At 71.4% G+C, this 54,866-nt stretch carries 57 protein-coding genes (1 of these 57 cut by a window edge); 37 read left to right on the top strand and 20 right to left on the bottom strand.

Features of this window, described 5'->3' with window-relative positions:
• Positions 1-169: 169 nt before the first annotated feature.
• From ACIOD2_RS25270 to ACIOD2_RS25285, 4 genes are read right to left on the bottom strand one after another with little or no spacing between them, the layout of a single operon-like run.
• Positions 170-343 (bottom strand): hypothetical protein, encoded by a 174-nt coding sequence (locus ACIOD2_RS25270; protein ID WP_247062336.1) that lies wholly within the window; start codon positions 341-343, stop codon positions 170-172.
• Positions 344-368: 25 nt separating this feature from the next.
• Complete coding sequence (locus tag ACIOD2_RS25275) at positions 369-1,124, bottom strand: MBL fold metallo-hydrolase (RefSeq protein ID WP_400542544.1); 756 nt, start codon at positions 1,122-1,124, stop codon at positions 369-371.
• Positions 1,125-1,159: 35 nt separating this feature from the next.
• Positions 1,160-1,636 (bottom strand): CoA-binding protein, encoded by a 477-nt coding sequence (locus ACIOD2_RS25280; protein ID WP_400542547.1) that lies wholly within the window; start codon positions 1,634-1,636, stop codon positions 1,160-1,162.
• Positions 1,633-2,919, bottom strand: coding sequence for an O-acetylhomoserine aminocarboxypropyltransferase/cysteine synthase family protein (locus tag ACIOD2_RS25285; protein ID WP_400542550.1), 1,287 nt, complete (start codon positions 2,917-2,919; stop codon positions 1,633-1,635). Before ACIOD2_RS25285 ends, ACIOD2_RS25280 begins: the two co-directional genes overlap by 4 nt.
• Positions 2,920-3,197: 278 nt before the next feature.
• On the opposite strand from ACIOD2_RS25285, the gene ACIOD2_RS25290 reads away from it, so the two are divergent.
• Genes ACIOD2_RS25290 through ACIOD2_RS25300 form a run of 3 tightly spaced genes read left to right on the top strand, consistent with a single transcriptional unit; the run spans position 3,198 to position 5,485 of the window.
• Positions 3,198-3,728 carry a DUF3887 domain-containing protein gene (locus ACIOD2_RS25290; protein ID WP_400542553.1) on the top strand — a complete coding sequence of 177 codons (531 nt, stop codon included), beginning with the start codon at positions 3,198-3,200 and terminating at the stop codon, positions 3,726-3,728.
• A 24-nt stretch (positions 3,729-3,752) separates the two neighbouring features.
• Positions 3,753-5,051, top strand: coding sequence for a serine hydrolase (locus ACIOD2_RS25295; protein WP_400542563.1), 1,299 nt, complete (start codon positions 3,753-3,755; stop codon positions 5,049-5,051).
• The gene (locus tag ACIOD2_RS25300) at positions 5,048-5,485 is read left to right on the top strand and encodes a VOC family protein (RefSeq protein WP_400542565.1); all 438 of its coding nucleotides are present in this window, start codon (positions 5,048-5,050) and stop codon (positions 5,483-5,485) included. Before ACIOD2_RS25295 ends, ACIOD2_RS25300 begins: the two co-directional genes overlap by 4 nt.
• A gap of 26 nt (positions 5,486-5,511) precedes the next feature.
• Here the strand turns inward: ACIOD2_RS25300 and ACIOD2_RS25305 are convergent, their stop codons facing one another.
• Positions 5,512-6,372: an SDR family NAD(P)-dependent oxidoreductase gene (locus ACIOD2_RS25305; protein ID WP_400542568.1), complete on the bottom strand. Its 861-nt coding sequence runs from the start codon at positions 6,370-6,372 to the stop codon at positions 5,512-5,514.
• A gap of 70 nt (positions 6,373-6,442) precedes the next feature.
• Between ACIOD2_RS25305 and ACIOD2_RS25310 the strand changes: the two genes are divergently transcribed.
• Entirely contained in the window at positions 6,443-7,372 is a 930-nt protein-coding gene (locus ACIOD2_RS25310) for a LysR family transcriptional regulator (RefSeq protein ID WP_400543254.1), read from the top strand.
• 156 nt (positions 7,373-7,528) lie between these two features.
• Complete coding sequence (locus tag ACIOD2_RS25315; protein WP_400542571.1) at positions 7,529-8,386, top strand: sigma-70 family RNA polymerase sigma factor; 858 nt, start codon at positions 7,529-7,531, stop codon at positions 8,384-8,386.
• Positions 8,387-8,401: 15 nt separating this feature from the next.
• On the opposite strand, the gene ACIOD2_RS25320 is transcribed toward ACIOD2_RS25315, so the two are convergent.
• Both ACIOD2_RS25320 and ACIOD2_RS25325 read right to left on the bottom strand, forming a co-directional pair.
• A complete protein-coding gene (locus ACIOD2_RS25320) occupies positions 8,402-9,028 on the bottom strand; it encodes a (2Fe-2S)-binding protein (protein WP_400542574.1) in 627 nt (208 codons plus the stop codon).
• Between the two features lie 326 nt (positions 9,029-9,354).
• Complete coding sequence (locus tag ACIOD2_RS25325; RefSeq protein WP_400542577.1) at positions 9,355-10,206, bottom strand: putative RNA methyltransferase; 852 nt, start codon at positions 10,204-10,206, stop codon at positions 9,355-9,357.
• A gap of 172 nt (positions 10,207-10,378) precedes the next feature.
• On the opposite strand from ACIOD2_RS25325, the gene ACIOD2_RS25330 reads away from it, so the two are divergent.
• The 3 genes from ACIOD2_RS25330 to ACIOD2_RS25340 are packed head-to-tail and all read left to right on the top strand — an operon-like array spanning position 10,379 to position 14,427.
• On the top strand, positions 10,379-11,767 hold the full coding sequence (locus ACIOD2_RS25330) for an ammonium transporter (RefSeq protein ID WP_400542580.1): 1,389 nt from the start codon (positions 10,379-10,381) through the stop codon (positions 11,765-11,767).
• Entirely contained in the window at positions 11,764-12,102 is a 339-nt protein-coding gene (locus ACIOD2_RS25335) for a P-II family nitrogen regulator (protein WP_093952295.1), read from the top strand. Before ACIOD2_RS25330 ends, ACIOD2_RS25335 begins: the two co-directional genes overlap by 4 nt.
• 9 nt (positions 12,103-12,111) lie before the next feature.
• Positions 12,112-14,427, top strand: a complete 2,316-nt coding sequence (locus tag ACIOD2_RS25340) for a [protein-PII] uridylyltransferase (protein WP_400542584.1) — start codon at positions 12,112-12,114, stop codon at positions 14,425-14,427.
• Positions 14,428-14,470: 43 nt separating this feature from the next.
• Here ACIOD2_RS25340 and ACIOD2_RS25345 read toward each other — a convergent pair whose 3' ends face one another.
• The 6 genes from ACIOD2_RS25345 to ACIOD2_RS25370 all read right to left on the bottom strand — a co-directional run bounded on the left by ACIOD2_RS25345 (position 14,471) and on the right by ACIOD2_RS25370 (position 20,668).
• Positions 14,471-15,814 carry an FAD-dependent oxidoreductase gene (locus ACIOD2_RS25345; RefSeq protein WP_400542587.1) on the bottom strand — a complete coding sequence of 448 codons (1,344 nt, stop codon included), beginning with the start codon at positions 15,812-15,814 and terminating at the stop codon, positions 14,471-14,473.
• Complete coding sequence (locus ACIOD2_RS25350; RefSeq protein ID WP_400542590.1) at positions 15,807-16,469, bottom strand: VC0807 family protein; 663 nt, start codon at positions 16,467-16,469, stop codon at positions 15,807-15,809. Before ACIOD2_RS25350 ends, ACIOD2_RS25345 begins: the two co-directional genes overlap by 8 nt.
• A complete protein-coding gene (locus tag ACIOD2_RS25355; protein WP_400542593.1) occupies positions 16,466-17,068 on the bottom strand; it encodes a TetR/AcrR family transcriptional regulator in 603 nt (200 codons plus the stop codon). The genes ACIOD2_RS25350 and ACIOD2_RS25355 overlap by 4 nt, the downstream gene beginning before the upstream one ends.
• A gap of 71 nt (positions 17,069-17,139) precedes the next feature.
• Positions 17,140-18,444 carry a diguanylate cyclase gene (locus ACIOD2_RS25360; protein WP_400542596.1) on the bottom strand — a complete coding sequence of 435 codons (1,305 nt, stop codon included), beginning with the start codon at positions 18,442-18,444 and terminating at the stop codon, positions 17,140-17,142.
• A gap of 861 nt (positions 18,445-19,305) precedes the next feature.
• On the bottom strand, positions 19,306-20,058 hold the full coding sequence (locus ACIOD2_RS25365) for a glucose 1-dehydrogenase (protein ID WP_400542599.1): 753 nt from the start codon (positions 20,056-20,058) through the stop codon (positions 19,306-19,308).
• A 22-nt stretch (positions 20,059-20,080) separates the two neighbouring features.
• Positions 20,081-20,668: a TetR/AcrR family transcriptional regulator gene (locus tag ACIOD2_RS25370; RefSeq protein WP_400542602.1), complete on the bottom strand. Its 588-nt coding sequence runs from the start codon at positions 20,666-20,668 to the stop codon at positions 20,081-20,083.
• Between the two features lie 121 nt (positions 20,669-20,789).
• Here ACIOD2_RS25370 and ACIOD2_RS25375 point away from each other — a divergent pair, with 121 nt between their 5' ends.
• Both ACIOD2_RS25375 and ACIOD2_RS25380 read left to right on the top strand, forming a co-directional pair.
• The gene (locus ACIOD2_RS25375; RefSeq protein ID WP_400542605.1) at positions 20,790-21,158 is read left to right on the top strand and encodes a hypothetical protein; all 369 of its coding nucleotides are present in this window, start codon (positions 20,790-20,792) and stop codon (positions 21,156-21,158) included.
• A gap of 52 nt (positions 21,159-21,210) precedes the next feature.
• Positions 21,211-22,083, top strand: a complete 873-nt coding sequence (locus tag ACIOD2_RS25380; RefSeq protein ID WP_400542608.1) for a Ku protein — start codon at positions 21,211-21,213, stop codon at positions 22,081-22,083.
• A 269-nt stretch (positions 22,084-22,352) separates the two neighbouring features.
• Here ACIOD2_RS25380 and ACIOD2_RS25385 read toward each other — a convergent pair whose 3' ends face one another.
• Both ACIOD2_RS25385 and ACIOD2_RS25390 read right to left on the bottom strand, forming a co-directional pair.
• Positions 22,353-22,817 carry a MarR family winged helix-turn-helix transcriptional regulator gene (locus ACIOD2_RS25385; protein WP_400542611.1) on the bottom strand — a complete coding sequence of 155 codons (465 nt, stop codon included), beginning with the start codon at positions 22,815-22,817 and terminating at the stop codon, positions 22,353-22,355.
• 9 nt (positions 22,818-22,826) lie between these two features.
• On the bottom strand, positions 22,827-24,617 hold the full coding sequence (locus tag ACIOD2_RS25390; protein WP_400542614.1) for an ABC transporter ATP-binding protein: 1,791 nt from the start codon (positions 24,615-24,617) through the stop codon (positions 22,827-22,829).
• Between the two features lie 218 nt (positions 24,618-24,835).
• On the opposite strand from ACIOD2_RS25390, the gene ffh reads away from it, so the two are divergent.
• The 18 genes from ffh (at position 24,836) to ACIOD2_RS25480 (ending at position 40,539) form a co-directional block, all read left to right on the top strand.
• Positions 24,836-26,374: a signal recognition particle protein gene (gene ffh, locus ACIOD2_RS25395; protein ID WP_400542617.1), complete on the top strand. Its 1,539-nt coding sequence runs from the start codon at positions 24,836-24,838 to the stop codon at positions 26,372-26,374.
• Positions 26,371-27,447 (top strand): amidohydrolase family protein, encoded by a 1,077-nt coding sequence (locus ACIOD2_RS25400; RefSeq protein ID WP_400542620.1) that lies wholly within the window; start codon positions 26,371-26,373, stop codon positions 27,445-27,447. Before ffh ends, ACIOD2_RS25400 begins: the two co-directional genes overlap by 4 nt.
• Before the next feature lie 45 nt (positions 27,448-27,492).
• Complete coding sequence (locus tag ACIOD2_RS25405) at positions 27,493-28,218, top strand: lysostaphin resistance A-like protein (RefSeq protein ID WP_400542623.1); 726 nt, start codon at positions 27,493-27,495, stop codon at positions 28,216-28,218.
• Between the two features lie 115 nt (positions 28,219-28,333).
• On the top strand, positions 28,334-29,134 hold the full coding sequence (locus tag ACIOD2_RS25410) for a lysostaphin resistance A-like protein (protein ID WP_400542626.1): 801 nt from the start codon (positions 28,334-28,336) through the stop codon (positions 29,132-29,134).
• 171 nt (positions 29,135-29,305) lie between these two features.
• Positions 29,306-29,749 carry a 30S ribosomal protein S16 gene (rpsP, locus tag ACIOD2_RS25415; RefSeq protein ID WP_400542629.1) on the top strand — a complete coding sequence of 148 codons (444 nt, stop codon included), beginning with the start codon at positions 29,306-29,308 and terminating at the stop codon, positions 29,747-29,749.
• Entirely contained in the window at positions 29,746-29,985 is a 240-nt protein-coding gene (locus ACIOD2_RS25420) for an RNA-binding protein (protein WP_003103110.1), read from the top strand. The genes rpsP and ACIOD2_RS25420 overlap by 4 nt, the downstream gene beginning before the upstream one ends.
• A gap of 25 nt (positions 29,986-30,010) precedes the next feature.
• The gene (rimM, locus tag ACIOD2_RS25425) at positions 30,011-30,526 is read left to right on the top strand and encodes a ribosome maturation factor RimM (protein WP_400542636.1); all 516 of its coding nucleotides are present in this window, start codon (positions 30,011-30,013) and stop codon (positions 30,524-30,526) included.
• 14 nt (positions 30,527-30,540) lie between these two features.
• Entirely contained in the window at positions 30,541-31,227 is a 687-nt protein-coding gene (locus ACIOD2_RS25430) for a hypothetical protein (RefSeq protein ID WP_400542639.1), read from the top strand.
• A gap of 4 nt (positions 31,228-31,231) precedes the next feature.
• Complete coding sequence (gene trmD / locus ACIOD2_RS25435) at positions 31,232-32,011, top strand: tRNA (guanosine(37)-N1)-methyltransferase TrmD (protein WP_400542642.1); 780 nt, start codon at positions 31,232-31,234, stop codon at positions 32,009-32,011.
• Positions 32,012-32,146: 135 nt separating this feature from the next.
• Complete coding sequence (gene rplS, locus ACIOD2_RS25440; protein ID WP_155545319.1) at positions 32,147-32,515, top strand: 50S ribosomal protein L19; 369 nt, start codon at positions 32,147-32,149, stop codon at positions 32,513-32,515.
• A gap of 30 nt (positions 32,516-32,545) precedes the next feature.
• The gene (gene lepB, locus ACIOD2_RS25445; RefSeq protein ID WP_400542645.1) at positions 32,546-33,484 is read left to right on the top strand and encodes a signal peptidase I; all 939 of its coding nucleotides are present in this window, start codon (positions 32,546-32,548) and stop codon (positions 33,482-33,484) included.
• Positions 33,485-33,573: 89 nt separating this feature from the next.
• The gene (locus ACIOD2_RS25450; protein ID WP_400543257.1) at positions 33,574-34,416 is read left to right on the top strand and encodes a ribonuclease HII; all 843 of its coding nucleotides are present in this window, start codon (positions 33,574-33,576) and stop codon (positions 34,414-34,416) included.
• A complete protein-coding gene (locus ACIOD2_RS25455; protein WP_003096226.1) occupies positions 34,413-34,736 on the top strand; it encodes a DUF2469 domain-containing protein in 324 nt (107 codons plus the stop codon). The genes ACIOD2_RS25450 and ACIOD2_RS25455 overlap by 4 nt, the downstream gene beginning before the upstream one ends.
• A gap of 406 nt (positions 34,737-35,142) precedes the next feature.
• Positions 35,143-35,520, top strand: a complete 378-nt coding sequence (locus ACIOD2_RS25460) for a YraN family protein (protein WP_400542650.1) — start codon at positions 35,143-35,145, stop codon at positions 35,518-35,520.
• A complete protein-coding gene (locus tag ACIOD2_RS25465; RefSeq protein ID WP_400542653.1) occupies positions 35,520-37,031 on the top strand; it encodes a YifB family Mg chelatase-like AAA ATPase in 1,512 nt (503 codons plus the stop codon). Before ACIOD2_RS25460 ends, ACIOD2_RS25465 begins: the two co-directional genes overlap by 1 nt.
• A gap of 329 nt (positions 37,032-37,360) precedes the next feature.
• On the top strand, positions 37,361-38,503 hold the full coding sequence (gene dprA, locus ACIOD2_RS25470; protein ID WP_400542657.1) for a DNA-processing protein DprA: 1,143 nt from the start codon (positions 37,361-37,363) through the stop codon (positions 38,501-38,503).
• A 103-nt stretch (positions 38,504-38,606) separates the two neighbouring features.
• Positions 38,607-39,581, top strand: a complete 975-nt coding sequence (locus ACIOD2_RS25475; RefSeq protein ID WP_400542660.1) for a tyrosine recombinase XerC — start codon at positions 38,607-38,609, stop codon at positions 39,579-39,581.
• A 109-nt stretch (positions 39,582-39,690) separates the two neighbouring features.
• Positions 39,691-40,539: a FliA/WhiG family RNA polymerase sigma factor gene (locus ACIOD2_RS25480; RefSeq protein WP_400542663.1), complete on the top strand. Its 849-nt coding sequence runs from the start codon at positions 39,691-39,693 to the stop codon at positions 40,537-40,539.
• Here the strand turns inward: ACIOD2_RS25480 and ACIOD2_RS25485 are convergent, their stop codons facing one another.
• Entirely contained in the window at positions 40,540-41,034 is a 495-nt protein-coding gene (locus ACIOD2_RS25485; RefSeq protein WP_400543260.1) for a M23 family metallopeptidase, read from the bottom strand.
• Between the two features lie 994 nt (positions 41,035-42,028).
• Between ACIOD2_RS25485 and rpsB the strand changes: the two genes are divergently transcribed.
• The 6 genes from rpsB (at position 42,029) to ACIOD2_RS25515 (ending at position 47,855) form a co-directional block, all read left to right on the top strand.
• Positions 42,029-42,919 carry a 30S ribosomal protein S2 gene (gene rpsB / locus ACIOD2_RS25490; RefSeq protein WP_400542666.1) on the top strand — a complete coding sequence of 297 codons (891 nt, stop codon included), beginning with the start codon at positions 42,029-42,031 and terminating at the stop codon, positions 42,917-42,919.
• Between the two features lie 100 nt (positions 42,920-43,019).
• On the top strand, positions 43,020-43,835 hold the full coding sequence (gene tsf / locus ACIOD2_RS25495) for a translation elongation factor Ts (protein WP_400542669.1): 816 nt from the start codon (positions 43,020-43,022) through the stop codon (positions 43,833-43,835).
• A gap of 118 nt (positions 43,836-43,953) precedes the next feature.
• Positions 43,954-44,697: a UMP kinase gene (pyrH, locus tag ACIOD2_RS25500; RefSeq protein ID WP_003065595.1), complete on the top strand. Its 744-nt coding sequence runs from the start codon at positions 43,954-43,956 to the stop codon at positions 44,695-44,697.
• Positions 44,698-44,746: 49 nt separating this feature from the next.
• Positions 44,747-45,304 (top strand): ribosome recycling factor, encoded by a 558-nt coding sequence (frr, locus tag ACIOD2_RS25505; protein WP_247062391.1) that lies wholly within the window; start codon positions 44,747-44,749, stop codon positions 45,302-45,304.
• Positions 45,304-46,449, top strand: coding sequence for a phosphatidate cytidylyltransferase (locus ACIOD2_RS25510; RefSeq protein WP_400542674.1), 1,146 nt, complete (start codon positions 45,304-45,306; stop codon positions 46,447-46,449). The genes frr and ACIOD2_RS25510 overlap by 1 nt, the downstream gene beginning before the upstream one ends.
• Before the next feature lie 80 nt (positions 46,450-46,529).
• On the top strand, positions 46,530-47,855 hold the full coding sequence (locus tag ACIOD2_RS25515) for an MFS transporter (protein ID WP_400542677.1): 1,326 nt from the start codon (positions 46,530-46,532) through the stop codon (positions 47,853-47,855).
• On the opposite strand, the gene ACIOD2_RS25520 is transcribed toward ACIOD2_RS25515, so the two are convergent.
• Entirely contained in the window at positions 47,843-48,688 is an 846-nt protein-coding gene (locus tag ACIOD2_RS25520) for a VOC family protein (protein WP_400542680.1), read from the bottom strand. The two genes, ACIOD2_RS25515 and ACIOD2_RS25520, sit on opposite strands and share 13 nt — an antisense overlap.
• 112 nt (positions 48,689-48,800) lie before the next feature.
• Here ACIOD2_RS25520 and ACIOD2_RS25525 point away from each other — a divergent pair, with 112 nt between their 5' ends.
• Positions 48,801-49,613, top strand: coding sequence for a class I SAM-dependent methyltransferase (locus tag ACIOD2_RS25525; RefSeq protein ID WP_400542683.1), 813 nt, complete (start codon positions 48,801-48,803; stop codon positions 49,611-49,613).
• Here the strand turns inward: ACIOD2_RS25525 and ACIOD2_RS25530 are convergent.
• Positions 49,550-50,185: a PadR family transcriptional regulator gene (locus tag ACIOD2_RS25530; RefSeq protein WP_400542687.1), complete on the bottom strand. Its 636-nt coding sequence runs from the start codon at positions 50,183-50,185 to the stop codon at positions 49,550-49,552. The two genes, ACIOD2_RS25525 and ACIOD2_RS25530, sit on opposite strands and share 64 nt — an antisense overlap.
• Positions 50,186-50,294: 109 nt before the next feature.
• On the opposite strand from ACIOD2_RS25530, the gene ACIOD2_RS25535 reads away from it, so the two are divergent.
• Both ACIOD2_RS25535 and ACIOD2_RS25540 read left to right on the top strand, forming a co-directional pair.
• Complete coding sequence (locus tag ACIOD2_RS25535) at positions 50,295-50,780, top strand: Lrp/AsnC family transcriptional regulator (protein ID WP_400542690.1); 486 nt, start codon at positions 50,295-50,297, stop codon at positions 50,778-50,780.
• Positions 50,781-50,886: 106 nt separating this feature from the next.
• Positions 50,887-53,196, top strand: a complete 2,310-nt coding sequence (locus ACIOD2_RS25540) for a transketolase-like TK C-terminal-containing protein (RefSeq protein ID WP_400542693.1) — start codon at positions 50,887-50,889, stop codon at positions 53,194-53,196.
• Here ACIOD2_RS25540 and ACIOD2_RS25545 read toward each other — a convergent pair.
• Both ACIOD2_RS25545 and ACIOD2_RS25550 read right to left on the bottom strand, forming a co-directional pair.
• On the bottom strand, positions 53,193-53,804 hold the full coding sequence (locus ACIOD2_RS25545) for a hypothetical protein (RefSeq protein WP_400542696.1): 612 nt from the start codon (positions 53,802-53,804) through the stop codon (positions 53,193-53,195). The genes ACIOD2_RS25540 and ACIOD2_RS25545 overlap by 4 nt on opposite strands.
• A gap of 108 nt (positions 53,805-53,912) precedes the next feature.
• Positions 53,913-54,866 carry the 3' portion of a glycosyltransferase gene (locus tag ACIOD2_RS25550; RefSeq protein WP_400542698.1) on the bottom strand. 327 nt of this gene lie beyond the right edge of the window, so the window shows 954 of its 1,281 coding nt (coding positions 328-1,281); its start codon lies off the right edge, out of view; the stop codon is at positions 53,913-53,915.

Below are 54,866 nucleotides of genomic sequence, written 5' to 3' on the forward strand. Positions count from 1 at the left end.
TGAGCCGTGCGGCTGTCGCGGTTCGGCGGGGCATGCCGTTCCGATTGGCCGAGCCCGGTGTGCGCACGGGACCGGGCGCTGTCCCGCACGGTGTGGCTCAGCTCGCGGTGGCTCCGCCTGAACTCGCGGGTCGTCGACGAGTGCCGAACACCTCGTCGACGACCCGTGGTCAGCCCGCGTCGGGACGGTTCAGGTACGCCGAGGCCAGCGACAGGACGCACGCGCAGCCGATGATCGCGCTGACCCACCACGGCAGGCCGGCCACGATGCTCCACACGAAGCCCGCCGCCGCCAGCAGGGCGACGAGGATGTTCCGGAACTGCAGCGGCGTCGGTTTGGCCATGCGGCCAGCCTCTCACGGGCCCCGGTCAGACCTCTGCGCGCTCCCCGGGTTCGAGCAGCACCAGCCGGTCGGCCAGGCCGGCCGACTCGAATTCCTTCCGCAGCACGTCCGGGCCCTCGCTGAAGTGCTGCCAGCCCCGGAAGTGCAGCGGGACGACCTTCGCCGAGCCGAGCACCTTCGCCGCCTCGGCGGCGTTTGCGCTGGTCAACGTCAGAGGAGCTCCGTCGAACAGCTTCGTCCTCGCGGCGCCGGCGAACAGCACCGCGACGTCGACGCTGAACCGCGACGCGATCTCCCGCACCAGGTCCACCGACGCGTTGTCCCCGCTGACGTACACCGTCGGCAGGCTCTCGCCGCTGAGCACGAACCCGGTGACGTCACCGGCCAGCTGCTCCGCGCCCTCAGGCCCGTGCAACGCCGGGACGGCGGTGACCGTGAGCGGCCCGACCTGCGTCTCCTCCCAAGGCTCCAGGCCACGGGCGGTCCCGCCCAGCCGCTTGGCGCCGCTGGGTGTGATCAGGGTGAGCGGCACCGTCCGGAGGTAGTCGCGACCGCGATCGTCCAGGTTGTCCGGATGCTCATCGTGGGAGAGCAGCACGGCGTCCACCACGCCGACTACGTCCTCGGTCAGCACCGAGTCCTCGGTCTTGACCAGCACGCGCTGCCCGATCGAATGGTCACCCGGCGGGTCGAACGTCGGGTCGGTGAGCAGCCGGACGCCGCCCAGCTCCAGAAGTGCGGTCGGACCACCGGACAGGGTGATCCCCAGTTTCTCGGTCATACCCGGGCCAACGACGGGAACGGGTGTGCTCTTCCCTAGGGTGCCGACTGCCTCCGCGAGCTGATCACGCCGGTGTTGAACCCGGCCAGGTGCAGGCCACCGGCGAACCGCGCGTGCTCGATCTTCACGCACCGGTTCATCACGACGTCCAGCCCCGCCTCCCGCGCCCGGTCGGCCACCGGTTCGTGCCACAACCCGAGTTGCAGCCACAACGTCCGCGCGCCGGCGTCGATCACTTCCTCGGCCACCTGCGGCAGGTCGTCGTGCTTCCGGAACACGCTGACGAGGTCCAGGTCACCCGGCACGTCCTTCAGGGAGGCGTACACCGGCTTTCCGAACAGGGTGTCCACGCGCGGGTTGACGAAATTGACCTCGTATCGCGTCGACGAGAGCAGGTAGGTCGCGACGAAGTAGCTCGGCCGCGACGGGTTCGCGGACGCGCCCACCAGCGTCACGGACTTCGTCCGGTTCAGGATCCCTCGCCGTTCGACGGCACCGACGGCGTACGTCATCCGGCCACCGCCTTGCCCAGTGCCTGGTCGAGGTCCCAGAGGATGTCCTCGACGTCTTCCAGCCCGACCGACAGCCGGATCAGGTCGGGGCCCACACCGGCTGCTGTGAGCTGGTCCTCCGACAACTGCGCGTGGGTCGTCGACGCCGGGTGGATCACGAGCGTGCGGGCGTCCCCGACGTTCGCCAGGTGCGACAACAGCTCCACCGACTCGACGAACTTCTCGCCGGCAGCGCGACCGCCGTCGATGCCGAACGAGAACACCGCCCCGGGCCCGGCGGGGAGGTACTTCTTCGCCAGTGCGTGGTGCGGGTGCGCCGGCAGCCCCGCATACGACACCCACGCCACGCGCGAGTGCGCTTCGAGGTACTCGGCTACAGCGCGCGCGTTGGCGACGTGCGCGTCCATCCGCTGAGGCAGGGTCTCGACTCCTTGCAGCAGCAGGAAGGCCGAGTGCGGTGAGAGGACCGCGCCGATGTCCCGCAACTGCTCGGCGCGAAGCCGCGTGCAGAAGGCGTACTCGCCGAAGTTCTCCCAGTACTTGAGGCCGCCGTAGCTCTCGACGGTCTCGGTCATCCGGGGGAATTTCCCGTTGCCCCAGTCGAACTTCCCCGACTCGACGACGATCCCGCCGAGCGTCGTCCCGTGGCCGCCGAGGAACTTCGTCGCCGAATGCAGCACGATGTCCGCGCCGTGCTCCATCGGGCGGCAGAGGTACGGCGTCGCCAGTGTCGCGTCGACCACCAGCGGGATGTCGTGGGAGTGCGCCAGGTCCGCCAGTGCGGCGAGGTCCGCGATGCCACCGCCGGGGTTGCCGATCACCTCGGTGTAGAGCAGCCGGGTCCGGTCGGTGATCGCCGCGGCGTAGTCGTCGATGCCGCCGCTGACGAACGTCGTCTCCACGCCGAACCGCCGGAGTGTGCCGGTGAGCTGGGTGACCGTGCCGCCGTAGAGCCCGCTCGCCGACACGATGTGGTCGCCGGCCTCGGCGAGCGCGCTGAAGGTGAGGAACTCCGCGGCCTGGCCGCTGCCGGTGGCGACCCCGCCGATCGCGCCTTCGAGACTGGCAATCCGCTCCTCGAACGCCGCCACGGTCGGGTTCCCGATCCGGCTGTAGATGTTGCCGTACTTCTGCAGTGCGAACAGGTTCGCCGCGTCGGCCGCGTCCTCGAAGACGAAGCTCGTGGTCTGGTAGATCGGCACCGCACGGGCACCGGTCGCCGGGTCGGGCGTGCCGCCCGCGTGCAGTGCGCGGGTCCGGAAGCCCCAGGTGCGTTCACTCATCGGTCCTCACCGTAACCGTCCTCCCCTTCGGTCGGCCACGCCTCCCAGGTGGTGAGCGTGGTCATTTCGTGCTGCCGACGTTAGCACGATTCGGCATTACGTGCGCTACACTCGAACGTATGAATTGCGCTGTGTGTGGCAAGCCGCTGCCACCTCGTCGCGGAGCTGGTCGAAATCGCCAGTACTGCGACGCCACGTGCCGGAGTGCTGCCCGCCGGCAGCGAACGCACGTAAAGAATGACTTGACAACGCTCGGTCGTCAATCCACTCTTGACACCGTGCCGGACGAACCCCTGGCTGCGGTCGGCGCCGCGTTGCGGAAGGTCCGCGACGCGGAGGCGACACTGCGGGAGACCGTGGACGCGGCCAGGGTGGCCGGGCACACCTGGCAGGAGATCGGTGACCTGCTGGGCACCAGTCGGCAGGCCGCTTTCCAGCGGTTCGGCCGGCCGGTCGATCCGGCGACGGGCGCGTCGATGACGGAACTGAAGCGCCCCGACGCGATTCACCTCGCCGAGGAGCTCGTGGTCGAGCTCATCGGGTGCCGGTGGCACGAGGTGCGCCGGGACTTCGACGACCGCATGCTCGCCTCGGTCGGCGAGGACGAGCTGCGGCTCGCCTGGACGCAGCTGGCCGGATCGGTCGGACGCTACGAGCGGATGGGAGAGCCGTACGCGCGGTCGGCGGGGGACTACACGATCGTCCACCTGCCGCTGGCCTTCGAGGCCGGCGAGCGGACCGTGCAGGTGACCTACCGGGAGGACGGTCAGGTGGCCGGGCTGTGGATCCGGCCGGCCGAACAGATGTGAGCGCAGTTGTGATCAGGGGGAACGATGAAAACAGCAATCGCAGGCGTGATCGCGGTACTCGTGCCGCTGGTGGCCCCGGCCGCCCACGCCGCCGAAGTACCCACGGCGGGACAGCAGCTCGAATGGGTCGTCGACGCCACCGGGCGCGTCCCGGTGTCCGATACCGAGCTGCAGCAACACATCGCGCAGGTGCTGTTGACCGCGGCGGGCGGGAGTGCGGGCATCAACGCCGCGCTGACCGGGCTCGGCCGGCTCGAGGTGAAGCGAGTCGTCACGGAGGCTCCCGACCAGATCGAAGCGGCGGTCCACGGGCCGTCGGACGACTACCTGCTGGACCTCCACGTCGACCGGACCGGGCTGATCGACGGGCTGCGGGCGACCGCGGACGACCCGGTGCCGTCGTCGTGGCCGGAGCTGGACGCCCAGCTCGCGGCGCTCGGCGGCCGCGTCTCGTTCGGCGCGTCGGAGATCCTGCCGGACGGGCGCTGCCGTGACGTGCACGGTGTGCAGGACAACGTCCAACGGCCTCTGGGCTCGGCGTTCAAGCTCTACGTTCTCGGTGCACTCGGACAAGCGGTGGCGGAGCACAAAGCGTCCTGGACCGAACAGCTCGCGATCCGCGACGACTGGAAGAGCCTCCCGTCGGGAGTGCTGCAGAACCAGCCGGCCGGCACTCGCCTCCCGCTGTCGGAGTACGCCGACAAGATGATCTCGATCAGTGACAACACGGCCGCCGACCACCTGATCCACCGGGTCGGCCGGGACGCCGTGCAACGGCAGGTCACCGCCTTCGGCAACCAGCGGCCGTCGGCGAACATCCCGTTCCTGACGACCAAGGCGTTGTTCGAGCTCAAGGCCACGCAGTACCCGGCCCGGGCCAACGCCTACCTGGCGTTGCCACGCTGGGCCCGTCCCGCGGCGGTCGCCGGCCTCGAGCGGCTCCCGCTCACCGGCCTCACCTCGTGGCCGGCGCCGGAGAAGATCGATCAGCTCGAGTGGTTCGGCTCGCCGGACGACATCTGCCGGGCGTTCTCCGGGCTGCAGAAGGAAAACCAGCCGGAGATCGGGCACGCGCTGTCAATTAACGACGGCGGGCTCGGCCTCGACAAGGCGAAGTTCCCGGAGGTCTGGTTCAAGGGCGGCAGCGAGCCCGGTGTGCTGACCCTGAACTACCTGGCCCGCACCGCCGACGGCCGCGCACTGGTCACCAGCGTCATGGTGTCCGATCCGGTGGCGCCACTGGACGAAGGCCACGTCTCGGCACAGGGAATCGCTGTCGCGAAGGGGGCGGTGGCGCTGTTGGCCGATACGCTGCGCCGGTGACGGTGCGCTGGAGTCTGACGTTCGATTGCGCGGAGCCCCGCGTGCTGGCGAGGTTCTGGGCGGTGGCCCTCGGCTACATCGAGCGTCCGCCACCGGCCGGGTTCGCGAGCTGGGAAGCGTGGTTCACCGACTTCGGTGTGCCCGAGGAGGAATGGGACGACGGCGCATACCTGACCGACCCGGAGGGCGTTCTCCCGAGCTTGAGTTTCCTCAAGGTTCCCGAGAACAAGGTCGTGAAGAACCGGGTACACCTGGACATCCAGGCGGGAGGCGGCCGCGAGGTGGCCTGGGAGATGCGCTGGGAGCGGGTCGCGGAGGCGGTAGCCCGTCTCACAGCGGCGGGAGCGACGGTGCTGCACGAGTACGAAGCGGGTGGCCGGCCGGATCACATCCTGATGGCGGACCCGGAGGGCAACGAGTTCTGCGTGCTCTGAGCTGTGGCAGAACTGGCCGGGCGTGGCTAGCCGATCAGTTCCTCGTGGCGGGCCGGGCTGCCGCTGTGCCAGGGCAGGACGTGGCCGAAGCGGATCAGCTCGCCGTAGGTCGACGGATCGAGGTCGTCGAGGACCAGATCGAGCACGGCCCGCGCAGCCTGCTCAGGGGTCTGGGCCTGGCTGAAGTCGGCGAACCACGGGCGTGACGCGCGGGTGTCGACCAGGCCGGGGCAGACCGCCGCGACCAGGGTGCCGTCGGCGAGGTCGCGCTCCCGGCGGTCCGCGGCCACGGCACGCACGGCAGCGACCTGGGCGACCTTCGAGGGCACGTTGATCCACTCCGGCCAGCCGAGCTCCTGGGCCCGGCCGGCGTGGATCGCGGCGCGCCAGTCCTCGACGGCTCGCTCGACGTCGTCGAGCGGCACGCCGTCGAACCGGGGCCGGAGCGCCTCGGGCAGGTGGCCGAGCGTGCCTAGCGAGCTGGCCACGACGAGCAGCCGCCCGCCCGGGCGCAGGATCGGGCCGAACGAGCGCAGCACCGCGTGGGTGCCGTCATTGGCGACGTCGAGGAAGACGTCGGCCTGCTCGGCCTGGGATCGCCCGGGGTCGAGGGGGCCGACCGCGTTGGACAGCACGATGTCCACCGCGCCGAGGTCGGTGGCGAAGTGGGCGACGGCGTCGGCGTCGGAGACGTCGAGGACACGGCCCTCGACGCGGCTGCGCGTCGCGGGGTCCGCGGCGACGCGTTCGGTGGCGGTTGCGACGCGTCCGGCGTCGCGACCGGTGAAGAGTACGAGGTCTTCCGGAAGGAGGTGGGTGGCGAGTCCTTGGGCGAGAGCGAATCCGAGGCCCTGGTTGGCTCCGGTCACCACGGCGGTGCGTGTCATACCTTCACGCTACGTTCGGCACGACCATGCGCCCAGCGAGAATCAGGCAAGCCTGGTATGCGTGAACGTCATGTACTTCGGTGACGTCTCCCTGGTGGCCCTCCGTGTGTTCCGGGAGGTCGCCGACCGGGGCACGCTCACGGCGGCCGCGGCGGCGCTGGGCTACACGCAGTCCGCGGTGTCGCGGCAGATCGCCTCGCTCGAACGTGTGGCCGGGACACCGGTGCTGGAACGGCGTCCCGGTGGGGTTCGCCTGACCGTCGCCGGGAATGTCGTGCTGCGCCGGGCGATCGCGGTGCTGGACCAGATCGACGCCGCGGGGCGTGAGCTGGCAGGGCTGCCCGCCGACGGCGGGAGCGTGCGGCTCGGCTGGTTCCCCAGTGCGGGCGCCGTCCTGGTGCCGCGCGCCGTGGCGGAGCTGCGGCGTACCCACCCGGCGGTGCGCGTCACCACCCGGGAAGGCACGACGCCGGTCCTGGTGCGGGCGCTGCGCGCGGGGTCGGTGGACCTGGCCGTGCTGGGTTCGGTGCCGCCGTTCCGGCCACCGGACTCCGAAACCCCGGCGCTGCGGCTCAAGACGCTCGCCGAGCGCACGCTGTGCCTCGCCGTGCCCGCGGGGCACCCGCTGGCCGGCGCGGACGCGGTCGACGTCGCCGATCTGCGCGGGCAGCGCTGGGTCGCCGGGCCGTCGGCGGGGGAGGACACGCTGATGGGTGTGTGGCCTGGGCTCGACGAACGGCCCGAGATCGCGCACACCGCCCGGGACTGGCTCGCCAAGCTGAACCTGGTGGCGGCCGGGTGCGGCCTGACGACGTTGCCTGCTTCGCTGGCCGAGGCCGTGCCGCCGGGGGTGCGGGTGGTGACGGTGCGGGGCGGGCCGTCGGAACGGCGGCGCTTGGTGCTGGCCCGGCTGCCGGGTCCGCTATCCGAACCGGCGGCGCTGCTGGCCGAGGCCCTGCGCCGGGCGGCCGCCGAGGTGCCGGACAGGGCCGACGACTGAGGTGCCGGGACGACTGAGGTGCCGGGACGACTGAGGTGCCGGATGACCGGGATGCCGATGACCGAGATCACGCCAGGTGGCGTGGCGTTCGTGTCACATCGGTGGTCGCCGCGGGGTCTACTGCTACGAACTCCGGCGCGGAAGGAACGGGACACGGTGGACGCACTGACCGAGCGGTTCGAACACGAGCGGCCCCGGCTGCGGGCGGTCGCCTACCGGATGCTCGGCTCGGCGAGCGAGGCCGACGACGCCGTTCAGGAGGCCTGGCTGCGATTCGATCGCACCGACACCGGTGACGTCGAAAACGTTGGTGCGTGGCTGACCACCGTCGTCGCACGGGTGTGTCTCTCGATGTTGCGCACTCGGCGCAACCACCGCGAGGAGCCACTCGACCAGCAGCCGGAGCCGGACGCGGACGTCCGTGACCCCGAGCAGGAGGCCGAACTGGCCGACTCGGTCGGGCTGGCCCTGCTGGTGGTGCTCGACTCGCTCGGGCCGGCCGAGCGGGTCGCGTTCGTGCTGCACGACATGTTCGCGGTGCCGTTCGACGACATCGCTCCGATGATCGACAAGACCCCGGCCGCGACGCGGCAGCTCGCGAGCCGTGCCCGCCGGCGGGTCAAGGGCGGTGCCGCGGCGGATGCGGACGTGCCCCGGCGGCGCAAGGTCGTCGAAGCCTTCCTGGCCGCTTCGCGCGGTGGCGACTTCGAGGCGCTGCTGTCCCTGCTCGATCCGGACGTCGTGCTGCACGCCGATCGCTTCGTCGGTCCGAGCACGGCACCGATCGTGCTGCGCGGGGTCGCCAGCGTCCGCAAGGGGGCGCTGCTGGCGTCCACGCGGGCTCGCGCCAGCGAACTGGCCCTCGTCGACGGCATTCCCGGCCTGCTGATGGTGCGCGGCGGGCGGCTGTCGGTCGTCCTGGCCTTCAGCATCGACGACGACCGGATCACCGGCATCGAGGTCATCGCGGACCCGGAGCGGCTGCGGGGGCTGGAGGTCGCCGTCCTCGATTGACAGGTCAGCCCAAGGTCAGCCCAATGCGGCGCGAAGGCGGGCTTCGCGCTCCGACGGCGTCTGACGCGGGCAGCTCACGCACTTCGGGTTGCCGGCTTCGTAGATCAGGCAGCACGAGGCACGGCGGACAGCGGGTGTGCGGCCGACACGGACGAAGCGCGGTTTCGGCAGGCCGAGGCCGATCGCCGCCACCAGCGGCTCGGCCAGAGCCATCGCGCGCTCCGGATCCGGCGTCCACAGGAGCCGGTTGCCGATCGAGTCGGTGGCGATCGCGCCCAGTGCGCGTTCGCGGGCGCCGGTGACGGCGGCGATCGTCGTGATCGCGGCGCCGAGCGCTCCGGCGAACGCCGTGCCCAGCTCGGGTAGCCCACCGGACAGGGGGCGGGTCGAGCGGGCGCCGAGGAAACGGCCGTCGGCGACGAGGTCCAGCTCGATCGCCGCCAGCGCCGGGTCGACGAGGGTTCCGGCGACCAGGCCTTCGACCGCGGGCGCCACGAGCACCGAGGAGAGCGAGTACCACCAGATCGTGCCGAGGACCTCGGGCCGCGCGCAGCCGTAGAGCTTCGCCGCGCCGCCGATGCGGGCCCGCACCCACTCCGGATCCGCGAGCAGGGTCGCGGGGGCGGTCCAGTCGGGCTTCACGTCTCCACCCTTCCAGACACGCCGGTCGGACGCGGGGAGCGCACCGGTATAGCGAGGAGCAGGCGGGACGCAGGGGAGTGGGAACCGCTGCTCGCCGTGGTGGAGAGCGAACCTGGAAGGGCGGGATCCGCCGGTCGCGGCGGCCAAGGCGAGAAATTGTCCTTCGCAGCGGCGAGGGCGGGAGGCTGCGGTCTGCGGTGGCGAGGTGAGACCGCGGTTTGCGGCGGTGCGGTGGGAGGTCGCGGTTCGTGGCGGCGAGGGCGGGAGACCGCAGGTCACAACCGCGAGGAGCAGTCGGTCGAGGCCCCCGCTACAGAACCACCGCGTCACAGGCGCCGGTACGTCGAGACCGCGAACGACACCGTGACCTCCTGCGCCTCGGTCAGGGCTTCGAGACGCTCCCGGCGGCCGTCGCGGTCGAGGTGGTGGCCTGCCGGGCCCATCTCCACCGCCTGGCGTACCTGCTGCGGGGTCAGCTCCACCGTTCGGCGGACCTCCGTGCGGCCCGTGCGGGCGAAGTACTCGCCGAGCGTGCCGTCGAGGCGCTCCTCCTTGCGCTCGTCGACCGTCAGGACCAGGTCGCCCAGCTCGCGGAGGTGGTCCGGGGTCGGTGAGGCGACCGTCAGCAGGCCGCCGGGGCGCAGGACGCGGTGGAACTCCGGGCCGTTGCGCGGGGCGAAGACGTTCAGCAGGACCGACGCCACCTCGTCGCCGACCGGCCACGGCTCCCACAGGTTCCACACCGCCGCGCCCAGGCGGGGGTGGGCGCGGGCCGCGCGGCGGAGGGCCACCGCCGAGACGTCCAGCGCCAGGCCGGTCGCCGCCGGGGCGGCGGACAGGACGTGCGCCAGGTAGTAACCCGTGCCCGCACCCGCGTCGATCACCAGGCCGTCGGCGTCCGCGCAGACCCGCGCCAGCTCGTCCGCCAGTGCGAGATACACACCCGACTCGAGGAAGTCGGCGCGCGCCGCGACCATCGGCGCGGTGTCCGCCGTGCCGGCCGGGATTCGCGCGTGCAACAGGTTCACGTAACCCTGTCTGGCTAGATCGAAAGAGTGGCGGTTGCCGCAACGCAGTGTGCGGTCGGTTAGCCCGATCGGGTCGCCGCACACCGAACATCGCAACGCGTCCACGACCCGGGGTGGCAGTGGGTCATTCCCGCGGTCGCCTGAAGTCATGGGGATATTCGACCACGAGGTTTCGCAACCGGACACTTCAGCACAGGTCCTGGGAAACCTGGACGTAACAACGCGGCGCAGACAGTTCACGCGGGTGAAACCTGACGAGCCGTCCCGTGAAACACCGCGCGCCAAAACTGCCTTCGCATAACCCAGGGCACGGGAGGACGATGTGCTGAACGCAGGAGACACCGCATGGGTATTGGCCAGCGCCGCGCTGGTCATGCTCATGACACCGGGATTGGCCTTCTTCTATGGCGGCATGGTCCGCGCGAAGAGCGTCTTGAACATGCTGATGATGAACTTCATCGCGCTGGCCGTGGTGGGGGTGTTGTGGGCCCTGTACGGCTTCTCGATGTCGTTCTCCAACGACGCCTTCGGCGGCCTGGTCGGTAACTTCGACCTCGCCGGGCTCGGCGACACCGTCGGCAAGCTCGCCGGCTTCGTGACGGCCGCCACGAGCTCCTCGCCCGAGGTCGCGTGGCCGGGCTCGGACGCGCTGCCCGTGCTGGCTTTCGTGATGTTCCAGCTGATGTTCGCGATCATCACGCCCGCGCTGATCTCCGGCGCCATCGCCGACCGCGCGAAGTTCTGGGGCTGGACGCTGTTCGTCGTCATCTGGGTGACGGTCGTGTACTTCCCGGTCGCGCACTGGGTGTTCTCGTTCAACGGCTTCATCGGCGCGGACGCCGTCGGCGGCTGGATCGCCAACAACCTCAAGGCACTCGACTTCGCCGGTGGTACCGCGGTCCACATCAACGCCGGTGCCGCGGGTCTCGCGCTGGCGATCGTGCTCGGCAAGCGCAAGGGCTGGCCGAAGGACACCGGCCGCCCGCACAACGTGCCGTTCGTGCTGCTCGGCGCGAGCCTGCTGTGGTTCGGCTGGTACGGCTTCAACGCGGGTTCGGCGCTGGCCGCCAACGACCTCGCCGCGGTCGCCTTCACCAACACCACCGTCGCCACCGCCGCCGCCGTCCTCGGCTGGCTGCTGGTCGAGCAGCTCAAGTTCGGCAAGCCGACCACCCTCGGCGCGGCTTCCGGCGCGGTCGCCGGCCTGGTCGCCATCACCCCGGCGTGTGGTTTCGTGAGCCCGATCGGGGCCATCGCGATCGGCGTCATCGCCGGCGCTCTCTGCGCGCTGGCCGTCTCGCTCAAGTTCCGCTTCGGCTTCGACGACTCGCTCGACGTCGTGGGCGTCCACCTGGTCGGCGGCATCGTCGGCACCCTGCTGATCGGCTTCTTCGGCACCACCAGCGTGAACTCGCTCGGCGCCGACGGCCTGTTCTACGGCGGCGGCTTCACCCAGCTGGGTCGGCAGGCTGCGGCCGCGGGCGCGGTGCTGGTGTACTCCTTCGTGCTGACCTTCATCATCGGCTTCGCGATCAAGAAGGCCGGCGGCTTCCGTGTCAGCACGGAAGACGAGGTCACCGGCATCGACGAGGCCCAGCACGCGGAGAGCGCGTACGACTTCACCGGGTTGTCCGGCGGCGGCCTCGGCTCGCCGTCCACCATCCCGGTCAAGTCCACTCCGGCCGCGAAACTCGAGGAGAGCAAGGCATGAAGCTCATCACGGCGATTGTGAAGCCGTTCACGCTGGACGACGTCCGCTCCGCGCTGGAGCAGCTGGGCGTGCTGGGCATGACGGTGAGCGAAGTCCAGGGTTACGGTCGCCAGAAGGGCCACACCGAGGTCTACCGCGGCGCGGAATACTCGGTGGACTTCGTGGCCAAGCTGAAGATCGAGGTCGTCACCGACGACACCAACGTGGAGAAGGTGCTCGACGCCATCACCACGGCCGCGCACACCGGCAAGATCGGCGACGGCAAGCTGTGGGTGACGCCGGTCGAGACGGTCATCCGGGTACGGACCGGCGAGCGCGGCACGGACGCTCTATAGGCGTCTGGGATGGCCGACGGGGGCGAACTGGTCAAGGCCACCGAGCGATTGCTCGAGGGCAGGCACGGGAGGCTGGGGGCGTCCGCGTTGCGGGCGGCCCTGGTCGACCTCTACGAGTTCTGGCTGGGCAGGGGAGCTTCGGCGGCCGGCGTCGACACCGCGGAACCGGGTGTCGCGCTGGTCGCCGTGGGCGGGCTCGGCCGCCGGGAGCTGGTGCCGTTCTCCGATCTCGACCTGCTGCTGGTGCACAACGGCAACAGCGGGGTCGGCGAGATCGCGGACGCGCTCTGGTATCCCTTGTGGGACGCGAAAGTCGGGCTCGACCATTCGGTCCGCACGCCCGGCGAAGCGCTGAAGGTCGCTTCGGAGGACCTTCGGACGGCGATGGGCCTGCTCGACGCCCGGCACCTCGCCGGGGACGCCGAGCTGAGCGGCCGCCTCGTCACGGCGGCGCGGGACCAGTGGCGCCGCACCGCGCGCAAGCAGATCCCCGATCTGACGGCGTCGGTGCGGCAGCGCTGGACCCGCAGCGGTGAGATCGCGCAGTCCGCCGAACCCGATCTCAAGCACGGGCGGGGCGGGCTGCGGGACTTCGCCGTCCTGGAAGCGCTGGCCGCGGCGCAGCTCACCGCCCGCCCGGGCGAGGAGCTGCTGGAGGCCAAGGGACTCCTGCTCGACGTCCGGACCGAGCTGCGGCGCGAGATCCGGCGCGAGCGGGACGTCCTGTCCGCGCCGGAGGCCGAGCTGGTGGCCTCCGAGCTCGGCTTCGGCGACCGCTTCACCTTGGCGCGCAAGCTGTCCGGCGCGGGACGCACCATCGCGTACGCGCTGGACGTCGCGCTCCGGTCCACTGTGGACCCGCCGAAGGCGCGGTTCGGGCGGCGGCCGTCGCGCACCCCGCTCGCCGAAGGCGTGGTGCTGCACGGGAACGAGGTCTCGCTGGCCCGTGACGCCGTCCCGGCGAAGGACCCGGCGCTGCTGCTGCGGGTCGCCGCCGCGTCGGCGCGCACCGGAAAGCCGATCGCGCTCGGCACCCTGAAGGCACTGGCCGAGTCCGCGCCCGAGCTGCGCGCGCCGTGGCCCGCCGAGGCGTTGAACGCCCTCGTCGAGCTGCTGGGCGCGGGGGAGGGCCTGGTCGACGCGGTCGAGTCGCTCGACCGGACCGGCCTGTGGTCACGGCTGTTCCCCGAGTGGGGCGCGGTTCGCGACCTGCCGCCGCGGTCGCCGGTGCACCAGTGGACGGTCGACCGGCACCTCGTGCGCACCTGCGTCGAGGCGGCCAAGCTGACCACCACGGTGCCGCGGCCGGACCTGCTGCTGGTCGGCGCGCTGCTGCACGACATCGGCAAGGGCCGCGACGCCGACCACTCCGAGCTGGGCGCCAAGATCTCCGCCCAGGTCGCGGCCCGGCTCGGGCTCGACGCGGGCGACGCGGCGACGATTTCGGCGATGGTCCGCCACCACCTGCTGCTGCCGCACACCGCCACGCGGCGCGACATCAGCGAGCCGGCCACCGTGGCGCGGGTGGTGAAGACCCTGGACAGCGACATCGTCCTGGTCGAGCTGCTGCACGCGCTCACCCAGGCCGACTCGCTGGCCACCGGGCCCGGCGTCTGGACGGACTGGAAGGCCCGGCTGCTCGCCGAGCTGGTCACCGGCTGCGAGGAAGTGCTGCGCGGCAAGGGGTTCACCGCACCCGAGCCGATGGACTCCGAACAGCGCGAGCTCGTCGCCCAGGCCGTCGCTTCGGGCAACGGCGAGGTCCGGATCAGCACGCAGGGCAAGGTCGTCACGGTGCTGCTGGCCGTGCCGGCCCGAGCGGAGCTGCTGGCCCCGGCGGCCGGTGTGCTGGCGCTGAACTCGATGGAGGTGCACTCGGCGATCCTGCGCGGCCACGACGGCGGGCGAGCCGGGATCTTCACGGCGTCACCGAAGTTCGGTTCGCTGCCGGAGGTGACGCTGCTGCGCGAGCAGTTCGCCCGCGCGGTCGCCGGTACTTTGCCGCTGACCCAACGGCTGGCGGCGAAGGAACGTGACTACGGTTCACCCGACGCGGCGTCGGTCGCGCCGAAGGTGCTGTGGTTCGACGACGAGACGAGCGGTCCGGACACGGTGGTCCTCGAACTGCGGGCGGCCGACCGGATCGGGCTGCTGTTCCGCGTCGCCGGGGCGTTGCGCCGCTGCGACGCGGAAGTCCGCTGGGCCAAGGTGGCGACGCTGGGCGGCGCGGTGGTCGACTCGTTCGCGGTGACGCCCCGCAGCGGCCGCATCGAGCCGGGCTGGCGTCGTGAGGTCGAGCAGGCGGTAATCGCCGCGGCTTCCTGAACGAGTGGTGCCTGAGCCGGGTCATCACCCGGCTCAGGCACCCTCACACCCATGCGATCGCGGGCTCACCGAACCACGTTGACAGCGCGTTTTCCAAGCCAGGCCCGCCGTTCCAGACTACATAACCGTCGGGCCGGACGAGCTGCGGTTCGGCGCCGGACCGGGTCTCGACACGGTCGGCCCACCCCGGCGGCAGTTCCGCGCCGACCAGTACCGCACGACCGTCCGATGTGGACGGCACGTCGACCGCGCGGCCGGAAACACCCGGGTACGTCAGGCCGATGCCCGAGAGTTCCGCCGCGACCGTGCGGTGGGCCTCCGGGACGGCGACCAGGCCCGTGACGATCTCCCGGACGGCCACCGCGTCGGGATCGGGCACCCCGAGCACCGCCTGCGCGCGGGTGCTGACCAGCACGCGGGCGGCCACCGGGTGACGTTCGTCGTGGTAGCTGTCGAGCAGGCCGTCGGGAGCGTGGCCGCGGACGTGCGCGGCCAGCTTCCAGCCGAGGTTCACCGCGTCCTGCAGGCCCAGGTTGAGGCCCTGACCGCCGACCGGCAGGTGGATGTGCGCGGCGTCGCCCGCGAACAGCACCCGGCCGTGGCGGTAGCGCTCCAGCTGCCGGGACGCGTCACCGAACCGGGACGCCCAGAGCACCTCACCCACCTCGAACCCCGGCCCGTGCAGGGCGGTCAGCGCCCGCTGCAGCTCGCCGGCCGTGACGGGCTCGTCGCGGCCGAGCCGCTGCTGCTCCTCGCCGACGACGACCAGGCGGTGCCGGCCACCGGCGAGCGGCAGCAGGAACCCCGCGGCCTTCGACGGCAGCCGCCACTCGTCGGCGTACCCGTCGGGCTTGCGGGTGAGGGTGAGGTCGGCGACGACCAGCGAGATCCGCGCCGAGCGGCCGGGGAACGCGGCGTCCAGCAGCGTCCGGACGGTGCTGTGGCCGCCGTCGGCCGCCACCAGCCAGCCCGCCCGGTACTCCTGACCGCCCGCGGTGACCGTGACGCCTTCGTCGTCCTGTCCCACCGCCGTGACGGCCGCGTCGCGCAGCACCGGCGTGCGCAGCCGCGCTTCGATCGCCGCCGCGACGTGCACCTGCTCGACGCCGAGCTGGTACGGGAAGCGGGTCGGCAGGTCGGTGTAGTCGATCGGGATGTTCGAGAAGTGCCCGCCGGGCAGCCGGGCCTCGACGTGCGGCTCGATCGCGGCGAGCAGGCCGCGGTCGGCCAGCACCTCGACCGAGCGGGGCTGCAGGCCGAGTGCCTTCGACTGCGTCGTCGGGCGGGCGTCGCGCTCCAGGACCAGGACGTCGAGCCCGGCGCGTTCCAGTTCGAACGCGGTCAGCAGGCCGGTCGGGCCCGCGCCGGCGATCAGGACGTCAGGCATCGAGGTTCTCCTTCTTGAGGTACCAGACGTGCCAGATGATCAGGGCGGCCAGCATCGCGAACCACTGCACGGTGGTGACCAGGGAGATCAGGTCGATCGGCAGGGTGTAGACGAGCACGATGTGCACGATCGCGCTGAGCACCAGCACGCCGCCCCAGGCGGCCGTGTTGATCCGCAGGCCGCGCCGGAAGCGGGCGTCGGTGTCCCAGCGGGCCGCCCACGCGTCCGCGCCCTCGGCCCCGCGCTTGATCTCGGCGATCGTGCGGCCCAGCGTCAGCTGCGCCGGCCGGCCGATGAACACCGTGACCAGCATCCACGCGCCGAACACGCCACCCAGCGCGGCCGTCCACCCTTCGCGGATCACCAGGGTGCGCGGGTCGTCCGAGAGCAGGCCCAGCACCACCGACAGCACCATGACACTCAGCGTCACCAGGGCGACGAGGTCGACCTTGCGGTTGCGGGCGATCGTCCACAGCACGTACGGCGCGGCCACCAGGATGCCGGCCATCAGCGACCACCACTGGCTGACACCCGCCGCGCGCAGGCCGTAGAACAGCGCCATCGGCACGAGCACTTCGAAAACGACGTTCAGGACGTTGGCGCGGATGACCCGGCGCAGGCCGGCGTCGGGCTCGGACTTCTGTTCGATCATCATGCGGTTTCCCCAGTGGTTTCGGGTGCGGTCGCCCGCACGTAGAGGTCGGCGAGCTCACGGCCGATGCGCGCGAGCTCGGCGGGTTCGGGTACGTCGGCGGCCGCGGTCGCGACGACGGCGTCGAGGCCGGTGGTGAGGGCGAGCGACGCCGTCCGCGGGTCGAAGCGGCCGAAGACGCCGGCCGCCTGCCCGGTGCGGAAGTGCTCCTCGAACAAGGCGATGCGCCCGTTGACGCTCGCGCTCTGCGAACCGGCGTTCTTCACCAGGTCGATCAGGGCGCGGACTTCGGCGGGGTGCTCGCCGACGAGCGCGACGTTCGATTCGACGTAGGCCCGCAGCTGCGCGACGTGCCCGACGGCGGCGTCGATCCGTGGCCCCATGAACGCCCCGGTGATCTTTTCGATCTCCGTGACGCACACCGCGAGCAGGTCGTCCTTGCCCGCGAAGTGGTAGCTGATCATGCCGGTGCTCGACAGACCCGCGTGCTTCGCGATCCGGCTGAACGACGCCTTGGCGTAACCGGCCTCGGCGATCACTTCGATCGCCGCCCGCACGATCTGGGCCCGCCTGCCGGACTCGGTGAACGTTCTTGCTCGCATGAGCAAAAGTTAGCTCAAGCGAGCAAAAATGGCAAGTCGCCTGGTCAGGGGTAGGAACAGGGTGGAGTGGATCAGGCGATGGCGGTGCCGTCGACGACCTTGTTGCGGCCCGCGTCCTTGGCCCGGTAGAGGGCCTTGTCCGCGGCCTGCAGCAGGCGGTCGACGGCCGTGCCGCCGTCGGGGTAGGTCGCCACGCCGATCGAGGCGGACAGGGCGTCGATGAGGCGCACCTGGCTGCCGTCTTCGTACTCGACCTCCAGCGCCGCGATCGCCGCGCGGATGCGTTCGGCCACCGCGAGCACGGCCGCCGGGCCGATGTCCGGGAGCAGGACCACGAACTCCTCGCCGCCGAAGCGGCCGACCGAGTCGTAGTCGCGGACGGCGTTCTTGATCGTCGTCGCGATCGCGCGCAGGACCGTGTCGCCCGCGAGATGGCCGTGCTGGTCGTTGATCAGCTTGAAGTGGTCCAGGTCGATCATGAGCACGCCGAAGCTGCTCTGCGTGCTGCGCTGCGCCCTGGCCAGCTCGCGCGACGCCAGCAGGTGCCAGCCGGTCGTGTTGAACAGGCCGGTCTTCTCGTCGGTCGTCGCGGCGATCTCGAGCTGCTTGATCAGCACCGCCCGGTGCAGCACCAGCAGCGGCGGCACGATCGCGATCGCCAGTGCGGGCAGCGTCGCCAGCGTCAACGCCGTGAGCATGCCCAGGCACAGCGTCGCGACCTCGAGGAGGTTGTCGCCGAGGCCGCCGAAGAACGCCTTGATCGTGCGCTTGGTGATCGTCAGCGCCGGGACGATCGTGATCGCGGCGAACAGGAAGTACGTCACCGCGGCCAGCGTGATCGCCGTGACGCCGCGCCAGCCGGACGTCAGCGCCGAGTACATGTCCGGGACGCCGAGGCGGTGCAGGACGAACTCGGCCGCGTAGCAGGTGATGACGACCAGCGTCGCGTTCAGCGCGGTCCGGAACGGCGGGACGCGCTTGATCCGCGCGAGGCTGCGCGTCGCGAGGTGCACGTACAGCACGACGACCAGGGCGGCGCCGAGCGCGGGCGGCAGGAGCAGCACCCCGGCGAACGTCCAGACCGACGTCAGGTTGATGTGCGGGGTGTCGGACACCAGCCGCCGGACGCGCTCGATCTGCCGGCCCAGCTCCGCCTGCAGCACGCCGAGGACGGCCAGGGCCGCGAGGACGACCAGATCCCACAGCCGCACAGGCACCGCGACGGCGGTCCAGACGGTGGCCACGAGCGCCACCGACTCGACCAGGAAGACGTAGAGGATCAGCGACCCGCGCTGCCGCCAGAGGGTCCATTGACCAGGACCGATCATCCCCCGAACGCGACCCGCGCGGGGTTCGGCCGGATGGGCGCCGTCCATACTCAAGGCGGTGCAACTCCCGTGGGTGATCCGACGATCCGCGTCCACCCCATCACACCGGGCGGCCGCGATCGATGATTGCCACACGATCGGACCAGTGAAGGGAGGCCGCCGCCATGCGCAACCGCGAATCCTGAGCCCCCGCGCCCCGAAGTCCGCCGTGGATCGCCGGAGGGAGGCCGTCGTGCGCAACCGCGAATCCTGCCTGAGCCGCCGCCGTCCTGTCCGTCTCGCGCGAGAGGAGAGCTGCCGTGCGCAATCGCGAGTCCTGAATCCACGCCCATCTGCCGGTGACGCCTGGAAGGAGAGCCCTGTGCGTAACCGCGAGTCCTGAGCCCACGCCGACCTGCTGCGACGCCCGGAAGGGAGAAGCCCGTGCGCAATCGCGAATCCTGAACCCGGTCCATCTGCCGGTGACGCCTGGAAGGAGAGCCCTGTGCGTAACCGCGAGTCCTGAGCCCACGCTCACCTGCTGCGACGCCCGGAAGGGAGAAGCCCGTGCGCAATCGCGAGTCCTGAACCGACGCCATCTGCCCGTGACGCCCGGAAGGAGAGCCCTGTGCGTAACCGCGAGTCCTGAACCGACGCTCACCTGCCCGTGACGCCCGGAGAGGAGAAGCCCGTGCGCAATCGCGAGTCCTGAACCGACGCCATCTGCCCGTGACGCCCGGAAGGAGAGCCCTGTGCGTAACCGCGAGTCCTGAACCCACACCCACCCGCCCGCGACGCCCGAAAGGGGAGCCCCGTGCGCAATCGCGAGTCCTGAACCACGCCGTGCACACCGTCCGTCCCGGTACGAGAGGGGATCGTCACCATGCGCAACCGTGAATCCTGAAGCGACGCGGGCCCGGGTGGGGCCGCTCAGGCGGTCGCGCCGCCGTCGACCACCAGGTCGTGGCCGACCGTGAACCCCGCCTCGTCCGAAGCCAGCCACAGCACCGCTGCGGCCACTTCGGCGGTGGCACCCACCCGGCCCAGCGGAATCGCGGACTTGAGCCGCTCGGCGCGATCCGAATCCGTCTCGCCGGGCCGCAGCGACATCTCGGTGTCCGTCGGACCCGGGCTGACGGCGTTCACGCGGACGCCCTCGGCGATGTGGTCGCGCGCCGCGGTGCGGGTCAGCACGCTCACCGCGGCCTTCGACGCGGCGTAGGCCGCCATGCCGGGGATCCGGCCGTGCGAGCCGATGTTCGACGCCATGTTGACGATCGCGCCGCCGCCGTGCGCCCGCATGTGGGCGATCTCGTGCTTCATGCACAGCCAGGTGCCGGTCAGGTTGGTGCCGATCACCGTGTCGAAGACGTCCTCGCGCAGGTCGCCGGTGGCCGCCGGCTCGCCGAGGATGCCGGCGTTGTTGAACGCGACGTCCAGGGCGCCGTGCCGCGCGACGACCGTCTCGACCATGCGCGCGACGTCCGCGGAGTCGGTGACGTCCGCGACGACGGCGCTGGCCGAGCCACCGATCTCCTTGACCGTCGAGGCGAGCCGCTGCTCGTCGCGCCCGGCGACGACCACGGTCGCGCCCTCTTCGGCGAACGCGTGTGCCGTCGCCCGTCCGATGCCCGAGCTGCCGCCCGTCACCAGGACGACCTTGCCCGCGAAGCGTGCCCCCATGACTGCCTTCTTTCTGGTCCGATCATTCTTGAATGAGTACGCGCATCGCCTGCGAGACGGCCGCCTTCAGCCGGCTCGCCGCGTCCGTGCCCTTACCCAGGACGCGCAGGCCCTGGAGCACGGTGAGCAGGAACCGGGCGAGGGTCGCCGGGTCGCTGCCGCCGGGGAGTTCGCTCTGGGCCTTCGCACGTTCCAGCGCCATCGTGAGCGCCACCTCGAGGGTGTCCCAGCTGCGCTCGACGACCCGCGCGACCTCCGGGTCGCGGGGGAGAAGCTCGATGGCCGCGTTGACGACGAAGCAGCCGATGGGGCCCGCTTCGCCCAGGATGTCCGCCACGTAACCGTCAAGGAGCCCGCGCACGGCGGGCACCCCGGGCCCGGGCCGGGAGAGCTCGGCCATGACGCGCGCGTCGGTCTGCTCGGCGTAGCGCTTCAACGCCGTGACGTAGAAGTCGTGCTTCGTGCCGAAGGTCGCGTACAGGCTCGCCTTGGCGACGCCGAGGTGCGTGACGAGGTCGCTGACCGACGTCGCCTCGTAGCCCTGACGCCGGAAGAGCGCCAGGGCGGCGTCACACGCTTCGCCGACGTCGAACTCCTTGACCCGGGACATGATCAAAACCCTAGCGCTATCAAGAACGCTCGGTCAAATATGTGGGCGGCGGTGTGTCGCGTCCGGTGACGCCGTGTGCGGTGGCACTATGGCTGCTCTGACCGGCCTGAGGGGGTGCGCGATGCAGGATCCGCCACAGCTGACGCTGCCGCCGACGGTCGTCGCCACCCACCTGCGCTCGTGCGCCGAGGAGCTCGCCGCCGGCCTGCGCTGCGGCGGCCCGGGCGCCACCACGGCCGAGCTCACCGACGTCGTCGCCCAGCTGGTCGCCGGGCAGGAGGCCATCTCCCACGCGCTGGCCGGGCTCGCCCGCCGCGTCGAGACCGGCGCGGAGGCGCTCGCCGCGGCCCCGCCGCTGGACGTCGAGGTGGTCGCCGAGGTGCTGCGCGAGGCGGCCATCGCGGCACGCTGCTCGGCCGAGGCGCTCGACGAGGTCACGCCGTCGTTCGAATGCGTGAGCGAATCCGTCGCGCCCGACACCCGTTTGTAGCTGTCGTCCCGCAAGCTCGCCCGCCTAGCCTGGAGCTGCGGAGGTGGCTCCTATGCGGGCGGTGTGGACGGGCACGATCGGGTTCGGCAGTTACGCCATTCCGGTGAAGGCGTACAGCGCGACCGAGGAGCACGAGATCCCGCTGCACCAGGTGCACAGCACCGACGGCGGCCGCGTGCGGGTCAAGCGCGTCTGCGAGGTCGACGGCGCCGAGGTGCCGCCCGAGCAGATGATCCGGGGCTACCCGGTCCCCGGCGGCGACGTCGTGCTGCTGTCGGACCACGAGCTCGCGTCGCTGCCGATGCCCGGCCGCACGATCGACATCCGCGGCTTCGCGCCGCTGGCCGACGTCGACCCGATCTGGTTCGTGAAGACCTACTTCCTCGAGCCGGAGCCGGCAGGCACGAAGCCGTACGTCCTGTTCAGCGAGGCCCTGCAGCAGTCGGGCCGGATCGCGCTGGTCACGGTCGCGCTGCGCCGCCGTGAGGTGCTCGGCGCGCTGCGGGTGCGCGACCAGGTGCTCGTCCTGGAGACGATGCTGTGGCCGGACGAGGTGCGCACGCCGGACTTCCCGTTCCGGCACGCCGACGTCGACATCCGGCCCGGCGAGCTGCGGCGTGCGGTGAGCCTGGTCGAGGAGCTGACCGGCGAGTTCGACCCCGGCCGCTATCCCGACCGTTACCGCGAGGCCCTCGACGCGTTGATCCGGTCGAAGATCGACGGCGCCGAGGTCGTCCAGCCGACGGCCGCCGAGCAGTCCGAGGGGGTAACCCGGCTGCTGGCGGCGCTGCAGGAGAGCGCGGCCGAGGCGGAGGACGAGCGCACCGCGGCCGTCACGAAGGCGCGCGCTGCCGCGGCTCGCGCGGCGAAGGCGCGTACGACGGCGAAGCGGGCCGCGTCGCGCAGCCGCTCGAAGACGTCTTGAGTAGTACTACCCACGGGTAATTGAGGGTTCTCCCACTGCTGGTGGCCGCCGTACCGCGGCAGACTTCGTCCTGCCAGCGGATGCCGGAACCGCTGGTGAGGGGGTCGGGACGGCCCCTGGGGAGGTGTGCCGTCCAGACACCAAGGGTTCCGGGGCGGGCCGCTGGAGGAGCGGTCCGTTCCCGGGACCCGCACCGCGGGGAGGCGGTGCGAAAAGGGGGGTGGCTTGAAGGCTGCCGCGGAGGGGTCGAGGGGTCTCCGCGGCAGCTTTCAAGCGTCCGCCACGCGCATCATCAGTTCCGACGCCAGCCTCAGCAGCTGCCGCTCGGTCGGGGACAGCGTCGACTCCATGGCCGCCGCCAGCCAGCGTTCGCGCTGGATGCTGTACTCCCGCAGCACCGCCAGCCCGGCCGGGGTGATGCGGATCAGCGAGCGGCGCCCGTCGTCCGGGTCGGGGGTGCGGGTGACCAGCTCGCGTTCGGCCACCCACGCCAGGATCCGGGTCAGCGATTGCGGCTGCAGCCGTTCCGCCGCCGCCAGCTCCGACGGCGTGTGCGTGCCCGCCCGGTACAGCCTGCTCAGCACCGCCAGCACCGCCGGGCCCGGGCCGTTCAGGTCGCGCTCGGAGCGCATCCGCCAGTTCAGCCGCCCGACGCCCTCGCGCACCTGCCGCGCCAGGTCGGCCAGCTCGGGGTCCGCGCTGACCGGCGAGACGACGTCGGATTCGGGGTGCATGCGCCCAGATTAGGCGGTTCCGCGCACCAGCCGGGCGTAGCGGCCGTCGCGCGCCAGCAGTTCGCCGTGCGTGCCGCGCTCCACGATCCGGCCCTCGTGCAGCACCACGATCTGGTCCGCGTGTTCCACAGTGGACAGCCGGTGCGCGATCGTCAGCGTCGTGCGTCCCGTGGCGAGGCGGTCCAGCTCGGCCTGCACCGACCGCTCCGTGCGGTTGTCGAGCGCGCTGGTCGCCTCGTCGAGGATCAGCACCGGCGGGTTCCGCAGCAGGATCCGCGCGATCGCCATCCGCTGCTTCTCGCCGCCGGAAAAGCGGTACCCGCGCTGGCCGACGACCGTGTCGTACCCCTCGGGCAGCCCGGCCAGGGTGTCGTGGATGTGCGCGGCCTTCGCGGCCGCCTCGATCTCCTCGTCGGTCGCGTCCGGTTTCGCGAAGCGGAGGTTCTCCCGGACGGTGTCGTGGAACAGGTAGGTCTCCTGCGACACCATCCCGACGCCCGCGGCCAGCGACGCCAGGGTGACGTCGCGGACGTCGGTGCCGTCGATCTCCACCGAGCCGGACGTCACCTCGTACAGCCGGGCCACGAGGTAGGCGAGCGTCGTCTTGCCCGAGCCGGTCGAGCCGACGAGCGCCGTGGTCGTCCCCGCCGGGACGTCGAGGTCGATGTCCTTCAGCGTGAGCGGGCCCTCCTCGTCGTACCGGAAGGAGACGCCGCGCATCGCGACGTCGCCGCGCCGCACGTCCAGCGTGCCGGCGTCCGGCTTGTCGCTGATCTCCACGCGCAGGTCGAGCACCTCGAAGATCCGGCCGAACAGCGCCTTCGACGTCGCCACGTTCTGCCCGATCGTCTGCATCGCGCTGGCCGGCGTGACCAGGCGGTTGAGCATGCTGGTGAAGGCCACGACCGTGCCGAGCGAGATCGGCGACGCGCCGCCCGCGAGCGCCAGCCCGGCGATCCAGTAGACCAGCGCCGGGATGACCGTGAGGCTCATCGCCCGCGACGCGGTCTGCCAGCGTCCGGCCAGCGCGGCGGCGCGCTCCAGCGACGCGATCTCCCGCGACTCGGCGCCGAAGCGGTCCCGCATCGCCCGCTCGTTGCCCATCGTCTTGGCGAGCAGCACGCCGGTGACCGACAGGGACTCCTCGACCATCGTGGTCAGCCGGGCCATCCGCCGGGTCCGGCCGCGGGCCAGCGTCCGCCGCTTCTTGCCCAGCCGGAGCGTGAACAGCAGGAACAGCGGGACGACGATCAGCGAGAGCAGCGCGAGCTGCCAGTCGAGCACGATCAGCGCCACCGTGATGGCGATCGTCGTGGTGGCGTTCTGCACCACCGACCCGGCGGTCGTGGTGATGACGTTGTCGACGCCGCCGATGTCGTTGAACACCCGCGAGAGGACTTCGCCGCTCTTCGTCCGGGTGAAGAACCCGAGCGACATCCGCTGCAGGTGGCCGTAGACCGACACCCGCAGCTCGTTCATCACGCGCTGGCCGATGGTGTTGGACAGCCCGGTCGTCGCGACGCCGAGCGAGCCGCTGCCGACCGCGCAGACGATCATCCCCGCGGCCAGGGCGCTGATCAGCAGCGTGTCGCGGTGCGGGAGGGCGTCGTCGAGGATCTCGCGCAGGAGGAACGGCGAGACGACGCCGAGCCCGGCCTGCAGGACGATCAGCGCGAACAGCGCGGCGAGGGGCCGGCGATGCGGTCGGAAGAGGCCGGCGATCCGCCGCAGCGGGACCGGTTCGTCGGCGTCGGAGGCCGGTTCGGCGAGTGACGGCCGGGCTCTGGTCGCAGAAGTCATACACACATGTTTACCGAACCTGGCTCGGTCGACCAGCGAATTTCCGAAATTAAAGCCGATTTTAGGGAGTGCTCGCGCGCGAGGTAGTACACCTATGTGTACTAATCGCGTGCGCGACTTTCGCGTACCCGCGAGGTGGGAGACCCGTAGCGACTACTCTGGGAGGGGCCGGCTTGGTCCGGCGCGCCACTCTCGACCCAGCTGGAGCGTGCACACCCGTGTTCGACACCCTGTCCGATCGGCTCACCGCCGCCCTTCAGACGCTCACGCGCAAGGGCAGGCTGTCCGACGCCGACATCGACGCCACCGCGCGCGAGATCCGCATCGCGCTGCTGGAGGCCGACGTCGCCCTCGGCGTGGTCAAGACCTTCATCGCGAGGATCAAGGAACGGGCGAAGGGCGCCGAGGTCTCCCAGGCGCTCAACCCCGCGCAGCAGGTCGTCAAGATCGTCAACGAGGAGCTCGTCGGGATCCTCGGCGGCGAGACCCGGCGGCTCAACCTGGCGAAGACCCCGCCGACCGTGATCATGCTCGCCGGCCTCCAGGGCGCCGGTAAGACGACGCTGGCCGGCAAGCTCGCGCTGTGGCTGAAGAAGCAGGGCCACGCGCCGCTGCTGGTCGCCTGCGACCTCCAGCGCCCGAACGCCGTCACGCAGCTGCAGGTGGTCGGCGAGCGCGCCGGCGTCACGACCTTCGCCCCGGAGCCCGGCAACGGCGTCGGCGACCCGGTCGACGTCGCCCGCCGCGCCATCGCCGAGGCGAAGCACGCGCAGTACGACGTGGTCGTCGTCGACACCGCGGGCCGCCTGGGCGTCGACGAAGAGCTGATGAAGCAGGCCGCGGACATCCGCGACGCCGTGCAGCCGGACGAGACGCTGTTCGTCGTCGACGCGATGATCGGCCAGGACGCCGTGACCACGGCCGAGGCGTTCCGCGACGGTGTCGGCTTCACCGGTGTCGTGCTCACCAAGCTCGACGGCGACGCCCGCGGTGGTGCCGCGCTGTCGGTCCGCGAGGTCACCGGCCAGCCGATCCTCTTCGCCTCCAACGGCGAGAAGCTCGAGGACTTCGACACCTTCCACCCGGACCGGATGGCGTCGCGGATCCTCGGCATGGGCGACATGCTGACCCTGATCGAGCACGCCGAGCAGGCCTTCGACCAGGACCAGGCCGAGAAGGCCGCTGCGAAGCTCTCCAGCGGCCAGCTCACCCTGGAGGACTTCCTCGAGCAGATGCTCGCGGTCCGCAAGATGGGCCCGATCGGCAACCTGCTCGGCATGCTGCCCGGCGCCGGTCAGATGAAGGACCAGCTGGCCCAGGTCGACGACAAGCACCTGGACAAGCTGCAGGCGATCATCCGCGGCATGACCCCGGCCGAGCGCGACGACCCGAAGATGATCAACGGCTCGCGCCGCCTGCGCATCGCCAACGGCTCCGGCGTCTCCGTGCGCGAGGTCAACGACCTGGTCAACCGGTTCTTCGAGGCCCGCAAGATGATGGCCCAGATGGCCGGCCGGTTCGGCTTCGGCGGCGGGGGCGGCGGCTCCAAATCGCGCAAGGGCAAGAAGGGCAAGAAGGGCCGCGGCCCCACGCAGCCCAAGGTCCGCGGCGGCTTCCCCGGCGGCATGCCGATGCTGCCCCCGGGCGGTCAGATGCCGGGCGGCATGCCCGACCTGTCCAAGCTCGGCGGGATGAACGACGTCCCGGGCTTCGACCCGTCGAAGTTCAAGCTGCCGAAGAACCCCAAGGACAATTGAGCACCGCGCTCCACGCCGCCGGGGTGATCCTGCCCGGCGGCGAGTCCGGGGAACTCTGGATCACCGGCGGCCGGATCTCGTTCGAGCCGGTGCCCGGCGCCGAGACGCTCGCCCGTGACGTCTTCCTGGTGCCCGGGCTGGTCGACGCCCACTGCCACCCCGGTATCGGTGTCGCCGGGCCCGTCTCGCTCGAAGAGGCCGAGGCCCAGGCCGTCACCGACCGCGACGCGGGCACGCTGCTCATCCGCGACTGCGGCCTCCCGATCGACGTCCGGCCGCTGCAGCGGCGGGCGGACCTGCCGACGATCATCCGCGCCGGGCAGCACCTCGCGCTGACCAAGCGCTACATCCCGGGCCTGGGCATCGAGCTGGACGACCCGGCGCAGCTGCCCGCCGCCGTCGCCGAGCAAGCTCGCGATGGCGACGGCTGGGTCAAGCTGGTCGGGGACTGGATCGACCGCGGCGTGGGCGACCTCGCGCCGCTGTGGCCGGACGACGTCCTGGCCGAGGCCGTCAAGGTCGCGCACGACCACGGCGCCCGCGTCACGGCGCACGTGTTCGGCGAGGCCGCGCTGCCGGGACTGATCGCGTCCGGCATCGACTGCCTGGAACACGGCACCGGACTGAGCGCCGACCAGCTGTCCGAGCTGGCCCGCCACGACGTCGCGCTGGTGCCGACGCTGATCAACATCGAGAACTTCCCGGGCATCGCGGACAAGGCCGGCAAGTACCCGGCGTACGCGGACCACATGCGCGCGCTGCACGCCGGCGTCGGCGAGATGGTCGCCACGGCCATCGAAGCGGGCGTCCGCGTCTTCGCGGGCAGCGACGCCGGCGGCATGGTCGAGCACGGCAGGCTCGTCGACGAGATCGAGGCGCTGCACGGCGCGGGCATGACCCGGGAGCAGGCCCTCGCGAGCGCGTCCTGGGCCGCCCGCGACTGGCTCGGCCACCCCGGCATCACCGACGGCGCGCCCGCGGACCTGCTCGTCTACGCGAGCGATCCGCGCGACGACCTCGGTGTCCTCCGGCATCCGGAGCACATCGTCCTCGGCGGCGTCGTGTACGCATGACCCCCGCTGTTTTCCTTGCGGGGTCGGCACTTTAGCGTTGGGTGCGTGACGGACGACGACGGCGCACGGCGCGTACTGGGGGCGCACTGGTGTTTCGTGGCGTTCTTCGCCGGGATCGCCGGCTACTACCTGATCAACCTGATCATCGCCGCGGCGGTCAACCGGAACGTCGGTGAGTTCGACCCCCTCGAGCTGCGGGACATCGGCCCGCTCCTGCTGCTGGCCTTCGTGCCCAACCTGCTGCTGGGCCTCGGCCCGGCCGCCGGCTCCTGGCTCTGGGGCCACGGCCTGCGCGCCGACTTCGGGCTCACGCCGACCTGGCGCGACGTCCGGATCGGCCTCGCCTGCGGCGCGCTCGCGCTCGTCGTCGGCTACGGGCTCAACCTCGTGCTGATCGCGGTCTACGGCGCCGACGACGTCTCCGACAGTCCGCTCAGCGACCTCGCCGACACCTTCGACGGCGACACGGTCTGGCTCGTGCTGGCCGCGGTGATCGTCATCGCCGGTGCCCCGCTGACCGAGGAGCTGCTGGTCCGCGGCACGCTCTGGAAGGCGCTGTCGTTCCACCGGATCCCGCCGTGGGCGGTGCTCGTGCTCACCGCGCTCGTGTTCGCCCAGCTGCACGGCGAGCCGACGCGCACGATCGCGCTGTTCGGCCAGGGCATCGCGATCGGGCTGGCCCGGCACCTGTCCGGCCGGGTGAGCGCCGGGGTGATCGCGCACGCGGCCAACAACCTGCCGCCCGCGGTGCTGCTGTTCGTCGCGCATTGAGAGTCGCGCACTGAGTGCTTGCGAAGATCGTGGACAGTAGTTGGACGGATACTGTGCGATCACATTCCGGCCGCTACGCTCGGGGCAGGAGCCGAGCGACCCGCGGAGGGCAGGCGTGACCACTTCCCAGCCTCGGGAGCCCCTTCCCGACGCACTGCCGCCGCCTGAAGAGCCCGCCGACGCGACCGCGTTCCTGACGCCGGCGCCCGCGCACCGCTGGGGGTTCGGGGCGTTCCTGCTCGTCGAAGTGGTCCTGCTGGCCTCGGCCGCGTTCGTGTCCGTGCTGGTCGGCGACACCGGCCCCGGCCCGCTGCCGATCCGCGTCGTGCTGCTGGGCACGATGCTGCCGACGATGATCGCGGCCGCCGTCGCGGTGCTGGTCACCTACGTGCGCGGCAACGGGCCGATCATCGACCTGCGGATCGAGTGGCGCTGGGCCGACGTGCGCGTCGGCTTCAAGTACGGCTGCATCGGCCTCGTCTTCACGACCGTCGCCGCCTACCTCTGGACGCGGCTGGTCGGCGACGCCAACGCGACGTCCGCGATCAGCTCCCTGGTCGAGGACCGGCAGATGTCGGTGTCGGCCGCCGTGGTGATGTTCGTCTACCTCTGGCTGCTCGGCCCGATCTGCGAGGAGGTCATCTACCGCGGCCTGCTCTGGGGCGCGGCCGAACGGCTCCAGTGGCGCAGCGAGCGCTGGGGCCGCGTCGCCGCGTTCCTGCTGTCGACGGCGGTGTTCGCGGCCAGTCACCTCGAGCCGCTGCGGACCACCCTGCTGCTGGTCATCGCGGTGCCGATCGGGCTGGCGCGGCTCGTCACCGGACGGCTGCCGGCGAGCATCGTCGCGCACCAGGTGAACAACTTCCTCCCGGCGCTCACCATCCTGCTCGGCGCGCTCGGTGTGGCCTCTTTCTGAGGCCACGTTCAGGGGCACCGGACCCCGTCTGGCAGAATGGTGCACTGCCTGCTTCCGCCGGACCCTCTCACCGCGCGAAAGCTGTGACCTTCGGGTGCCCGCTTCCGTATCCCCACTCGGACCGCGTGCGCCCACCCCAGCACCAGAGAGATTTGAGGAGTACCCACACCCGTGGCCGTCAAGATCAAGCTGCAGCGCCTCGGCAAGATCCGTGCGCCGTACTACCGCATCATCGTCGCCGACGCGCGCACCCGCCGGGACGGCAAGGCCATCGAGACGATCGGCAAGTACCACCCGAAGGAGGAGCCGAGCCTCATCGAGGTCGTCTCCGAGCGTGCCCAGTACTGGCTGGGTGTCGGCGCGCAGCCGACCGAGCCGGTCCAGCGTCTCCTCGAGATCACCGGTGACTGGCAGAAGTACAAGGGCCTGCCGGGCACCGAGGGCACCCTGAAGGTCGCCGAGCCGAAGCCGTCCAAGCAGGACCTGTTCAACGCCGCACTGGCCGCGGCCGGCGAGGAGCCCTCCACCGAGGCCACCACGCCGAAGAAGAAGTCCGCCCCCAAGAAGGCCGAGGCCGAGAAGGCCGAAGCCACCGAGGGTGAGAAGGCCGAGTGAGCTTTCTGGCTGACTCCCTCGAGCACCTGGTGCGCGGGATCGTCGACAACCCGGACGAGGTCCGGGTCGAGCTGCTGACCACACGTCGTGGCCGCACGCTCGAGGTGCACGTGCACCCCGACGACCTCGGCAAGGTGATCGGCCGGGGCGGACGCACCGCGACCGCCCTGCGCACCGTCATGGGCGGCATCGGTGGCCGCGGCGTCCGTGTGGACGTCGTCGACACCGACCGCTGATCCGGGCTTTCCAGAGAACGGTCAGATGGACGTCGTAGCAGGCCGTATCGCCAAGGCACACGGAATCCGCGGAGAGCTCGCGGTGGACGTGCGCACGGACTCGCCGGAAGAGCGGTTCAAGGTCGGTGCGGTAGTCACGACGAAGCTGCGCGACGGCAGCAAAAGGGATCTCACCATCGCAGCCGCCCGCGAACACAGCGGGCGGCTGCTGGTGCGTTTCGAGGAGGTCCTGACCCGCGACGTCGCCGAGACGTTGCGCGGCGCCCTCCTGCTCGTCGACACCGACGCGCTCCCGCCGACGACCGATCCCGACGAGTTCTACGACCACGAGCTGGCCGGCCTGCGGGCCGAGCTGCTCGACGGCACCGTCGTCGGCAAGGTCGTCGAGGTCGTCCACTCGCCCGCGGGTGAGCTCCTCGAGCTCGACGTCGACGGCCGTGAGGTGCTGGTCCCGTTCGTCCGGGCGATCGTCCCCACGGTGGACGTCGCGGGCGGGCGAGTCGTGCTGGACCCGCCGGAAGGGCTCCTGGACGCCGAATGAGGAAGGCTTTCTGCGTGGCCACCGCACTGCTGGCAGCCACGTTCGCCGCACCGCCCGCGCAGGCCGCTAGCCCGGTCTACGGCGACTTCTCGATGATGTTCCAGCGCAGCGCCGGCCAGTTCGCGCCGCCGGGGGAGAAGGCGAACCAGTGGGCGTGGTCGCCGCAGTCGGCGACCGAATCACAGATCTCCTGGGGTGACCCGGCCGCCTGGCCGCCGTCGTACGCGGAGCACTTCGTCCACGACGGCAACTGGGTGCTGCTCGACGGCTGGGACGACAACGGCACGTACTACACCGAACGCGTCACCAGCGAGACGATCTGCCAGAGCGGCATCTGCCAGCCGCTGCCTTCGCATGGGGGACAGCAGCACTACGTCCGGTGGACCGTGCTGCCCGCGGACTACCAGCTGAGCGCCGAGGGCACCGTCACCGAGCGGAGCAGCGGCAAGAGCTTCCGGTTCAAGCACGTCCAGACCTGGCACGCGCCCGCGCCGTGCAGCTCGGCGAAGTTCGGCGCGCGGACGTGCATCACGCAGAGCGAGTCCTGGTCGTCCGACCAGAACCTGCCCGCAGGCTCGCCGATCCGCGAGACGCTGCGCCGGGACATCAGGATCGCGCAGGGGCTCGGCATGGCCTTCACGATCGACCAGCAGGTCGAGTCGCCCTGGCACGCCGAGGCCACCGAATACTGGAACTGGTGACCGCTTGCGGATCGACGTCGTCACGATCTTCCCCGAGTACCTCGACCCGCTGCGCGCCGCGCTGCTGGGCCGGGCGATCGACCGCGGCCTGATCGAGGTCGGTGTGCACGACCTGCGCGACTGGACCCACGACGTCCACCGCGCGGTCGACGACGCGCCGTACGGCGGCGGCCCCGGCATGGTCATGAAGCCGCAGATCTGGGGTCCGGCGCTGGACGACGTCTGCCGTCCGGAGACCCGGCTGGTCGTGCCGACGCCGGCCGGGCGGCCCTTCACCCAGGAGCTCGCGCACGCGTACGCCGAGGAGAAGCACCTGGTCTTCGCGTGCGGCCGGTACGAGGGCATCGACCAGCGCGTCGTCGACGACGCCGCCCGCCGGATGCCGGTGGACGAGGTGTCGATCGGCGACTACGTCCTGGTCGGCGGCGAAGCAGCGGTGCTCGTCATGGTCGAGGCCGTCGTCCGGCTGCTGCCCGGGGTGCTCGGCAACGTCCGCTCGGCCGCCGAGGACTCCTTCTCCGACGGCCTGCTCGAAGGACCCAGCTACACGCGTCCCGAGGTCTGGCGGGACCTGGCCGTGCCCGACGTCCTGCGGTCCGGCAACCACGCCCTGATCGACCGCTGGCGGCGCGACCAGGCCCTGGAACGCACCGCCCGCCGGCGCCCCGATCTCCTGGCGCAGCTGCCGGAAGGTAGCCTCGGCAAGCACGATCGCGGGGTCCTGGAGGGCTTGGATCCCGAGCAGCCGCAGGGGCCGGTGCTTCCGCCGGATCCCGGTCTGTAATACTTGACAGGTTGGCGTGAGTGGACTTCCTCGTTCACGAGCCCGCCATCAGCCCCCTGGGTCGCCCGCAGCGGCATCGTTGCGCGCCTTGGGGGATGTGTACGCAAGCCATACGAAGACGAGGACGGACCACCGATGAACACCCTGGACGCGCTGGACAAGCAGTCACTGCGTTCCGACATCCCGGCCTTCCGCCCGGGCGACACGCTCAAGGTGCACGTCCGCGTCATCGAGGGCAACCGCGAGCGCAACCAGGTCTTCCAGGGCGTCGTGATCCGCCGTCAGGGCGGTGGCATCCGGGAGACCTTCACCGTGCGCAAGGTCTCCTTCGGTGTCGGCGTGGAGCGCACCTTCCCGGTGCACTCGCCGAACGTGGCCGAGGTCGAGGTCCACAAGCGCGGCGACGTGCGGCGCGCGAAGCTGTACTACCTGCGCGACCTGCGCGGCAAGAAGGCCAAGATCAAGGAGCGCCGCGAGAACCGCGAGACGGCTTCGGCTAACTGAGCCATCACCCGGTACCGGTAGCCTGACGACGTGGCCGAACCCGTGTCCCAGAACGCTCCTGAGGATGACCCCGATCGCTCCGAGGAGGACCAGCCCCGCCGGTCCCGCTCCGAGGAGCGCGGGGGCTCCCGCCGCAGGCGCGCCAAGCCCGCCAAGAAACGGTCGTTCTGGAAGGAACTGCCGATCCTGCTCGTGATCGCCCTGGTGCTCACGATCTTGATCCAGACATTCCTGGCGAAGGTCTTCATGATCCCCTCGGGGTCCATGGAAGCCACGCTCCACGGGTGCCCCGGCTGCACCGGTGACCGGATCCTCGTGGACCGCGTCACCTACGACTTCACCGAGCCCGGACCGGGCGACGTCGTCGTCTTCAAGGGCCCGCCGGCGTGGGTCAACAACGAGATCCCGCCGCAGGAGTCGAGCAACATCGTGGTCCGCGGTCTCCGCGGCCTCGGTTCGCTGGTCGGGTTCGCCCCGCCGGACGAGCGTGACTTCGTCAAGCGCGTGATCGCGGTCGGCGGCCAGACCGTCCAGTGCTGCGACCCGCAGGGCCGGGTCATCGTGGACGGCAAGGCGCTCGACGAGCCGTACGTCCACTGGGAGGACCCGTCCGACCAGTCGGAGCGGCCCTTCGAGCCGGTCAAGGTCCCCGCGGGGATGGTCTGGGTCATGGGCGACAACCGCAACAACTCCGACGACTCGCGGTTCCAGGGCGGCGGCGGCGTGAACGGCGCGGTCCCGGTGGACAACATCATCGGCAAGGCGCGGATCATCGTCCTGCCGCCGGGCCGGTGGGGTGGGATCACCGACCACAACCCGCAGGAAACGGCCCAGCCGGTCGCGCTCGGCGCACCGGCGTGGCAGAGCGGTGTCCCGCTCGGTGCCGGGATCGCGGGTGCTTGGCCCGCGCTGTTCCTCGGGCGCAAGCTCAAGTCCGGACTGCGCCGGGCGGCCGGGCGGAAAAGCTAGCCACCCGGACGTGCCGGCAGACGGGTGATGCAGCCTTGACAGTTCCCGTTCCCCTCACCGCGGCCGAGCCGATCCGGCCGCCGCGGGCCGTGGTGCGCGGCGACCTCTTCTGGGGTCTGCAGGGCGCGCTCGACCGCCGTGGCCTCGGCCCGGTCGCCGGTGTGGACGAAGCCGGGGCCGGCGCCTGCGCCGGGCCGCTGGTGGTCGCCGCTTGCGTCCTCAAGCAGGGTGACGCGGCGAAGCTCACCGAGCTGACGGACTCCAAGCTGATGACGGCCAAGGCGCGGGACCGGGTCTACGACCTGGTCCTCGCCCGGGCCGTCGACTACTCGGTGATCGTCATCCCGCACGAGGAGATCGACCTCTACGGCATTCGGGTGATGAACTTCGAGGGCATGCGCCGCGCCGCGGCGGCCCTGCGCGTGTCGCCGGGCTACGTCCTCACCGACGGGTTCCGCATCCCCGGGTTGACCGCCCCGAACGCCGCGGTGATCAAGGGCGACCGGACGGTGGCGTGCATCGCGGGCGCGTCGGTGCTGGCGAAGGTGACCCGAGACCGCATCATGGCCGGTCACCACGACGAGCTGCCGCACTACGGATTCGACGTGCACAAGGGTTACAGCACGTCGGACCACCTGGCGGCGCTGCGCGAACACGGTCCCAGCGACGTCCACCGCTGGTCGTACACGAACGTCGCCACGGCGGCGATCGCGCACGGCATGCGACCCGCGCGGCCGGTTGTGCTGACCTACGCCGCACTGGAGAAAGCCATGGAGAAGGACGCCGGCGCCGGGCTGGCCGCCGTCCTCGACGAAGCTCTCGACCCGCAACTCAGCCTGCCGCTGCATGCCCCGAGCGCCGGCGTAGGTCACAATGAACGCTCCGCCGGCGGAGCAGGAGCACGATCCCGAGGAGGGGCGCGGATTTCATGAGCGCAGAGGATCTCGAGAAGTACGAGACCGAGATGGAGCTCTCGCTGTACCGCGAGTACCGCGACATCGTCGGCCAGTTCTCGTACGTGGTGGAGACCGAGCGGCGGTTCTACCTGGCCAACGCGGTGGACGTCCAGGTCCGCGACGGCGGTGGCGAGGTGTACTTCGAGGTCCGCATGTCCGACGCGTGGGTCTGGGACATGTACCGCCCCGCCCGGTTCGTCAAGCACGTGCGAGTGATCACCTTCAAGGACGTCAACGTCGAGGAGCTCGACAAGCCGGACCTCCGGCTTCCCGAGGACGGCCCGTTCTCGGGCTGAGCACGCTCGTCAAACCGGCGAAACCGCGCTGATCGGCGCGGTTTCGCCGGTTTTGTCGTCTCCGGGGTCTGGCTGTCGGTGCCGGAGCCCGAAATGACCTGGCCGTTCGCCTGCGGTCACGCCCCGCGCTTCCGCCTAGGCCAGTGCCCCTCCTCACTGCCGCTGCCCAGACCTTTCCCGCCTCGTCCTTGGTCCGGTTCCAGGCGCGCTAGCACACCGCACCGACATTTCCGGTCCCACGCCGTCTCCCGGCGGGGCAGTTGTCCACATCCCCCCGGTTGTCCACAACCCGGCGATCCGGGTCTGGTGGCCCCGCCCCGCACCCTGGCACCGTCGATCACGCACGCACCGTGATCACCGGGACCGCCTCGGTGACCGCAACGGCGCGGCGAGGGGACGAAACACGATGACGGGCACCGATCAGCTCGCGAGACACCGCCGCGACTTCGGCACCTGGGGCGAGGACCTGGCCGCCCGGCACCTGCAGGACCGCGGCCTGGTCCTGCTGGCCCGCAACTGGCGGTGCCGCGAGGGCGAGCTCGACCTCGTCCTGACCGACCGCACGCGCGTCGTCTTCTGCGAAGTGAAGACCCGCTCGGGCACGGAGTTCGGCCTGCCGTCGGAGACCGTCACCGACGAGAAGGCCGGCCGGGTCCGCTGCGCCGCACAACGCTGGCTGCGCGAGTTCCGCATCGGCTGGTGCCCGGTCCGCTACGACGTGGTCACGATCCTCGCCCAGGCCGGCACCCGCCCGCGGCTGCAGCACATCGAGGCGGCGTTCTGATGCCGATCGCCAAGTCCTGGTCGGTCGCCCTGCTGGGCATCGACGGCCGTGTCATCGAAATCGAGGCCGATCTCGGCGGCGGGCTGAGCCGCATCACCCTCGTCGGCCTGCCGGACGCCGGGCTGCGCGAGGCGAAGGACCGCGTCCGCTCGGCCGTGCGCAACTCCGGGCAGCCCTGGCCCGACGGCAAGGTGACGCTCGGCCTGTCTCCGGCGAACCTCCCGAAGGTCGGCTCGGCCTACGACCTCGGCATCGCGGCGGCCGTCCTCGCGGCCACCGGCGCTGTCCCGGCGACCCGGCTGCTCGGGACGGTCCTGCTCGGCGAGCTCGCCCTGGACGGCCGCGTCCGCGCGGTGCGCGGTGTCCTCCCCGGTCTGCTGGCGGCGCGCACGGCCGGGTACGAACGTGCCGTTGTCCCCGCGGACTCCCTCGTCGAGGCCGCGCTGGTCGACGGCATCGAGGTGGGCGGCGTGACCCACCTTCGCGACCTGGTGGGGTGGCTGAAGGGCGAGATCGGCCTGGTCTCGCCGGAACCACCCGCTCCGGCGACCCCACCGCAGGTCCCGGACCTCGCCGACGTCGTCGGCCAGCCGGAGGCGCGCTGGGCCCTGGAGGTCGCCGCGGCGGGCGGGCACCACCTGCTGCTCACCGGACCACCGGGCGTGGGCAAGACGATGCTCGCGAAGCGGCTGCCCGGCCTGCTGCCGCCGCTTTCGCCTGACGAGTCCTTGGAGGTCACGGCGGTCCATTCGGTCGACGGCTCACTGTCGAAGTCGTCGCCGCTGGTCACGGTGCCGCCGTTCGTGGCACCGCACCACTCGATCTCGGTACCGGCCCTGATCGGCGGCGGCAGCGGTCTCGCGGTCCCCGGCGCGATCAGCCGCGCCCACCGCGGGGTGCTGTTCCTGGACGAGGTGTGCGAGTTCGGCAGCCAGCGCCTGGAGTCGCTGCGGACGGTGCTGGAGGAGGGCGAGGTCCGCATCGCCAGGGTGAAGGGCGCGATCACCTACCCGGCGCGGTTCCAGCTCATCCTGGCGTCGAACCCGTGTCCGTGTGCCCCGCCGAAGGAAGCGGACTGCGTCTGCTCACCGATGGCCCGCCGCCGCTACCTAGGCCGCTTGTCCGGCCCGCTGCTGGATCGTGTGGACCTCCGAGTCCGCCTCCGCCCCCTGAGCGCGATCAGCGCCCACGACACGGGGACGGCGGAGTCCTCGGAAACGGTCCGAGCCCGGGTACTGGAAGCCCGCACCCGCGCGGCCCACCGCTGGCACGACCACGGCTGGCGCGCGAACTCCGAGGTCCCCGGCCCGGCCTTGCGGCGCGAGTTCGCCCTCCCGGCGGAGTCGACGGTCCTCCTGGACCGCGCGATGGACCGAGGAGCCCTGAGCGGCCGGGGCGCGGACCGCTGCCTGCGCATCGCCTGGACCCTCGCCGACCTGGACGGCGAGCCCCGCCCCGGAGCCGAACAGGTGGGCGCGGCCCTGGACTTCCGAGAGCGGGTAGCGGCATGAGCCCCGACGAGCAGCGGCGCGCCGCCGAGTCGCCCACCGCCGAACATGCGGGCGCGACCTACGCGTTCGACCGCCCAGTGCCACCGCCAGCCGAGAGTGGCGGCTCCCAGCTTGCCGATGAGGCGGGCTCGCCCCTGCCCGTCGGAGAGCGGGGCGGTGACGTGGGCCTCGACAAACCCCGGCGCGCCGCCGAGCCGTCGTCCGCCGCCGAACATGCGGGCGCGACCTACGCGTTCGACCGCCCAGTGCCACCGCCAGCCGAGAGTGGCGGCTCCCAGCTTGCCGATGAGGTCGGCTCGCCCCTGCCCGTCGGAGAGCGGGGCGGTGAAGTGGGCCCCGACGAACTACACCGAGCCCGCGCCTACCTGCTACGCGTCGCCGAGCCACCGGCGCCCGCGCTCGTCGCCTTCGTGGCGCAACACGGGCCGGTGGAAGCCGCCGCTCGCGTGCGGCGGGGTGACTGCCCGCCCGAGGTCGTGAAGGCCACCGAGGCCCGCCGGGCGTACGACTTCGTCGCCCAGGACTTCGCGCGGGCCGCGGCGGCCGGGGCGCGGCTGGTGGTGCCCGAGGACGACGAGTGGCCGGCTTGGCCGCTGCTCTCCCTCGATCTCGCCGCCCAGCGCGGGGTCCCGGAGGCCGTGCCGCCGCTGGCGCTGTGGGTCAGCGGCGACGTCCCGCTCGGCACCGTGGCCGACCGCGCCGTGGCGGTGGTGGGGGCCCGGGCCTCGACCGACTACGGCGGGCACTACGCCACCGAGTTCTCCCACGGGCTCGCCACCCGGGGTGTGCCGGTTTTCTCCGGGGCGGCCTACGGCATCGACGGCATCGCCCACCGCGGTGCGCTCGCCGCGTCCGGGGTCACCGTCGCGGTGCTGGGCTGCGCCCTCGACGCGGGTTATCCCGCGGGCCACGTCCAGCTGCTCGACCGGATCGCCCGCAGCGGCGGCGCGGTCGTCAGCGAATACCCGCCCGGCACCCCACCGGCGCGGCATCGGTTCCTGGTCCGCAACCGGCTCATCGCGGCCCTCACCGAAGGCACCCTGGTGGTCGAGGCCGGGCGGCGCAGCGGCGCCCGCAACACCGCGAGCACCGCCGGGGCCCTGGGCAAGGTGGTGATGGCGCTGCCGGGGCCGGCCTCCTCCGGCATGTCGGCCGGCTGCCACGCGCTGATCCGCGAGTCCCGGGCGACGCTGGTCTCGACGGTCGACGAAATCCTCGAGAGCGTGGGCCTCTTCGGCGTCGTGGAGGCGAGTGCCCAAACCCGGCCGAAACGCCCGACCGACCGGCTGGGCCCCGACGCCCTGCGCGCGTACGAGGCGCTGGCCGTGCGCAGGGACCGGTCGGACGCCGAGATCGCGGCCGAGTCCGGCGTGCCGCTGCGGAAGGTGCGGGCGCTGCTGCCGGAACTGGAGATCGACGGATTCGCCGTACGCGGCGAGGCGGGTTGGCGACGACGGAGGCAAAGCGCGTGAGCACCACGGATTCCTGGCGAAATCGTCGAATATGTTCGGCCGGTCCGGTGGGCCCGCGTGGCGATCCTTGACCGGCGGCGGATGTTCGCGCAGCGTGACGTCCATGCCGCCGCCATCCCGATCCCGCCGGCCGGACCTGCGCGGGCTCCGGGCCACGCTGCCCGAGCCGGTCCAGGCCGTCCTCGCCGGTTACGAACGGCACCTCGGGCTGGAGCGCGGCCTGTCCGCGCACACCGTTCGCGCGTACGTCGGTGACGCGGTGTCGCTGCTCGGGTTCGTCGTCGAGGCCGGGGGCGGGCTCGCGGATCTGGACCTCGCCCGGCTGCGGGCGTGGCTGGCCGCGCAGCAGACCGGTGGGGCCGGCCGCACGACGCTCGCCCGGCGGGCCGCCTCGGCCCGGACGTTCACCGCCTGGGCGCACCGCGCCGAGCACCTCGACGCCGATCCCGGCGGCCGGCTCGCCGCCCCGCGGGCGCACCGCACCCTGCCGGGGGTGCTGCGGGCCGGGCAGGCGGGCGAGGTCATGCGGGCGTCGGCGGCCGGCGCGGCGGAACGCGATCCGATCGCCCTGCGTGATCGCGCGATGGTCGAGCTGCTCTACGCCACGGGCATCCGCGTGTCCGAGTTGTGCGGGTTGGACGTCGGCGGCGCCGATTTCTCCCGTCGTGTCGTGACCGTGCTCGGCAAGGGCGGGAAGGAGCGGGTGGTCCCGTTCGGCGTCCCCGCCGCCGGGGCGCTGGGCGACTGGATCGAGGAGGGGCGCCCGAAGATCGTCGCCGAAAGCGCCGGTGGGGGCGTCGAGCCCGCGCTGTTCCTCGGCGTCCGCGGGAAACGCGTCGACCCGCGGGCGGTGCGGCGCGTGGTCCACGACGCCGTCACGGCGGTGCCCGGAACACCGGACATGGGCCCGCACGGCCTGCGTCATTCGGCGGCGACGCATCTGCTCGAAGGGGGTGCCGATCTCAGGAGCGTTCAGGAACTGCTTGGTCACGCTACGCTTGCCACGACGCAGCTCTACACTCATGTAACCGTCGACCGGTTGAAAGCGATCCATGACCGAGCGCATCCCAGGGCCTGAAGCGGCCGGGGGAGCCTCGCTGGGGTCGTCACCAGCAGGCCTGGCGGCGCACGCGCATCCGCACGAGCACGGAGACGACACTGAGCCGCATGCCGAGGACGACTGTGCAATGACCGCAGGACCGCACGTCACCGAAGCCACCGGGGTGAACACCCGCGGTGACGCTGACGCGCCCGCGGAATCCCGGGCCGCTTACGACGTCGACGCCGGGATCGCGGCGCTGTGGCAGCAGTTCGCCGACAGCCCGGACCAGGTGTCGCGCGACCGGCTCGTGCTGCACTACGCCCCGCTGGTCAAGTACGTCGCCGGCCGGGTCGGCACCGGGCTGCCCACCCACGTCGACGTCGGCGACCTCGTGCAGTCCGGCATCTTCGGGCTGGTCGACGCGATCGAGAAGTTCGACCCCGAGCGCGGCCTGCGGTTCGAGACCTACGCGATGCAGCGCATCCGCGGCGCGATCCTCGACGACCTCCGTTCGCAGGACTGGGTTCCGCGCGCGATCCGGGCGAAGGCGAAGGAAGCCGAGCGCGCGATGGAGCGCTTGGGCGCCCGCCTGCACCGCACCCCGACCGACGCGGAACTCGCCGTCGAGCTCGGCATCGGTCTCGACGACCTGCGTGACTTCTACGGCCAGATGCAGCTGACCAGCGTCGTCGCGCTGGAGGACCTGGTGGCCGCGGGCAAGGACAGCGGCTCCCTGGTCGACACGCTGCCCGACGACGACGCGGTCGACCCGGTGGCGGTGCTCGTCGACCAGGACAACCGCCGGCAGCTCGCGCAGGCGATCGGGCAGCTCAACGAGCGCGACAAGATCGTGGTCAGCCTCTACTACTTCGAGAGCCTGACCCTCGCCGAGATCGGGAAGGTCCTCGGCGTCACGGAGTCGCGGGTCAGCCAGCTCCACACCCGCGCGGTCATGCGGCTGCGCGCCAAGCTGGTCGAGCAGACCGGCAACTGATCACGCGCCGTCTGCCCACGGCTTGAGCCGGTATTCGCCGACTTCGCCGGTCAGCGACAGCGGATCGACGTACTCCTCGCCCCGGCGCACACCCCAGTGCAGGCAGGCGGCGACCGCGCAGCCGGGGTGCCCGGCGAGGACGGTACCGAGCACTTGGCCGCGAAACACCTGGTCACCTGCGGCCACCTTCGGCAAGACGGGCTCGTAGGTGGTGCGCAGACCGCCGTCGTGGTCCACGGAGATCACCGGCCGCCCGGCGACGATCCCGGCGAACACGACCACACCCGCATCGGCCGCCAGAACCTCCTGCCCGGGCACAGCGGCGAGGTCGACCCCACGGTGGCCGGCGCCGTAGGGCGTTTCCGGTGCATCGAAGTACTTGGTCACCACCGGAACGGGTGAAAGTGGCCAGGAAAGCCGCGGCTGAGGCACGGCCCGGGCCGCGGGAGACGGCGGAAAAGGTGAGTCGGGTGGTTCCGGCTCGGTTCCCCACAGCCCGGCCGAGGCCGGGCCTGTTGCCCCGGGCACGGCCGCCTCGGTTGCCGCGAAGCCGGGGTAGGTGGCGTACGTCGCGGGGAAGCCGGTGCTGGTCGCTTCGGCAGCGAGTAGCACGGGGTCGGGGAAGGCGAGGCCGGTCGTGTCCGCCCTGAGCGTTGCCGTGCTCGCGAGGTCGGGGCCAGTCGCTTCCGCCGTGAGCAGGGCAGCGCCTGCGAGGTCGGGGCTAGTCGCTTCTGCGGAGAGCAGGGCAGTACCCGCGAGGCCGGGGCCGGTCCCTTCCGCCGCGTGCGCTGCAGTGCTGGCGAAGTCGGAGGTGGTCGCTTCAGTCGCCGGTACCGCCATGCTCGCCGAGCCGGGGCTGGTCCCTTCCGCTATGAGCGCTGCCGTGCTCGTGAGATCGGGGCCAGTCGCTTCCGCCGTGAGCAGGGCAGCGCCCGCGAAGCGGGGGTCGGCCCTCGCCGCCGCCTCCGCGACGGCAGGGCCGCCAGCCGCGGCATCGGCGAAAGGCAGTCCCGCCGCAAGCAGCGAAACCCCCGCGAAAACCGCCGTGACCAGGGCGAGCAGCCCCGTGGCGCGACTCCGCGCCCGATGTCCGTACCGTCTGATCGACTCCACTCGTCCACCCTGCGGCAGCCTCGGACGCCATGGGGCCCGATGTCCGAATCTGTGGACAACTCACCCGGATGTGGACAACCCGGCCCGGCCGTGGCCGCCGGTGGGAGAGGGGCTGGTGGCAGGGGGTAGAATCTTTTCCGCGGTCCGCGTGAGCGGGCTGACTTCGCGTGCACGTGCGCGTTCCCCGGCCTTGGCACACCCAACCCGGGCGAGTCGCACGGTGTCCGGCGGTCCCTGAGGTCCTTCGCTTCAGGGTCCGGACACCGGCACGAGCACCAGGGCGAGCGGCCTCCCGGCCGTGAGCGACAAAACCGAGTAGCGCGGCAGGGTCCTCAGGGCTCCGGCGCGCACGACACAGAAGAGGTTGATTCCGGCAATGGCCGTCGTCACCATGAAGCAGCTGCTCGACAGCGGCGTCCACTTCGGGCACCAGACCCGTCGGTGGAACCCGAAGATGAAGCGCTACATCTTCACCGAGCGCAACGGCATCTACATCATCGACCTGCAGCAGACGCTGACGTACATCGACCGTGCGTACGAGTTCATCAAGGAAACCGTCGCGCACGGCGGCACGATCATGTTCGTCGGCACCAAGAAGCAGGCTCAGGAAGCCATCGCGGCCGAAGCCTCGCGCGTGGGCATGCCCTACGTGAACCAGCGCTGGCTCGGCGGCATGCTGACCAACTTCCAGACCGTGCACAAGCGTCTTCTCCGTCTGAAGGAGCTCGAGTCGCGGGAGCAGACCGGCGGCTTCGACGGTCTCACCAAGCGCGAGATCCTGACGCTGACCCGCGAGAAGGACAAGCTCGAGAAGACCCTCGGCGGTATCCGCGACATGGCCAAGGTGCCGAGCATCGTGTGGATCGTCGACACGAAGAAGGAGCACATCGCCGTCGGCGAGGCTCGCAAGCTGAACATCCCGGTCGTCGCGATCCTGGACACCAACTGCGACCCGGACGAGGTCGACTACCCGATCCCGGGCAACGACGACGCCATCCGGTCGGCCGCGCTGCTGACCAAGGTCGTCGCCGAGGCCGCGGCCGCCGGTCTCATGCAGCGTTCCAGCCGCAACGGTGCCTCCGCCGACTCCAAGCCGGAGCCGGGTGTCGCCACCGACGAGCCGCTGGCCGAGTGGGAGAAGGAGCTGCTCGCCGGCTCCGAGACCGCCGCCGCCGACGCGACCGAGGCCGCCGCGGCCGTGGACGCTCCGGTCGAGACGCCGGCCGAGGCCCCCGCCGAGGCCGAGCAGGCGACCGCCTCCTCCTGATGCACCGCCGTCCGTGCGGCCGGGCCGGCTCCCGGCCCGGCCGCACGGACGTAGCTCCCCCCAAGGATTTCACGTACCTGAAAAGGACGGATTTAGCAGAATGGCGAACTACACCGCCGCTGACGTGAAGCGCCTGCGCGAGATGACCGGCGCCGGCTTCATGGACTGCAAGAAGGCGATGGAGGAGAACGACGGCGACTTCGACAAGGCCGTCGAGTTCCTCCGGATCAAGGGCGCCAAGGACGTCGGCAAGCGCGCCGAGCGCGCCACCGCCGAGGGCCTCGTCGCCGGCGAAGGCGGCGTCCTGATCGAGCTCGACTCCGAGACCGACTTCGTCGCGAAGAACGCCGAGTTCCAGGCGCTCGCCGCGAAGATCGTCGAGGTCGCGAAGACCCTCAAGTCCAGCGACGTGGACGCCCTCAAGGGCGCCGAGCTGGACGGCAAGACGGTCAACGAGGTCGTGCAGGAGCTGTCCGCCCGCATCGGCGAGAAGCTCGAGCTGCGCCGCGTCGTGTCCTTCGAGGGCCAGACCACGAACTACCTGCACCGCCGCGGCTCGGACCTGCCGCCGGCCGTCGGTGTGCTCATCGAGTTCACCGGTGACGACACCGAGGCCGCCCGCGGCGCCGCCATGCAGGTCGCCGCGCTGCGCGCGAAGTACCTGACCCGCGACGAGGTGCCCGCCGAGATCGTCGAGAACGAGCGCTCCATCGCGGAGAAGACCGCCCGTGAAGAGGGCAAGCCGGAGCAGGCGATGGCGAAGATCGTCGAGGGCAAGGTCAACGCGTACTACAAGGACAACGTCCTGCTCGAGCAGCCGTCGGTCAAGGACAACAAGAAGACCGTCAAGGCCCTGCTCGACGCGGCCGGCGTGACGATCACGAAGTTCGCCCGCTTCGAGGTCGGCCAGGCCTGAGGCCAGGTCCGGGTATAGGTTTCACCCCCAGTGCCCCGTCTCCGTCCATCGGGGACGGGGCACTGCCGGGTCCAGAAGAAGAATTTTCGAACGTCGAAGGGCCTAGGAGGCGACATAGATGGGTGACCGGGTCGAAGGTGGCTACCGGCGGGTGCTGCTGAAACTGGGCGGCGAGATGTTCGGCGGTGGTTCGATCGGCGTCGATCCGGATGTCGTCCACTCGGTCGCGCAGCAGATCGCCGACGTCGCCCGCACCGGTGTCCAGGTCGCCGTCGTGATCGGCGGCGGCAACTACTTCCGCGGCGCCGAGCTGTCGCAGCGGGGCATGGACCGGGACCGCGCCGACTACATGGCGATGCTGGGCACCGTGATGAACTGCCTGGCGCTGCAGGACTTCCTGGAGAAGGAGGGCCTGCCCACCCGGGTGCAGACCGCGATCACGATGGGCCAGGTCGCCGAGCCGTACATCCCGCGCCGGGCCGAGCGGCACCTGGAGAAGGGCCGCGTCGTGATCTTCGGCGCCGGCGTCGGCATGCCGTACTTCTCCACCGACACCGCGGCCGCGCAGCGGGCCCTCGAGCTGGGCTGCGAGGCCGTGCTGATGGCGAAGGCCGTCGACGGCGTCTACACCGCGGACCCGAAGGCCGACCCGACCGCCGAGATGTTCCGCGAGATCACCCACCGCGAGGTCCTCGAGCGGGACCTCAAGGTCGCCGACGCGACGGCGTTCAGCCTCTGCATGGACAACAACATGCCGATCATCGTGTTCAACCTGCTCACCGAGGGGAACATCGCCCGCGCGGTGAGTGGTGAAAGAATCGGCACGTTGGTCAGCACCCCCGCCGACGGGGTGCCGGCCTAGACCTGCTGGGATCAGCAAGCGCCACACCATCACAACACCGGGAGTAGCCGTGATCGACGAGACCCTCCTCGACGCCGAGGAGAAGATGGAAAAAGCGGTGTCCGTCGCCAAGGACGACCTGACCTCGGTGCGCACTGGCCGGGCCACTTCGTCGATGTTCTCGCGCATCGTGGTCGAGTACTACGGCGCGCCGACCCCGCTGAACCAGCTGGCCAGCGTGAACGTGCCGGAAGCCCGGATGGCGCTGATCAAGCCCTACGACCAGACCCAGCTCAACGCCATCGAGAAGGCCATCCGCGAGTCGGACCTCGGCGTCAACCCGAGCAACGACGGCCAGGTCATCCGGATCGTCATCCCGCAGCTCACCGAGGAGCGGCGCAAGGAGATGGTGAAGGTCGCCAAGGGCAAGGGTGAGGACGCGCGGGTCACCATCCGCAGCATCCGCCGCAAGGCCAAGGAAGAGCTCGACCGCATCGGCAAGGACGGCGAAGCGGGCGAAGACGAGGTCGTGCGCGCGGAGAAGGAACTGCAGAACCTCACCGACACGTACTCGCACAAGGTCGACGAGCTGGTCAAGCACAAGGAAGCCGAGCTGCTCGAGGTCTGATGGCACAGGTGAGCGAGGAACGCGAAGACCGGGTGGACGGCACCGGCGAAGAACCGGTGGCCGGTCCCGGGACGCCGGAACCGGCCACGCCCGGCGAGCCGGGATCGGCTCAGCCGAACGGGACGGCGCCGGGTTCGGCGCAGTCGAACGGGACCGGTGTGCCGACAGCGGCCACCTCGCCGGAATCCGCGCAGCCGACCGCGGCTGCCGGGTTCGGCTCGGCCGCGGCCGGTTCGGTCGAGGCTGCCGCCTCGCCTTCGGCGGTGCCGGACGGGGCTGCTCCGGCGGCTGAGGCGAAGGCGTCGGCTGCCACGCCTCAAGGCGAGAAGGCCTCCAAGGCGGGCCGGAACCTGCCCGCGGCGATCGGGGTCGGGCTGCTGCTCGGCGCCGCGATCATCGTCTCCCTGCTCACCGTGCGCTTCATCTTCATCGGGATCATCGCGGTCGCGATCGCGGTCGGCACCTTCGAGTTCGCCGGGGTGCTGCGCCGGGTCGCCGACACCCGTGTCGCGATGATCCCGGTGCTCGTCGGCGGTCAGGCGATGATCTGGCTGGCCTGGCCGTTCGGCCGGGAAGGCGCGCTGACGGCGTTCGTCCTCACCGTGCTCGCCTGCCTGCTCTGGCGGCTCCCCGGCGGTGCGAAGGGCTACCTGCGCGACATCAGCGCGTCGGTGTTCGCCGCCGCTTACCTGCCGCTGTTCGGCGCCTTCGCGGCGATGCTCGTCCCGCCGTCGGACGGCGTCGGGCGTGTCCTGACCTTCCTGATCGGCGTGGTCGCCTCGGACACCGGCGGGTACATCGCCGGCGTCCTCGGCGGGAAGCACCCGATGGCGCCCACCATCAGCCCGAAGAAGACCTGGGAAGGCTTCGGCGGTTCGCTGGTCGGCGGGGTCGTGGCCGGCGCGCTGACGCTCAGCCTGCTGCTCGACGGCCACGTCTGGCAGGGCGTGATCTTCGGTGTCGCGATCGTGCTGACCGCGACGCTGGGCGACCTCGTCGAGTCGCTGATCAAGCGCGACCTCGGCGTCAAGGACATGGGCACGCTGCTGCCCGGGCACGGCGGGATCATGGACCGCCTCGACTCGCTGCTGCCCTCGGCCGTGGTGTCCTGGCTGCTGCTTTCGGCGTTCGTACCGCTGGGCTGACCTGCGGTGGGAGGTTCCGCCTCCCAGAGGTAGGCGATGGTTCGTGGACCACCGAAGTGTCCAGGGGTTTGACTCGGGGCATGTCCACCGAAACCCGCGCCCCGGCCAGGCTCGCGCTCGCCGCCGTCTGCCTGGGCTTCCTGATGATCACCCTCGACGCGACGATCGTGAACCTCGCGCTCCCGCCGATCGGGGCCGACTTCGGCGAGCCGTCGACCGCCGCGCTGCAGTGGGTCGTCGACGCCTACACCGTGACGCTCGCAGCGTTCCTGCTCACCTGGGGCGCGGCCGGTGACCGGTGGGGGTCCCGCCGGGTCTTCGAAGTGGGCGTCGCCGTCTTCGTACTCGCCAGCATCGGCTGCGCGCTCGCGACTTCGGCCGCCTGGCTGATCACCGCGCGTGCCGTGCAGGGGGCCGGCGGCGCCGCGCTGCTGCCCTCGTCGCTGGCGCTGATCGTCCACCAGTTCCCGGACCCGAAGCAGCGGGCCCGCGCGCTCGGCGTCTGGGGCGGCATGAGCGGGGTCGGCCTCGCCGCCGGCCCGGTGCTCGGCGGGCTCGCGGTCGGCCTCGCCGACTGGCGGCTGGTGTTCGCCGTGAACGTGCCGGTCGGGATCGTCGCGATCGTCCTGACCCGCCGGGCGGTCGCCGAACCGCCGCGCCACGAGTCGACCCGGCTGGACCTGGCCGGGCAGCTGGCGGGCACGGCCGCGCTGGCCTGCCTCGTCGCGGGGTTCATCGAGTCCGGTCACGCGGGCTGGTCCGCGTGGACGACGCTCGTGCTGATCGCCGGGGGAGTGGTGGCCGGCGCGGTGTTCGTCGTGGTCGAACGGCGGGTGCCGGATCCCGTGCTGCCGCTGGGCGTGCTGAAGATCCGGAACTTCGCGGTGGCGACCGGCATCGGCGGCCTGTTCAACTTCTGCCTCTACGGCACCCTGTTCGCCTTGGCGCTGTACCTGCAACGGCAGTGGGGGCTGGGGGCGCTCGCCGCCGGTCTCGCGCTGGTGCCGGTGACGCTGGCGGTGGCGCTCAACGCGTTCTTCAGCGGACGCCTGACCGGGCGTTTCGGCGCGCGCGTCCCGATGATCGCCGGCGCGCTGGCCGGGCTGGCCGGCTCCGTGGGCTTCGCGCTGCTGCCCGGGGACCGCGCGCTGGTGCCGTTCGCCGTGGTCTCGGTGGTGTTCGGCTGCTGTTCGCTCGCGATGCCCGCGATGACGTCGCTGGCCATGAACTCCTTGCCGGACAAGGCCGGGCTGGCCGCCGGGGTGCTCAACGCGTCGCGCCAGACCGGCGGGGCGATCGGGGTCGCGCTCGTGGGCGCGCTGCTGCCCGCCACCGGGATGTGGCTGGTGGCGGGCGGGTACGCGCTGGTCGTGGTGCTGGCGTCGCTCGGGCGTCAGTCGTCGTAGGGGTCGTCGACCTCGGCGCGGCCCCAGCCTTCGGCGATGCGCGAGTGGTCGATCACGGCGAACACCGCGCCCTCCGGGTCGGCGAGGATCGACATCCGGCCGAACGGGGTGTCGTACGGCTGGATCACGACGGTGCCGCCGTTCATGAGCGCCTCGCCCGCGACGGCGTCCACGCCGCGCGCCGGGTCGATGTCGAAGTAGACGAGCCAGTGCGGCGGGGTGTCGAGGCTGTACTCCGAGCCCATCACGTAGCGGTACAGGACCGGCTCGTGCTCGATGAGCCATTCGGCGTAGTCGAGCGATTCGCCGTCGCCGATCTGGTGGCTCGAGTAGGTGAAGAGCTTGGTGTAGAAGTGATCCGCCGCGACGCCGTCGTGGGTGTTGAGGTCGGCGCCGCTGAAGGTGTTCGGGATGCCGGTGACGAACTCCCAGTCCGGCGGGACCTCCCAGAACACCACCGGCGCGCCGCACGCGTCGTAGGCGTGCAGGATCGTTCCCCGCTGCGGGATCGGCATCGGGCCGAGCGTCAGCCGGCCGCCGAGGTGTTCCACCCATTCGGCCGCGCTCGCGGTGTGCGGCACGGAGATGTGCGGCATCCAGCCCAGCGGCGCGCCCTGTGCGGCGCGGTACAGCCCGCCGACCGGGAGCTCGTTGAGCGTCGCGATCGCGTAACGCCCGTCGGACGTTGCCGGATCTCGTTGCGTGGCGTAGGTCCAGCCGAAGAGGGCGCCGTAGAATCTCTCCGCGACGGCCTGCTCGCGGCAGGCCAGCTCGATCCAGCACGGAATTCCGGCCGGGACCGGGGACGGGGTACTGGGCGGGCCGAATGCCATGAAGTGCTCCTCCCGAGACCCACCGAATTCTAGGCGTGATCCGTAAGGTTTCCGCGAAGATTTCGACGCCGGAAAATCACTGTCGGCGAAGTAGGCCCCGGAAGGAGCAGCGGTGCGGTTCTCGTCCCGGCGCGCGGAGGTCGTGCCGAGTCCGAACATCTGGTACTACCAGGCCGACTACGAGCTGGAGAACCGGGCACAGGACAGCGGCGGCGAGATCTGGCGCGTGCTGCGTGAGGAGTGCGACTGGGCCGGGCTGGACGTGCTGGACGTCGGCTGCGGTGACGGGTTCCACCTGCCGCACTTCGCGCGCGAAGCGCGTTCGGTGCTCGGGATCGAACCGCACGAGCCGCTGGTACGGGACGCGCTGAAGCGGGTGCGGGGACTGGCGAACGTGGATGTCCGGCACGGCCGGGCCCAGCGGCTGCCGGTCCGCAGCGCGAGCGTCGACGTCGTCCACGCGCGTACGGCGTACTTCTTCGGGCCCGGGTGCGAGCCCGGGCTGGCGGAGGCCGAGCGGGTGCTGCGGCCGGGCGGAGTGGTACTGATCGTCGATCTCGACGTCACCAGCGAGCCCTACGGCGGCTGGATGCGCGCCGACCTACCCCAGTACGACCCGGCCGCGGTCGAAAGGTTCTTCGCCCGGGCCGGGTTCGGCTGCCGCCGCGTCGCCACCGAGTGGCGTTTCGCGACCGCCGCGGACCTCGAAGCGGTCCTGAAGATCGAATTCAGCAAACCGGTCGCCGAACAGGCGATCGCGAAGTCCTTGCAGCGTAACGGGAATCGGGAAACCGACCTGACGCTGCCGGTGGGCTACCGCGTGCACACGCGGGTCAAGCCCACCGGCCTCGTCCTGCCAGGTCACTCGGCTGCTTCTTCGGACGGAGTCGAGGACTCGTCCTCGTCCTCGCCGAGGATGCCGTAGAGCGAGCGCCGGGCGTCGTTGAGCACCTCGGCCGCGCGGGCCTGCTGGCTCTCGGTGCCCGCGCGCATGATCTGCACGACGGCGGCGGCCAGGTTCTTGCCCGCCTTGGCCAGCCCGACCTCGGACGCGTCGACGTCCTGCGCGATCTGCTCCCACGGCGGGGTGCTGTCCTGCTCTTCCGCGGCGGTGCGGCCGGCGTCGGTCAGCTCGAAGAGCTTCTTGCCGTGCTCGTCCTTGCTGATGACCAGGCCTTCGTCGGCCAGCAGCTGCAGCGTCGGGTAGACCGAGCCGGGGCTCGGGCGCCAGAAGCCGCCGGAGCGCTCGCCGATCTCGCGGATGATCTCGTAGCCGTGCCGGGGCTGCTCGGCGAGCAGCGCCAGGATCGCGGCGCGGACGTCACCGCGGCGGCTGCGACGGCCACCGTGGCCGCGCCGGCCCGGACCGTGGCCTCGGCCGCGTCCGCCACCAGGGCCGAAGCCCGGGGGGAAGTCGCCGAAACCACCGAAGGGAGTGCGCCCGCGTTCACGGGCGAAGGGGTGATCTTGGGTGAAGGGGTGTCGTTGCCTACGCATGTCTGTGTTCCTTTCTCGAACTGTTGCGACACGTTCACGATATATCGGAAACAGTCGGATCGCAACCCGCTCGTGGTGACACCGCTCACGGCCTGCGAAGATCGGCGGCGTGCCCGACACCATCGACGACATCGACGCGCGGCTCCTGCTGGCCCTGGGCGCGGACCCGCGCTCGACGGCGGTCGCCCTGGCCGAGCGCCTCGGCCTGTCCCGCAACACGGTGCAGGCCCGGCTCGCGCGCCTGGAACAGCGCGGTGTGCTCGAGTCGTTCGAGCGCCGCATCGACCCGGCGCGGCTGGGCTACCCGCTGCGCGCGTTCGTCAACGCGCAGGTCGACCAGCGGCGCCTCGCCGAGATCGCCGACGCGCTGGCCGCGATCCCCGAGGTGACCGAGGTCTGCGGGCTGACCGGGGCGAGTGACCTGATGGTGCAGGTCGTCGCCGTCGACGCGGACGACCTCTACCGGATCGCCGGGCGCATCCTCGCCTCGCCGGGGGTGGAGCGGACGAACATCTCGCTCGTCATGCGGGAGCTCGTCCCGTACCGGCTCAAGCCGCTGCTGGAGCGCGTGCATTCTGCCCAGCCGGAGACCTGAGCCGTCCCCCGGCGGCGTGCATTCTGCGCAGCTCGAGTGGCATCGGTTGTGCGATGCGTCCGCCAGTGCTGTCCTGGTGGCGTTTCCTGCACGAAAGGTGTCGACGATGACCCAGACCTCCCCGACCGCTCCGGCGACCGGCTCGGACGAGCTCGCCGCGATCGAACGGCGGGTGCTGTGGCTCGCCACCGCGATCGTGCACCAGGCCAACCGGGTGCGGCCCAACCCGTCCGGGCTCAAGGTCGGCGGGCACCAGGCGTCGTGCGCGTCGCTGGTCTCGATCATGACGTCGCTGTGGTTCCGGCACCTGCGTCCCGAGGACCGCGTCTCGGTGAAGCCGCACGCCTCGCCGGTGCTCCACGCGATCAACTACCTGCTCGGCGAGCTGGACGAGGCCTACCTGCCGACGCTGCGCGAGTTCGGCGGGCTGCAGAGCTACCCGAGCCGCGCCAAGGACCCGGACCCGGTGGACTACTCGACCGGCTCGGTCGGCATCGGCGCGACCGCGCCGATCTGGGGTGCGCTGGCCCGCCGCTACCTGACGACACGAGGGCGTGACGCGGGCACCGGACGGCAGTACTCCCTGGTCGGCGACGCCGAGCTGGACGAGGGCGCGATCTGGGAGGCCATCCTCGACCCGGCCGTGGCCGAGCTGGGCGAGATCGTCTGGATCGTCGACCTCAACCGCCAGTCGCTGGACCGCGTGGTGCCGAACATCGCGGCCGGGCGGCTGCAGGGCATGTTCGACGCGGCCGGCTGGCAGGTGCTGACCCTGAAGTACGGGCGGCTGCTGGAGGAGCTGTTCACCCGGCCCGGCGGCGCCGAGCTGCGCGAGCGCATCGACGCGATGCCGAACCCCGAGTACCAGCGGCTGCTGCGCTGCGACGCCGCCCAACTGCGCGACCGGCTGCCCGCGGGCAACGACGCGCTCGCCGCCCTGGTGACGTCACTCGACGACGAGACGCTCCTGGCCGCGATCCGCAACCTCGGCGGCCACGACCTCGGCTCGCTCGACGAGGTCTTCGCGTCCATCTCGGACAGCCGGCCGACGGTGATCTTCGCCTACACCGTCAAGGGCCGCGGCCTGCCGACCCAGGGGCACCCGCAGAACCACTCGTCACTGCTGACCGCGGAGCAGATGGAAGAACTGGCTGGGTCGCTCGGCACCGACCTCGGTTCGCCGTGGCAGGGCTTCGCGGACGGTTCGCCCGAAGCCGCGTTGTGCGCCGAAGTTGCTTCGCGCCTTCGCCGTCCGGACGTCCCTGCCGCGCCTTCAGTGGAGCTTCCGGCCGACATCGGGCGAACGCCGTCCGGGACCGCGACGACGCAGGCGGCGCTGGGCCGCGTCCTGCTCGACCTGACGCGCGAAGCGCCCGAAGCGGCGAAGCGCGTCGTGACGGTCAGCCCCGACGTCAGCTCGACGACCAACCTCGGCGGCTGGGTCAACAAGGTCGGCGTGTGGTCGGCGATCGAGCGCCGCGACTGGTTCGAGGACGACCCCGAGACGATCATGCACTGGCGCGAGAAGCCCACCGGCCAGCACGTCGAGCTGGGCATCGCCGAGACGAACCTGGTCGGGCTGCTGGGCGAGCTGGGCGCCACCTGGAGCCGCTGGGGCGAGCCGCTGCTGCCGATCGGCGTCATGTATGACCCGTTCGTCGAGCGTGCGCTCGAGCCGTGGTCGTTCGGCATCTACGCGGGCGGCCAGTCGATCCTCATCGGCACGCCGTCGGGTGTCACGCTTGCCCCGGAAGGCGGCGCGCACCAGTCGATCACCACGCCGTCGATCGGCATCGAGCAGCCCGGCTGCGTCAGCTACGAACCGGCGTTCGCGATCGACACCGAGTGGACGCTGCTGGCGGCGCTGGGCCGGCTGGGCAAGCCGGGCGGCACGTCGTCCTACTTCCGGCTCTCGACGCGGCCGGTCGACCAGACCCTGGCCGACGTCCCGGCCGATCCGGCGGCGCGCGAACGCCGTCGCCGTCAGGTCGTGGCGGGCGCGTACCTGCTGCGCCGTGCCGAAGCGCCGGTGGTCACGCTCGCGGCGATGGGCGCACTGGTGCCGGACACGCTGGCGGCGGCCGAGCGGCTCGCGCAGGTCGGTGTCGAGGCGGACGTCGTCTGCGTGACGAGCCCGGGCCTGCTGTTCGAGGCGACGCGCGCGCGGGCCGGGCAGGGCAGCGGCGACAGCTGGATCCTCGACCAGGTCTTCCCGGCGGCGCGGGCCCGGCCGCTGGTCAGCGTCCTCGACGGCCACCCGCACACGCTGGCGTTCCTCGCCGGGATCAACCGCGTCCCGTCGGCGACCCTGGGTGTCACCGGCTTCGGCCAGTCCGGGTCCCTCGAAGAGGTCTACCGCTACCACGGCATCGACACCGACGCGATCATCCGCGCGGCGCTGGACGTGGTCGCCTAGGAGAACGTGGCGCCGGCGAGCAGCGTGTCCATCTTGGCGTCCCAGCCTTCGAAGGACCCGTACTCGACGACGAGGATCTTGCTCGTCGGCAGCCACCACATCCGGACCTTGTTGTTCTGCGTCGCGTCCTCGCAGCTGACCTGCCAGGCGCCGTACTCGGCGTTCTTGGTCCCGACCGGCCGGAACCCGGAGTCGACGAGGTTGCTGCCGGTCGCCACCGAGGCCTCCCCGGGCGGCGACGCCGCGGTGATGCACGTCGGCACGTCGGTGCCGGTGTACCAGCCGAAGGGGCGTTTCGCGCTCGGCAGGTTGAGGGGCGCGTTGGGGTCCGAAGTGGCTTCGCGCAGGTCCAGCAGCCGTGCCTCGCAGACCACGGTGCCTTCGGTGAGGCAGCCGTCGAGCAGGCCGTCCTGGCTGTGCGCGGTGTACTTCGCGCCCTTCGGCACCGTGACGTGCATGGTCCCGACGTCGATCCGGTCACCCGACGGGGCGGCCGCGGTCACGGTCGGGACCGGCTGGGGCTGACCGACCGTCGATGTCGTGCAGGCGGCAGCGCCCAGCACTACGGCAACGGCCAGGACACTGTGCCGGAAGGAACGGCTCCGCACGGGCTCACCTCTTTCGTCCGCCCTTGGACTCACGAACGTCCCGCACGGTTTCGCTGTGAATCCCGGTCAGATTAGGGCGGCCCGTCCAGGGGTGTTCACCCACCCGGGTCAGCGCAGTGCGGCGACCGCGCGGGCCAGGACGTCGGCGGGGCTGGGCTGGGTCGCCATCTCCTCGGCCACCTCCCGGGCCGCCGTCCGGAACCCGTCTTCGGTGAGCAATCGTTCGACCAGCGTCCGCACGGTGGCGGCGTCCACGGTGGCCGGGTCGTGGCTGAGCCCGACACCCCGGTCGGCGACGCGCCGCGCCGCGAGCGGATTGTCCGCGAAGGACGGCAGCACGAGCTGCGGAACGCCGTAGGACAGCGGCGCGGCCGTGGTGCCCGACCCGCCGTGGTGCACGATCGCCGCGCAGGACGGCAGGAACGCCGACAACGCGAGGTAGCCGACCGAGCGCACGTTCGCCGGCAGCTCGCCCAGCTCCGTCAGGTCCGCGGTCCCGGCGGCGAGCACGACCTCGACGTCCAGGCCCCCGAGCGCCTCCAGGACGACGGCCAGGCTGCTGACCCCGGACATCACCGGCACTACCGTGCCCAGCGTGACGGCGATCCGCGGGCGGTCCGGGCGGCGCAACGCCCAGTCCGGGACGACGGCACCGCCGTTGAAGGGCACGAACCGCATCGCCCACCACGGGACGCCGTCACGCTCGTCGGGGTGCTCCTGACCGGCGGCCAGCCCGCCCATGCTGGGCGCGCGCGGGTCGACCCTGGCGAGCACCGCCGGTTTCGCGTCGCCGATCCCGAGCTTGGCCCGCATCAGGTCGCTGACCTCGTCCTCGCCGAAGACGTGGTGCTCGGCCCGCCAGTCCGCGTCGCGCACGGACCACGAGACCCGGTTGCCGACCTCGAGCGCGGGCACGCCGAGAGCCGCGGCCGCGAGCATCCCGGCGGCGTGGTCGGAGGTGTGGACGACGAGGTCGGCGCCGAACAGCCGGCCGGCCTCGATCGTGCCCTCGGTCATGGTCACGGTGAACAGCCCGAAGGGGTTGCCCGCCCGGCGGGCCAG

It is taken from the genome of Amycolatopsis sp. NPDC088138 (assembly GCF_044741685.1).
GTDB lineage: Bacteria > Actinomycetota > Actinomycetes > Mycobacteriales > Pseudonocardiaceae > Amycolatopsis.

Excerpts from the sequence above, each read along its gene's own strand:
- ACIOD2_RS25285 (WP_400542550.1), bottom strand. The coding sequence starts at position 2,919 with ATGAGTGAACGCACCTGGGGCTTCCGGACCCGCGCACTGCACGCGGGC.
- ACIOD2_RS25340 (WP_400542584.1), top strand. The coding sequence starts at position 12,112 with ATGGCCGACGGGGGCGAACTGGTCAAGGCCACCGAGCGATTGCTCGAG.
- ACIOD2_RS25335 (WP_093952295.1), top strand. The coding sequence starts at position 11,764 with ATGAAGCTCATCACGGCGATTGTGAAGCCGTTCACGCTGGACGACGTC.
- tsf (WP_400542669.1), top strand. The coding sequence starts at position 43,020 with ATGGCGAACTACACCGCCGCTGACGTGAAGCGCCTGCGCGAGATGACC.
- ACIOD2_RS25355 (WP_400542593.1), bottom strand. The coding sequence starts at position 17,068 with ATGCGAGCAAGAACGTTCACCGAGTCCGGCAGGCGGGCCCAGATCGTG.
- ACIOD2_RS25385 (WP_400542611.1), bottom strand. The coding sequence starts at position 22,817 with ATGCACCCCGAATCCGACGTCGTCTCGCCGGTCAGCGCGGACCCCGAG.
- rplS (WP_155545319.1), top strand. The coding sequence starts at position 32,147 with ATGAACACCCTGGACGCGCTGGACAAGCAGTCACTGCGTTCCGACATC.
- ACIOD2_RS25510 (WP_400542674.1), top strand. The coding sequence starts at position 45,304 with ATGGCACAGGTGAGCGAGGAACGCGAAGACCGGGTGGACGGCACCGGC.
- ACIOD2_RS25280 (WP_400542547.1), bottom strand. The coding sequence starts at position 1,636 with ATGACGTACGCCGTCGGTGCCGTCGAACGGCGAGGGATCCTGAACCGG.
- ACIOD2_RS25465 (WP_400542653.1), top strand. The coding sequence starts at position 35,520 with ATGCCGATCGCCAAGTCCTGGTCGGTCGCCCTGCTGGGCATCGACGGC.
- ACIOD2_RS25460 (WP_400542650.1), top strand. The coding sequence starts at position 35,143 with ATGACGGGCACCGATCAGCTCGCGAGACACCGCCGCGACTTCGGCACC.
- ACIOD2_RS25275 (WP_400542544.1), bottom strand. The coding sequence starts at position 1,124 with ATGACCGAGAAACTGGGGATCACCCTGTCCGGTGGTCCGACCGCACTT.
- ACIOD2_RS25380 (WP_400542608.1), top strand. The coding sequence starts at position 21,211 with ATGCGGGCGGTGTGGACGGGCACGATCGGGTTCGGCAGTTACGCCATT.
- ACIOD2_RS25520 (WP_400542680.1), bottom strand. The coding sequence starts at position 48,688 with ATGGCATTCGGCCCGCCCAGTACCCCGTCCCCGGTCCCGGCCGGAATT.
- rimM (WP_400542636.1), top strand. The coding sequence starts at position 30,011 with ATGGACGTCGTAGCAGGCCGTATCGCCAAGGCACACGGAATCCGCGGA.
- ACIOD2_RS25540 (WP_400542693.1), top strand. The coding sequence starts at position 50,887 with ATGACCCAGACCTCCCCGACCGCTCCGGCGACCGGCTCGGACGAGCTC.
- ACIOD2_RS25515 (WP_400542677.1), top strand. The coding sequence starts at position 46,530 with ATGTCCACCGAAACCCGCGCCCCGGCCAGGCTCGCGCTCGCCGCCGTC.
- ACIOD2_RS25390 (WP_400542614.1), bottom strand. The coding sequence starts at position 24,617 with ATGACTTCTGCGACCAGAGCCCGGCCGTCACTCGCCGAACCGGCCTCC.
- ACIOD2_RS25345 (WP_400542587.1), bottom strand. The coding sequence starts at position 15,814 with ATGCCTGACGTCCTGATCGCCGGCGCGGGCCCGACCGGCCTGCTGACC.
- ACIOD2_RS25305 (WP_400542568.1), bottom strand. The coding sequence starts at position 6,372 with ATGACACGCACCGCCGTGGTGACCGGAGCCAACCAGGGCCTCGGATTC.
- ACIOD2_RS25530 (WP_400542687.1), bottom strand. The coding sequence starts at position 50,185 with ATGCGTAGGCAACGACACCCCTTCACCCAAGATCACCCCTTCGCCCGT.
- ACIOD2_RS25350 (WP_400542590.1), bottom strand. The coding sequence starts at position 16,469 with ATGATGATCGAACAGAAGTCCGAGCCCGACGCCGGCCTGCGCCGGGTC.
- ACIOD2_RS25475 (WP_400542660.1), top strand. The coding sequence starts at position 38,607 with ATGCCGCCGCCATCCCGATCCCGCCGGCCGGACCTGCGCGGGCTCCGG.
- ACIOD2_RS25375 (WP_400542605.1), top strand. The coding sequence starts at position 20,790 with ATGCAGGATCCGCCACAGCTGACGCTGCCGCCGACGGTCGTCGCCACC.
- ACIOD2_RS25370 (WP_400542602.1), bottom strand. The coding sequence starts at position 20,668 with ATGTCCCGGGTCAAGGAGTTCGACGTCGGCGAAGCGTGTGACGCCGCC.
- ACIOD2_RS25365 (WP_400542599.1), bottom strand. The coding sequence starts at position 20,058 with ATGGGGGCACGCTTCGCGGGCAAGGTCGTCCTGGTGACGGGCGGCAGC.
- ACIOD2_RS25325 (WP_400542577.1), bottom strand. The coding sequence starts at position 10,206 with ATGACTTCAGGCGACCGCGGGAATGACCCACTGCCACCCCGGGTCGTG.
- ACIOD2_RS25270 (WP_247062336.1), bottom strand. The coding sequence starts at position 343 with ATGGCCAAACCGACGCCGCTGCAGTTCCGGAACATCCTCGTCGCCCTG.
- ACIOD2_RS25480 (WP_400542663.1), top strand. The coding sequence starts at position 39,691 with ATGACCGCAGGACCGCACGTCACCGAAGCCACCGGGGTGAACACCCGC.
- pyrH (WP_003065595.1), top strand. The coding sequence starts at position 43,954 with ATGGGTGACCGGGTCGAAGGTGGCTACCGGCGGGTGCTGCTGAAACTG.
- rpsB (WP_400542666.1), top strand. The coding sequence starts at position 42,029 with ATGGCCGTCGTCACCATGAAGCAGCTGCTCGACAGCGGCGTCCACTTC.
- ACIOD2_RS25310 (WP_400543254.1), top strand. The coding sequence starts at position 6,443 with ATGTACTTCGGTGACGTCTCCCTGGTGGCCCTCCGTGTGTTCCGGGAG.
- ACIOD2_RS25455 (WP_003096226.1), top strand. The coding sequence starts at position 34,413 with ATGAGCGCAGAGGATCTCGAGAAGTACGAGACCGAGATGGAGCTCTCG.
- ACIOD2_RS25295 (WP_400542563.1), top strand. The coding sequence starts at position 3,753 with ATGAAAACAGCAATCGCAGGCGTGATCGCGGTACTCGTGCCGCTGGTG.
- ACIOD2_RS25360 (WP_400542596.1), bottom strand. The coding sequence starts at position 18,444 with ATGGACGGCGCCCATCCGGCCGAACCCCGCGCGGGTCGCGTTCGGGGG.